This window comes from Rhodoflexus caldus (assembly GCF_021206925.1).
Lineage (GTDB): Bacteria > Bacteroidota > Bacteroidia > Cytophagales > Thermoflexibacteraceae > Rhodoflexus > Rhodoflexus caldus.
This window is the reverse complement of the sequence record NZ_JAJPRF010000008.1, coordinates 56,602-114,272: the sequence shown is the minus strand read 5'-3', so window position 1 is coordinate 114,272 and position 57,671 is coordinate 56,602. Positions and strand designations below refer to the sequence as shown.

General features: G+C 46.9%; 51 protein-coding genes (1 of these 51 running past the window's edge). 34 read left to right on the top strand and 17 right to left on the bottom strand.

All coding sequences use genetic code 11. The features are described 5' to 3' along the window. From NDK19_RS10680 to NDK19_RS10600, 17 genes are all read left to right on the top strand, one after another. Nucleotides 1–42: the end of an SGNH/GDSL hydrolase family protein gene (locus tag NDK19_RS10680; RefSeq protein ID WP_250631869.1), read on the top strand. The gene continues 1,503 nt to the left of window position 1, outside the view; the window shows 42 of its 1,545 coding nt (coding positions 1,504–1,545); its start codon lies off the left edge, out of view; the stop codon is at nt 40–42. Beyond that, nucleotides 5–1,279, top strand: a complete 1,275-nt coding sequence (locus NDK19_RS10675) for a GDSL-type esterase/lipase family protein (protein ID WP_250631868.1) — start codon at nt 5–7, stop codon at nt 1,277–1,279. Before NDK19_RS10680 ends, NDK19_RS10675 begins: the two co-directional genes overlap by 38 nt. A 311-nt stretch (nt 1,280–1,590) precedes the next feature. Continuing rightward, entirely contained in the window at nt 1,591–2,148 is a 558-nt protein-coding gene (locus tag NDK19_RS10670) for an RNA polymerase sigma factor (RefSeq protein ID WP_250631867.1), read from the top strand. Next, a complete protein-coding gene (locus NDK19_RS10665; RefSeq protein WP_250631866.1) occupies nt 2,145–2,414 on the top strand; it encodes a hypothetical protein in 270 nt (89 codons plus the stop codon). Before NDK19_RS10670 ends, NDK19_RS10665 begins: the two co-directional genes overlap by 4 nt. Nucleotides 2,415–2,438: 24 nt before the next feature. Further along, nucleotides 2,439–3,095 carry an RNA polymerase sigma factor gene (locus NDK19_RS10660; protein ID WP_250631865.1) on the top strand — a complete coding sequence of 219 codons (657 nt, stop codon included), beginning with the start codon at nt 2,439–2,441 and terminating at the stop codon, nt 3,093–3,095. Nucleotides 3,096–3,116: 21 nt separating this feature from the next. Beyond that, a complete protein-coding gene (locus NDK19_RS10655; protein ID WP_250631864.1) occupies nt 3,117–3,698 on the top strand; it encodes a hypothetical protein in 582 nt (193 codons plus the stop codon). After that, complete coding sequence (locus NDK19_RS10650) at nt 3,682–4,749, top strand: DUF4097 family beta strand repeat-containing protein (protein WP_250631863.1); 1,068 nt, start codon at nt 3,682–3,684, stop codon at nt 4,747–4,749. Before NDK19_RS10655 ends, NDK19_RS10650 begins: the two co-directional genes overlap by 17 nt. A gap of 204 nt (nt 4,750–4,953) precedes the next feature. Beyond that, nucleotides 4,954–8,778: a methionine synthase gene (metH, locus tag NDK19_RS10645; RefSeq protein ID WP_250631862.1), complete on the top strand. Its 3,825-nt coding sequence runs from the start codon at nt 4,954–4,956 to the stop codon at nt 8,776–8,778. Nucleotides 8,779–9,041: 263 nt separating this feature from the next. After that, nucleotides 9,042–9,542, top strand: a complete 501-nt coding sequence (locus NDK19_RS10640) for a DUF3598 family protein (protein WP_250631861.1) — start codon at nt 9,042–9,044, stop codon at nt 9,540–9,542. Nucleotides 9,543–9,782: 240 nt separating this feature from the next. Next, nucleotides 9,783–11,048 carry an aconitase/3-isopropylmalate dehydratase large subunit family protein gene (locus NDK19_RS10635; protein ID WP_250631860.1) on the top strand — a complete coding sequence of 422 codons (1,266 nt, stop codon included), beginning with the start codon at nt 9,783–9,785 and terminating at the stop codon, nt 11,046–11,048. 84 nt (nt 11,049–11,132) lie between these two features. Further along, on the top strand, nt 11,133–12,446 hold the full coding sequence (locus NDK19_RS10630; protein WP_250631859.1) for a hypothetical protein: 1,314 nt from the start codon (nt 11,133–11,135) through the stop codon (nt 12,444–12,446). A 7-nt stretch (nt 12,447–12,453) separates the two neighbouring features. Continuing rightward, entirely contained in the window at nt 12,454–12,996 is a 543-nt protein-coding gene (locus tag NDK19_RS10625) for a 3-isopropylmalate dehydratase small subunit (RefSeq protein ID WP_250631858.1), read from the top strand. Between the two features lie 111 nt (nt 12,997–13,107). After that, nucleotides 13,108–13,869 (top strand): HpcH/HpaI aldolase family protein, encoded by a 762-nt coding sequence (locus tag NDK19_RS10620; RefSeq protein WP_250631857.1) that lies wholly within the window; start codon nt 13,108–13,110, stop codon nt 13,867–13,869. 187 nt (nt 13,870–14,056) lie between these two features. Continuing rightward, a complete protein-coding gene (locus tag NDK19_RS10615; protein WP_250631856.1) occupies nt 14,057–14,368 on the top strand; it encodes a hypothetical protein in 312 nt (103 codons plus the stop codon). 57 nt (nt 14,369–14,425) lie between these two features. After that, nucleotides 14,426–14,830, top strand: a complete 405-nt coding sequence (locus tag NDK19_RS10610) for a hypothetical protein (protein ID WP_250631855.1) — start codon at nt 14,426–14,428, stop codon at nt 14,828–14,830. A gap of 34 nt (nt 14,831–14,864) precedes the next feature. Continuing rightward, nucleotides 14,865–15,704 (top strand): SDR family NAD(P)-dependent oxidoreductase, encoded by an 840-nt coding sequence (locus NDK19_RS10605; RefSeq protein ID WP_250631854.1) that lies wholly within the window; start codon nt 14,865–14,867, stop codon nt 15,702–15,704. A gap of 19 nt (nt 15,705–15,723) precedes the next feature. Next, complete coding sequence (locus tag NDK19_RS10600) at nt 15,724–17,802, top strand: hydantoinase/oxoprolinase family protein (protein ID WP_250631853.1); 2,079 nt, start codon at nt 15,724–15,726, stop codon at nt 17,800–17,802. A 142-nt stretch (nt 17,803–17,944) separates the two neighbouring features. Here the strand turns inward: NDK19_RS10600 and NDK19_RS10595 are convergent, their stop codons facing one another. Next, nucleotides 17,945–18,496, bottom strand: coding sequence for a hypothetical protein (locus NDK19_RS10595; RefSeq protein ID WP_250631852.1), 552 nt, complete (start codon nt 18,494–18,496; stop codon nt 17,945–17,947). An 82-nt stretch (nt 18,497–18,578) separates the two neighbouring features. Between NDK19_RS10595 and nth the strand changes: the two genes are divergently transcribed. The 3 genes from nth to NDK19_RS10580 all read left to right on the top strand — a co-directional run bounded on the left by nth (nt 18,579) and on the right by NDK19_RS10580 (nt 21,902). Further along, a complete protein-coding gene (gene nth / locus NDK19_RS10590; RefSeq protein WP_250631851.1) occupies nt 18,579–19,220 on the top strand; it encodes an endonuclease III in 642 nt (213 codons plus the stop codon). A 161-nt stretch (nt 19,221–19,381) separates the two neighbouring features. Continuing rightward, on the top strand, nt 19,382–20,383 hold the full coding sequence (locus NDK19_RS10585) for a zinc-binding dehydrogenase (protein WP_250631850.1): 1,002 nt from the start codon (nt 19,382–19,384) through the stop codon (nt 20,381–20,383). 4 nt (nt 20,384–20,387) lie between these two features. Continuing rightward, entirely contained in the window at nt 20,388–21,902 is a 1,515-nt protein-coding gene (locus NDK19_RS10580) for a DUF5723 family protein (RefSeq protein ID WP_250631849.1), read from the top strand. Between the two features lie 15 nt (nt 21,903–21,917). Here NDK19_RS10580 and NDK19_RS10575 read toward each other — a convergent pair whose 3' ends face one another. From NDK19_RS10575 to NDK19_RS10560, 4 genes are all read right to left on the bottom strand, one after another. Continuing rightward, complete coding sequence (locus NDK19_RS10575) at nt 21,918–23,114, bottom strand: MFS transporter (RefSeq protein WP_250631848.1); 1,197 nt, start codon at nt 23,112–23,114, stop codon at nt 21,918–21,920. 32 nt (nt 23,115–23,146) lie between these two features. Next, nucleotides 23,147–24,478, bottom strand: a complete 1,332-nt coding sequence (locus tag NDK19_RS10570) for a DUF58 domain-containing protein (RefSeq protein WP_250631847.1) — start codon at nt 24,476–24,478, stop codon at nt 23,147–23,149. 294 nt (nt 24,479–24,772) lie between these two features. Next, entirely contained in the window at nt 24,773–26,092 is a 1,320-nt protein-coding gene (gene tyrS / locus NDK19_RS10565; protein ID WP_250631846.1) for a tyrosine--tRNA ligase, read from the bottom strand. 273 nt (nt 26,093–26,365) lie between these two features. Next, a complete protein-coding gene (locus tag NDK19_RS10560; protein ID WP_250631845.1) occupies nt 26,366–27,301 on the bottom strand; it encodes a DUF4178 domain-containing protein in 936 nt (311 codons plus the stop codon). A 116-nt stretch (nt 27,302–27,417) separates the two neighbouring features. Here NDK19_RS10560 and amaB point away from each other — a divergent pair, with 116 nt between their 5' ends. The 3 genes from amaB to eat all read left to right on the top strand — a co-directional run bounded on the left by amaB (nt 27,418) and on the right by eat (nt 32,548). Next, the gene (amaB, locus tag NDK19_RS10555) at nt 27,418–28,974 is read left to right on the top strand and encodes an L-piperidine-6-carboxylate dehydrogenase (protein ID WP_250631844.1); all 1,557 of its coding nucleotides are present in this window, start codon (nt 27,418–27,420) and stop codon (nt 28,972–28,974) included. A 284-nt stretch (nt 28,975–29,258) separates the two neighbouring features. Beyond that, nucleotides 29,259–31,103 carry a caspase family protein gene (locus NDK19_RS10550; RefSeq protein ID WP_250631843.1) on the top strand — a complete coding sequence of 615 codons (1,845 nt, stop codon included), beginning with the start codon at nt 29,259–29,261 and terminating at the stop codon, nt 31,101–31,103. A 104-nt stretch (nt 31,104–31,207) separates the two neighbouring features. Further along, nucleotides 31,208–32,548 (top strand): ethanolamine permease, encoded by a 1,341-nt coding sequence (eat, locus tag NDK19_RS10545; protein WP_250631842.1) that lies wholly within the window; start codon nt 31,208–31,210, stop codon nt 32,546–32,548. A gap of 37 nt (nt 32,549–32,585) precedes the next feature. Here the strand turns inward: eat and NDK19_RS10540 are convergent, their stop codons facing one another. The 3 genes from NDK19_RS10540 to NDK19_RS10530 all read right to left on the bottom strand — a co-directional run bounded on the left by NDK19_RS10540 (nt 32,586) and on the right by NDK19_RS10530 (nt 38,611). Next, nucleotides 32,586–35,870, bottom strand: coding sequence for a caspase family protein (locus NDK19_RS10540; RefSeq protein ID WP_250631841.1), 3,285 nt, complete (start codon nt 35,868–35,870; stop codon nt 32,586–32,588). 31 nt (nt 35,871–35,901) lie between these two features. Beyond that, nucleotides 35,902–37,122 carry an exodeoxyribonuclease VII large subunit gene (xseA, locus tag NDK19_RS10535; protein ID WP_250631840.1) on the bottom strand — a complete coding sequence of 407 codons (1,221 nt, stop codon included), beginning with the start codon at nt 37,120–37,122 and terminating at the stop codon, nt 35,902–35,904. A gap of 283 nt (nt 37,123–37,405) precedes the next feature. Next, nucleotides 37,406–38,611, bottom strand: a complete 1,206-nt coding sequence (locus NDK19_RS10530) for a DNA recombination protein RmuC (protein ID WP_250631839.1) — start codon at nt 38,609–38,611, stop codon at nt 37,406–37,408. 34 nt (nt 38,612–38,645) lie between these two features. On the opposite strand from NDK19_RS10530, the gene NDK19_RS10525 reads away from it, so the two are divergent. Both NDK19_RS10525 and NDK19_RS10520 read left to right on the top strand, forming a co-directional pair. After that, nucleotides 38,646–38,975, top strand: a complete 330-nt coding sequence (locus NDK19_RS10525) for a DUF6787 family protein (RefSeq protein WP_250631838.1) — start codon at nt 38,646–38,648, stop codon at nt 38,973–38,975. A 239-nt stretch (nt 38,976–39,214) separates the two neighbouring features. Then, nucleotides 39,215–39,400, top strand: a complete 186-nt coding sequence (locus NDK19_RS10520; RefSeq protein WP_250631837.1) for a DUF5522 domain-containing protein — start codon at nt 39,215–39,217, stop codon at nt 39,398–39,400. 4 nt (nt 39,401–39,404) lie between these two features. Here the strand turns inward: NDK19_RS10520 and NDK19_RS10515 are convergent, their stop codons facing one another. Genes NDK19_RS10515 through NDK19_RS10495 form a run of 5 tightly spaced genes read right to left on the bottom strand, consistent with a single transcriptional unit; the run spans nt 39,405 to nt 42,155 of the window. After that, nucleotides 39,405–40,001, bottom strand: a complete 597-nt coding sequence (locus NDK19_RS10515; protein WP_250631836.1) for an aminotransferase class IV — start codon at nt 39,999–40,001, stop codon at nt 39,405–39,407. Next, entirely contained in the window at nt 39,985–40,977 is a 993-nt protein-coding gene (locus tag NDK19_RS10510) for an aminodeoxychorismate synthase component I (RefSeq protein WP_250631835.1), read from the bottom strand. Before NDK19_RS10510 ends, NDK19_RS10515 begins: the two co-directional genes overlap by 17 nt. Nucleotides 40,978–40,993: 16 nt before the next feature. Next, the gene (locus tag NDK19_RS10505; RefSeq protein WP_250631834.1) at nt 40,994–41,491 is read right to left on the bottom strand and encodes an NADH-quinone oxidoreductase subunit C; all 498 of its coding nucleotides are present in this window, start codon (nt 41,489–41,491) and stop codon (nt 40,994–40,996) included. Then, on the bottom strand, nt 41,488–41,832 hold the full coding sequence (locus NDK19_RS10500; protein ID WP_250631833.1) for a hypothetical protein: 345 nt from the start codon (nt 41,830–41,832) through the stop codon (nt 41,488–41,490). Before NDK19_RS10500 ends, NDK19_RS10505 begins: the two co-directional genes overlap by 4 nt. A 2-nt stretch (nt 41,833–41,834) precedes the next feature. Further along, on the bottom strand, nt 41,835–42,155 hold the full coding sequence (locus NDK19_RS10495) for an SCP2 sterol-binding domain-containing protein (protein WP_250631832.1): 321 nt from the start codon (nt 42,153–42,155) through the stop codon (nt 41,835–41,837). 125 nt (nt 42,156–42,280) lie between these two features. On the opposite strand from NDK19_RS10495, the gene NDK19_RS10490 reads away from it, so the two are divergent. Continuing rightward, nucleotides 42,281–43,261, top strand: a complete 981-nt coding sequence (locus NDK19_RS10490) for a PorP/SprF family type IX secretion system membrane protein (protein WP_250631831.1) — start codon at nt 42,281–42,283, stop codon at nt 43,259–43,261. Here NDK19_RS10490 and NDK19_RS10485 read toward each other — a convergent pair whose 3' ends face one another. Continuing rightward, nucleotides 43,262–43,594, bottom strand: coding sequence for a hypothetical protein (locus tag NDK19_RS10485; protein ID WP_250631830.1), 333 nt, complete (start codon nt 43,592–43,594; stop codon nt 43,262–43,264). It lies immediately after the preceding gene. A 213-nt stretch (nt 43,595–43,807) separates the two neighbouring features. On the opposite strand from NDK19_RS10485, the gene NDK19_RS10480 reads away from it, so the two are divergent. Genes NDK19_RS10480 through NDK19_RS10460 form a run of 5 tightly spaced genes read left to right on the top strand, consistent with a single transcriptional unit; the run spans nt 43,808 to nt 47,300 of the window. Then, on the top strand, nt 43,808–44,932 hold the full coding sequence (locus NDK19_RS10480) for a serine hydrolase domain-containing protein (protein WP_250631829.1): 1,125 nt from the start codon (nt 43,808–43,810) through the stop codon (nt 44,930–44,932). 30 nt (nt 44,933–44,962) lie between these two features. Beyond that, complete coding sequence (locus NDK19_RS10475) at nt 44,963–45,364, top strand: hypothetical protein (protein ID WP_250631828.1); 402 nt, start codon at nt 44,963–44,965, stop codon at nt 45,362–45,364. A gap of 6 nt (nt 45,365–45,370) precedes the next feature. Then, nucleotides 45,371–46,282, top strand: a complete 912-nt coding sequence (locus tag NDK19_RS10470; RefSeq protein WP_250631827.1) for a DUF72 domain-containing protein — start codon at nt 45,371–45,373, stop codon at nt 46,280–46,282. Nucleotides 46,283–46,332: 50 nt separating this feature from the next. After that, the gene (gene hisH / locus NDK19_RS10465) at nt 46,333–46,935 is read left to right on the top strand and encodes an imidazole glycerol phosphate synthase subunit HisH (protein ID WP_250631826.1); all 603 of its coding nucleotides are present in this window, start codon (nt 46,333–46,335) and stop codon (nt 46,933–46,935) included. Nucleotides 46,936–46,967: 32 nt separating this feature from the next. Beyond that, the gene (locus NDK19_RS10460) at nt 46,968–47,300 is read left to right on the top strand and encodes a hypothetical protein (RefSeq protein WP_250631825.1); all 333 of its coding nucleotides are present in this window, start codon (nt 46,968–46,970) and stop codon (nt 47,298–47,300) included. Between the two features lie 6 nt (nt 47,301–47,306). On the opposite strand, the gene NDK19_RS10455 is transcribed toward NDK19_RS10460, so the two are convergent. Further along, nucleotides 47,307–48,371: an o-succinylbenzoate synthase gene (locus NDK19_RS10455; protein ID WP_250631824.1), complete on the bottom strand. Its 1,065-nt coding sequence runs from the start codon at nt 48,369–48,371 to the stop codon at nt 47,307–47,309. Nucleotides 48,372–48,374: 3 nt separating this feature from the next. Then, a complete protein-coding gene (locus NDK19_RS10450) occupies nt 48,375–49,181 on the bottom strand; it encodes a 3'-5' exonuclease (protein ID WP_250631823.1) in 807 nt (268 codons plus the stop codon). A gap of 170 nt (nt 49,182–49,351) precedes the next feature. Between NDK19_RS10450 and NDK19_RS10445 the strand changes: the two genes are divergently transcribed. Further along, nucleotides 49,352–51,100, top strand: coding sequence for a tetratricopeptide repeat protein (locus NDK19_RS10445; RefSeq protein ID WP_250631822.1), 1,749 nt, complete (start codon nt 49,352–49,354; stop codon nt 51,098–51,100). A gap of 139 nt (nt 51,101–51,239) precedes the next feature. Here NDK19_RS10445 and NDK19_RS10440 read toward each other — a convergent pair whose 3' ends face one another. Then, a complete protein-coding gene (locus NDK19_RS10440; protein ID WP_250631821.1) occupies nt 51,240–53,504 on the bottom strand; it encodes an aconitate hydratase in 2,265 nt (754 codons plus the stop codon). Nucleotides 53,505–53,814: 310 nt separating this feature from the next. On the opposite strand from NDK19_RS10440, the gene NDK19_RS10435 reads away from it, so the two are divergent. Both NDK19_RS10435 and NDK19_RS10430 read left to right on the top strand, forming a co-directional pair. After that, the gene (locus NDK19_RS10435; protein ID WP_250631820.1) at nt 53,815–56,283 is read left to right on the top strand and encodes a bifunctional UDP-N-acetylmuramoyl-tripeptide:D-alanyl-D-alanine ligase/alanine racemase; all 2,469 of its coding nucleotides are present in this window, start codon (nt 53,815–53,817) and stop codon (nt 56,281–56,283) included. A 46-nt stretch (nt 56,284–56,329) separates the two neighbouring features. Next, nucleotides 56,330–57,565 carry a M16 family metallopeptidase gene (locus NDK19_RS10430; RefSeq protein WP_250631819.1) on the top strand — a complete coding sequence of 412 codons (1,236 nt, stop codon included), beginning with the start codon at nt 56,330–56,332 and terminating at the stop codon, nt 57,563–57,565. The last annotated feature ends 106 nt before the right edge of the window (nt 57,566–57,671 follow it).

Sequence of the window (57,671 nt, the reverse complement as noted above, 5' to 3'; positions counted from 1 at the left end):
GAGTATGAAAACTACAAAATCAGGAACAGAATTGCGCAATAACACACCGATATACAAACGCCTTGCAATCGTACTGACAAGTCTTTGCTTGTCGGCTTTGTCGCTGTCGGCGCAACCTTACCGATTCATTAACTATTCCGAAAACGTCATCCATCAGCCCAACCCCAACGGCGAAGGAATGCGCAACTTCTTTCTGGCAGTCAAGCAGTTAGAGTCCGGCATCAAACGCAAGGTAAACATTGTTCATATTGGCGACTCGCACATTCAGGCAGATTTTTTTTCAGGTCGTGTGCGCGACTTGATGCAAATGACCAATAATTTCGGCAATGGCGGACGGGGCTTTGTTTTTCCCTATGCCGCTGCCGGAACCAACAATCCGCAAAATTACTCGGTCAGCTATCAAGGCAAGTGGGAAGGTGTCCGCAGCATCAAGCGCGATGCCTATGCCAAGTGGGGACTTGCAGGAGTGGTCGCCATTGCCAAAGACCCCAACGCAACCCTCACCATCAACCCCAACAGGGAAAATAATGCCACCGTTTACGATATTACCCGCGTCAAAATATTTTACCCTGTTTTTGATAAATCGTCGTTCAATGTAACGGTAGTAGCCAATCCGTCCGAATTGGTTTCCAGCTACATGAGCCGCGAGGGATTCGTTGAGTTTGAGTTCAGCAAACCACAGGAAGAAATTACCATTAAACTGACTCGCTCCGACCCCGCACAAACCCAGTTTGTTTTGCAGGGTTTTTCATTGGAAAACGACCGCGCAGGCATTGTGTACAGCAGTGTAGGCGTAAACGGTGCGGAAGTAACTACCTATTTTCGCTGTGAAGACTTTGACCGCCAACTGCGCGTACTCAAACCCGACTTGGTAATTCTTTCACTGGGCACTAACGATGCGCACGTAATCAAGTTTGACGAAGAAGTTTTCCTGACCAACCTGCGGTTTTTAGTAAACATGGTCAAACGCGCCTATCCTCGCACCTCTGTGCTGCTGACAACACCCGGCGACGCATACCGTGCCCGCCGCTACCTGAACCCGCACAATAACAAAGTGCGCGAACTGATTTTTCAAGTAGCCACAGAATCAGGCGTTTCCGTGTGGGATTTTTACACGGTCATGGGCGGGCTTCGCTCCGTTGACCAGTGGCAACGCAGCCAGTTAGCCACTGCCGACCGCCTCCATCTGACACCCAAAGGCTATGCGTTCCAAGGCGAACTGCTTTATGATGCACTGATGGACGCCTACCGTCGCTACTGGGCAAAGGCACAGCCTTAGTGCACGAAAAAATTTTATCGTGAGTTTGCTATCAACCTGAGGTAGGCAAAGACCTCTCAGATTTAAATATCTGTTTTTCAGTAATTTACGTAAAATGCTTGCGCTTGGGGTGTAAGTACGTGAGCAAATTTTTGCATCCTTTTTAAATGCGGATTTTGCTCGAGAAATACTCGCAATCGGAATCAATACAGTAGCGGCAGATACTTCACAGGTGAAAAGTTCTCATTTGAAGAGGCATTTAAACCCGCAATTTTTTGTAACCTTTGCTCGGCCAATAGCATTATGAGCCTAAACTTACCCGGCAAAGCCTGATGCACCAATCCGACGAACAGATTCAGCAGGAAGCACTTATACTCGAGCAGGCCAAAAACAATCCTGAACTTTTCGGCTATTTCTACGAAAAGTATTACAGGCAGGTATTCCTATTCATCAATCGCCGGGTAGGCGACAGCCAGATAACGGCCGACCTCTGCTCGCAAGTTTTCCTCAAAGCAATGATTCGGTTGGAAAAGTACACACACAAAGGTCTGCCTTTTTCGGCATGGCTGTATCGGATTGCCACCAATCAGGTCAATGAATTTTACCGCCATACGCAACGCAAAAGAGTGGTAAGCATAGAAACCGAAGACATCAAGCGCTTTTTTGCAGAGGCAGGCGAAGATAAAAAACAGGAACAAACCCAAGTCATCCAACTGTTATTCAATGAGTTAGACGAAGAAGAAGTAGCATTGCTCGAGTTGCGTTTTTTTGAAGACCGCCCTTTTAAAGAAATAGCCTTTATATTAGAGCAAACGGAAAACAACGTTAAAGTACGCACCCATCGCATTTTGGAAAAATTAAGAAAAATCGCTAAAAATATTGCCAAGTGAACAGTAAGTACGACATACGGATAGACCCGCCTCAACCGTCGGAGGCTGAAATACAGGCACAGAAAGATTTTAACCGCGTGCTGGTGCAGTTCCGACGAAGCCGCAAGCGCCACAGTTTCCCGCAGATGCTGGAGCGGTTTAATAAAATTTTACCTGCCCTGATTCTGGCGCTGTTAATTGCCGCCATACTCATTTTGTACGCACGCCTCACCCGTAAAACATCGCCGGTACAAGAAAAAAACGTCCCTGCCCTCCAAAAGAGGTAATCTCTTCAAAAACTTTTTGTCGCCATGCAACTTCCCGTTTTTACCGATTGTCTTTGGTTTAAAAACAGTTGGCAGGAAACCCTGATGAGAGCGTTGATGAAAATCACTCAAACACCCGGCGAGAGCAATAAAGATGTTTATCACAATGAGCATCAGGCAGTTATAGATGCCTGCCGCAAGGGAGACAGCAAGGCGCAATTTCAGTTGTACCGCCTGTATGCCAAAGCAATGTACAACACTTGCTTGCGCATCACCGGCAACACGGCGCTTGCAGAAGACGCTCTGCAAGAAACCTTTTTAACTGCTTTTCAAAGGTTGGGAAGTTACAGAGGTGAGTCTGCATTTGGGGCATGGTTGAAGCGCATTGCCGTCAATACGGCCATTAACCAGTCCAGAAAGTGGCAAAAAGAACTGCTGACCGGCGAAGAAACAACAGACATTCCCGAAGAAACAGAAGAACCTGATGAAGATTTGCCGTTAAAAATAGCGCTTGTACAGCAAGCCATCAGCCAATTGCCCGATGGTTTTCGGGTTGTATTTTCGCTGTATGCGCTGGAAAGCTATGAGCACAGCGAAATTGCCGAAATTCTTGGCATTTCGGTTTCTACTTCAAAAACGCAGTACAACCGCGCCAAAGCGAAATTAAGAGACATGTTGCGGCAACAACGCAACGACTGGTAAACCAAAAATACCACTAAGGTCATGGAAAAGGATAAAATAGAAAAATTTATTTCCCAAAACAGGGAAGCCTTTGACAGCGAAGAACCCGATGCGAAAGTATGGGCAAGTATTCAAAAGGGAATGCAACAAGGCAAATCGGTGCGCATGGTGCCTCTGTATCGCCTCTGGCAAGTAGCAGCCTCCATCATCTTGCTGCTTGGCACGGGGATAGGCTGGCTGGTGTACGAAAACAGACAACTGCAAAAAAATGCTGCATCCACCTTCCCGACAAATGACGCAGTTACGGTTACACTTGACCAAATAGCACCCGAACTTGCAGAGGCAGAAGATTTTTACACGCGCCAAATACAACTGAAATCGGACGAACTCAGCCGTTATGACCTCAAAAAACTTGGCGTAGGCAAAGATTACGAAACCGAACTGAAAAAACTCAACGAAGCCTATGGCGAACTGAAAAACGACTTTTACAAAACAGGCAGTCAGCGAGTCGTAGAAGCGATGATTCAAAACCTGCAATACCGCATGGAACTGCTCAACAAACAATTGGAAATTCTGGAAAAAGTACAAAAACAAACCCAGCAAAAAAATGAGAAACTCAGCTAAACATATACAAGTTGCCCTTCTTAGCCTGCTTCTGACCATGTTCTATTGGACGGCACAGGCCTCCGACCGAATTGAAGTAACCAAAAAAATCTCCGAAAAATATAGCATGGACGCGGGCGATGTGGCAGAACTGACCAACCGACACGGTAAAATACACATCAACACTTGGGACAAACCCGAAATTACGGTAGAAGTTACCGTGCGGGCATGGGGCAACAACGAGCGGCGGGCTAAGGAAACACTTGACCGCATTGAAATCAAATACGGCAAAACGGGCAATACCGTGCGCTTTGAAACCATTATCAACTCTTCCGGAAGTATCAACATCAATAATATCAATGGTTTTGAGATTAACTATTTGGTCAATATGCCCGCCAAAAACGGATTAAAACTCAACAACCGCTATGGTGCCGTTTTTTTAGACAATTTCAGCGGTTCATTAGACGCAGCCGTTAAGTATGGCAGTTTTAAAGCCAATAAAATTACAGGCACCAACAAAAAGCTCGATATTGCATACAGCAGCGCAGATATAGAGTTGCTGGAAAATGGCATCATTGACCTAAGCTATGGCAACGGTATTATTCGCGAAGGCGGTAAATTGACCGTAAACAATCGCTATGGTAAAATAACCTACGAAAATGTAAAAGAACTCCGTACCGATACCAAATATGGCGGCATTCTGATTGAAAATGAAGCCGAAACCATCACGGGAAACATTGCCTATTCCGATTTTAAGGTGCATCGGCTGAAAAAGGAAATCCATATGGAAGCGCGCTATGCAGGCAGTTTCAGCATAGACGAAGTGAGCAAGGGCTTTTCTGCCATAGATTTAGAAGGTGCATACAGTTCGTTTACCGTTTATTTTGGCAGCGGGCAAAACTTTGAGTTTTCGGCTACTTCCTCTTATGGCAGCATCAGGATGGACGTAGCAGGAGCAGACATTCGCCGCGATATTTCACAATCGCAAACACAGACGCTGGAAGGTCAGGTAGGCAAAGGAGGCGGTAAAGTTCGCATTGCCACCAAATACGGCAGCATCCGCATGAGATAGGCCTGATTCACGGCAAGCAGTTTAAGCCGCCCCAAATCAAGGAGCGGCTCTTTTTATTTGCGCACAGCACCAAAATCGCCTGCCGAAAATGCAAATTCTACCCGTTTCGCATATAATTTTGTTGAAATTTATCGTTCTGTTTTGAGTATTTCATAACGAATTGCCCCAAGGGCGCTATATACATTTTCGAAATCAATTCCATCTATGAAAACAGACATACGTCAGCTGCTGAAAGAGCGCATTCTGGTGCTGGATGGCGCCATGGGAACCATGATTCAGCGTTACAAACTCAGCGAGGAAGATTTTAGAGGCGAACGTTTCAAAGACCATCCGCACGATTTAAAAGGAAATAACGACCTGCTTTCCATCACACGCCCCGACATCATCAAAGAAATCCACAGGCAATATTTGCTCGCAGGTGCAGATATTATCGAGACCAATACTTTCAGCGGCACCAGAATTGCACAGGCCGATTATCAGTTGGAAGAACTGGCGTATGAACTAAACTATCAATCAGCCAAAATAGCGCGTGAAGTAGCCGATGAAATTTCATCGCAACAGCCCGATAAACCCCGCTACGTAGCCGGTGCACTGGGGCCGACCAACCGCACCGCCTCCATTTCGCCTGATGTAAACGACCCCGGATATCGTGCCGTTACTTTTGACCAGTTGGTAGAGGCCTACTACGAACAGGTATGCGGTTTGGTGGATGGCGGCGCAGATGTGCTGTTGGTAGAAACCATTTTTGATACACTGAACGCAAAAGCTGCCCTTTTTGCCATTGAAAAATATTTTGACGAGATTCATCATACATCTATGCCGCCGCGCCGCGAGTGTGCGAAAGGCGATAAAACCCAATTCCCTTTCTTGGGCATACCCGGCAAAAAATTGCCCGTGATGGTTTCAGGAACGATTACCGACCAAAGCGGCAGAACCCTTTCAGGACAGGTAACAGAGGCATTTTGGCATTCTATTTCCCATGCACACATCATGAGCGTAGGTCTGAACTGTGCTTTGGGGGCGCGCCTGATGTTGCCCTATGCCAAAGAATTGAGCCGAGTAGCCAACGTAGCGGTCAGCATTTACCCCAATGCAGGCTTACCCAACGAGTTCGGGCAGTACGATGAAACACCCGAACAAATGGTAGCGCAATTAATTGAGTTTGCAGAGGCAGGTTTGCTGAACATTGTCGGCGGCTGTTGCGGCACTACGCCCGAACATATTCGCGCTATTGCCCAAACGGTTGCCCGCTACAAACCTCGTCAAATTCCCGAAAAAGACAACTACCTGCACCTCAGTGGATTAGAGCCGCTCAACATCACCCCTGAAACGCGATTTGTCAATATCGGCGAGCGTACCAACGTTACAGGCAGCCGCAAATTTGCCCGCCTCATCAAAGAGGGAAATTACGAAGAAGCATTAGACATTGCCCGCCAGCAGGTAGAAGGCGGCGCACAGATTATTGATATCAACATGGATGAGGGCATGTTGGATTCCGAAGCCGCAATGGTAAAATTTTTAAACCTCATTGCCGCAGAACCCGACATCGCGCGCGTACCCGTGATGATAGACTCCTCCAAATGGAGCGTAATTGAAGCAGGTTTGAAATGTGTGCAGGGCAAAGGCATCGTCAATTCCATTTCTTTGAAAGAAGGTGAGGCAAAATTCAAAGAACACGCACACCTGATTCGCCGCTACGGTGCAGCCGTGGTAGTAATGGCGTTTGATGAACAAGGACAGGCCGACAGCTACGAACGCCGCATAGAAATCTGTAAACGCAGCTACGATATTCTGGTGAACGAAGTCGGTTTCCCGCCGCAAGACATCATCTTTGACCCCAACATCCTGACCGTAGCCACAGGCATTGAGGAGCATAACAACTACGCCGTTGATTTCATTCGCGCCACCCAATGGATTAAAGAAAACCTGCCGGGTGCAAAAGTTTCGGGCGGCGTAAGCAATATTTCCTTCTCGTTCCGCGGCAACGACGTAGTGCGCGAAGCCATGCACTCTGCTTTTCTATACCACGCCATTCAGGCAGGCATGGACATGGGTATTGTTAATGCCGGCATGATTGAGGTGTACGAAGAAATCCCAAAAGACTTGCTGGAACGCATCGAGGACGTGCTGCTCAACCGCCGCCCCGATGCTACCGAACGGTTGGTTGAATTTGCCGAGCACGTTAAAAACAAAGGCAAGGAAATCGTAAAAGACGAAGCGTGGCGCAACGAACCCGTGCAAGAGCGCCTAAAACACGCTCTCATTAAAGGAATTGTAGAATACATCGAACAAGACACCGAAGAAGCGCGACAACTCTACGAGCGGCCGCTGCAAGTAATTGAAGGCCCCCTGATGGATGGCATGAACATCGTCGGAGACCTTTTCGGCGAGGGGAAAATGTTTTTGCCGCAAGTGGTAAAGAGTGCCCGCGTAATGAAAAAAGCCGTTGCCTATCTGATTCCGTTTATTGAAGAAGAAAAGCGCAACAACCCCGATGCCTTGCAAAGCAGCGGTGCAGGCAAAATTCTGCTGGCAACCGTTAAAGGAGACGTACACGACATCGGTAAAAATATCGTAGGCGTAGTACTTGCGTGTAACAACTTCGAAATCATTGATTTGGGGGTAATGGTGCCGCTGGAAAAAATCCTTGACACCGCCCAAAAAGAAAATGTAGATATTATCGGCCTTTCGGGGCTGATTACTCCTTCGCTGGACGAAATGGTATATGTGGCTCAGGAAATGGAAAAGCGCAAAATGACGACTCCGCTCCTCATTGGCGGAGCAACTACTTCGCGCATCCATACCGCAGTAAAAATTGCGCCCCAATACAGCCACCCTGTTATTCACGTATTGGATGCCTCGCGCAGTGTGCCGGTAGCTGCTGCCCTCGTCAGCAAAGAGGAAGGCACCAAAGACGCATTGGTCAATCAAATTCGCGAAGAATACGAAAAACTTCGCACCGAACATGCCGCACGTCAGGGTGCAAAAAATTACATCACCCTTGAAGAAGCACGTCGGAACAAGGTTGCGATAGACTGGGAAACAGCGCCCATCGTTAAGCCTTCTTTTTTGGGAGTGAAAGTATTTCAGGATTATTCGCTGGCCGAATTGGCACGATATATTGACTGGACGCCATTCTTTCAGTCTTGGGAACTGGCCGGCCGCTTCCCTGCCATTCTGAATGACCCTGTGGTAGGCAGCGAAGCCCGCAAACTCTATGACGACGCACAGGTAATGCTCAAACATATTATTGACAACCGCCTGTTGCAGGCAAAAGCAGTAATCGGATTTTTCCCTGCCAACAGCGTAGAAGATGATATAGAACTTTATGATTTTGAGGAACTTGTGCTCGAAACTACTTGCGATGTACACGGCTCGCACAAGCACGTACATTACAAGGAAAATCGCCAATTGGTAGCCACACTGCTCCACAATCTGCGCCAACAAAACAAAAAGGCGAAAAATCTCCCCAACTTCTGCCTGAGCGACTTCATAGCACCCAAATCGAGCGGCAGAGAGGACTATATAGGTGCATTTGCCGTTACGGCAGGCATCGGTGCGGAAGAACTTGCCCGCCAATATGAAGCACAGCACGACGATTACAGCAGCATCATGGTAAAAGCTCTTGCCGACCGACTCGCAGAAGCCTTTGCAGAACGTATGCACGAACGTGTCCGCAAGGAATTTTGGGGGTACGCACCGGATGAAAATTTGGACAACGATGCCCTGATTCACGAAAAGTACGTAGGCATTCGTCCTGCACCGGGCTACCCTGCCTGCCCTGACCATTTGGAAAAACGCACACTGTTCCAACTGTTGCATGTAACCGAAAACATCGGCTTACAACTAACCGAAAGTTGCGCTATGTATCCGGCGGCGGCAGTCAGTGGGTGGTATTATGCCAGCCCCGAAGCCAAATACTTCGGCTTGGGCAAAATCGGGAAAGACCAAGTAGAGGAGTACGCCGCCCGCAAAGGGATGTCAGTAGAAGAAATTGAGCGATGGCTTAGCCCTGTACTGGGGTATTAATCCTACACCACTTGTAAAAAATTTAAACCTGATGGGTCTTAGAGACCTATCAGGTGCAAGAGCTTGTATTTCAGAATACTTATACAAAAATTTTCGCAAAATCACCTGCGCTTTTATATAAAGGGTTCATAGGCTCAAAGAACAAGGCTGCTCCATTGCCTCAAACTTTTTTACGGAGGAATAGTTAATGTAATTAACTATTTTTACTACATTTGAAGTAAACCCCGATTCGGGAACTTTTCACCACTAACGCATTTGATTGTATGAATCTGAAACTATTTCCGCTGCACACCGGCGTATGGGAAGGCACCTACACACGGCTTTCACCTGACGGAAAGGTACTTGACCATCACAAAAGCCGTTTGACACTACGCCTAAACGGTAACTGTTGGGAACAACTCAACGAATACTTTTGGGACAACGGTCGCTATGAGCGACACAACTTCGGCAAAAACTACTTCAACGAAGCCGGTATTATGACCTTTGACAACGACCGTATTTACGGTACTTCATGGGAAAGCGGCGACTCCATTATTTTGGAGTGGACTTACAAGGCCGACCCGGGCAGCAAACTCTACGAAATCATCAACACCATCGGCCCCGGCCATCGGATGCGCGTTTGGCAATGGAGCCACAGCGGGCGCTTTGAAGGACTGACAATGATTGAAGAACGGCAAGTTTCCACACAGGAACAAACCGACTACGATGCCATCGGGCAGTACAATATTCCAAGCGAAGTGCGGGAAGCAACCGTAAATGCCTGACAAAGATTAGGTACGGAGCAGTAAATGGGCAAAACAGGCCGAAATTTTCGGAATTCGGATGCAAAAAATCAGCAAAAGTCGTAGTGTAACAGCGTGTGCTATGTGCTGATGTAAATTCCATTTGCTCAACTGCTTGTCAAGCGCACGCATGAAAGTTGCGTAAACTCTCACAGCGCATTTGGCGGCGACGTTGCTCGGCAAAAAGTAAATATGAAAAAAAACTAAACCCCACTGCATACTATGGCAGGAATGACCATCACTGAAAAAATTATGGCCTACAACAGTGGCCGCGACAAGGTGAAACCGGGAGAATTGGTCTGGACGGATGTTTTTTCCGTTATGACGATGGACTACCTTGGTAAATCTACTTTTAAAAGCCTGCACGAATTAGGCAAAACAGAAGTATTTGACCGTGAGCGAGTTATCTGCGTTTCAGACCATTTGGTTCCACCCCCTACGCCTGCTTTTGCCACCATGCTGAACGAATGGCGGCAGGTTGTTAAGGAACACAACATCAAATATTTCTACGATTTGGGCAGACAAGGCATAGCCCATCAGGTTATGGTAGAAAACGGGCACGTACTGCCCGGCAAAATCAGCGTTGGAACGGACAGCCACGCCAATACCTACGGTGCAGTCGGCGCAGTTGGTAATGCCGTTTCCGTAACCGATGCCGCTGTGGCAATGGCTATCGGCAAGTGCTGGTTTCGCGTGCCGGAATCGGTGAAGTTTCATATCACAGGCAAATGGCAGCCCTATGTGATGGCAAAAGACCTCAGCCTGCACATCATGGGCATGATGCACTGGAACGGCCACCTGATTTACAAAGCATTGGAATATGCAGGCCCTGCCATTGAGGCCTTGGATATTGCAGGCCGCATGACGCTCTGCAATATGACCGTAGATTTGGGCGCGAAAAACGGCATTATTGCACCCGACCAAAAAACCATTGACTACCTACGCCCCGTACAAAAAGGCGATTGGGAAATGATTGCCAGCGACCCCGACGCACATTACGATGCGGTTTATGAGGTGGATGTTACCAACATTGGCCCGACGGTAGCCTTGCCCGATAAGTTGGATGACGTTGTGCCGGTGGAAAAAGTAGTCGGCCGCAAGTTCAACAAGGCTTTTGTGGGCACTTGTACAAACGGCAGATTAGAAGACATCGCCGTACTGTCGCAAATTCTGAAAGGCAAGCAAGTCCACCCCGACGTAAACTTTATTTTGGTGCCGGCCAGTCAGCAGGTCTATTTAGACGCACTGCGTGCGGGCTATATCACCGACTTGGTAGAAGCGGGCGTAGCAGTAGATACTCCGAGTTGTGCTTCCTGCGCGGGCATTCATACAGGGGTAGCAGGCGACGGCGATATTGTACTCAGCGCAGGCAATCGCAATATGAAAGGCCGCATGGGCAGCAAAAACGCACAAATCTATTTGACTTCCCCTGCGGTAGTGGCTGCCTCTGCCTTATCGGGTGTTATCTCCGACCCCCGATTGCTGTAAGCGACTCCGTTCGGCATGATAAAATTGCAATCCTTTTCCTTATCTTCAACTATTGTATTCGGTTGATGATAAACACTGACTGCCATGGCTAAACCTGTGCGAAAAATTTCAGACAAGGATTTCAATACCCTGATTGAAAAGGCTTACTACCTTACCAATCAGGAGCACATTCATGCCGACACGAAAGAGCATGACTTTGAGGCACTTAAACAAGTAGCCGCCGAAATGGGCATTCCTTCCGATAAGTTGGAAGAAGCCTATCAACAAATGCTTCAGGAAAAAGAAGCCGAAGCAGCGCGTGCCGAACAGCGAAAAAGAATGTGGATGTGGATAGCTGCCGGAGTTGCCGTTATCGCACTGATTGTCTGGATTTTCCGCCCTAAAACTTTCAGTGGTACAGTACAGCTCAGCATTGCCAAAAAGCTCGACGCAACCACTTATTTGCCTTTGGAAGTAACCGATACCATTACCACAACAAGTGCATCTTTCTTCGTTCACGCGCTCATCAACGGCGACTACGGGGAGGCCGTACAATGGGAACTGCATCCGCCCAACGACGGCGTACCGTTTCAGGCAGAAAAAGTCAGTTATGTAAAGTCGCCAAAGGGTATGGTAGCCTACCGGCTTTTTAGCCTTGCCCCGCAAATGCCCTTGGGGCAGTGGAAAGCTGTGCTGAAAATTTTTGACAAAAAGGTGGCAGAAAAGCCTTTTACATTGGTCAAAGGTACTTTCAAGACACAGATAACCTTCACTCGGGGGGTAGATAATAATTTCAGAGCCTTGCAAAATCTGAACGGTTATGAGGCGCTGACCGACACAATGGTATTGTGCCATGTAACATTCAAAGAACTAACGGCCAATAACATTTTTAAAGTGGTTTGGGAGTATTACGACCCCGAGGGCAACATGGTTCATACCAACAACCTCGACTTAAAACCTGACTCTGAAACCTACTACGCCTACAGCCCGATGATGATTGACTACCGAAGCATTCAAACGGGCAAATGGAAGGTTAAAGTACTGATTAATGGCGAGCTTGCCAATGAACGTTCCTTTGATATCAGCACCGGCAATGCCGATGTAGCACTTACTACGGGGATGCAGAACGATAAACCGGTCAATCGCACCTCTGTTTTTAAATCTGCCTCCGAGGTATACGGCTATGTGTACTGGCCAAAAATCAATCAGCGCAAAATCCTGCTGACTTGGAAGGTAAAAGACAGCAAAGGCAACATCATCCGCAACATTGACCAGCAATTGAGCAACAAAGGCGGCACCGATTGGTGGGCTTATCGCAAAGTATTGGAAGCCAATGAGGCCGTGGCAGGCAACTACACCATGGAACTGTGGGGCGGCAACCTGCTTATGGCGGAAAGAAATTTTGAAATTGTAAAATGAAAAAACTATGTCAGACAAAATTATTCGCGGCAAATGCTGGGTAGCTTCGGGCTACGTGATGGCATACGATATTGTCGTACAAAAATTCTGGACAGACCCAATTGACAAGGTACTCAACAGCAAGTTCATCATGAGCGGTGTTTCGCCCGAATTTGACAAAGAAAATGCCTTCAAAGATGCGGGTTATACCTTCATCGTAGCGGGGCACAATTTCGCAGGCGGCGGCAAAAGCATTGAACACGTTGTAACAGGGCTAATGGGCGCAGGTATCAAAGCCGTTTTTGCCGATTCCTTTTCGCGCCTGCAATTCCGCAATGCGACCAACTACGGGCTGCCTTTCATCACCGTGAAAAACTTGGTTTCTATTTGCCAAACAGGTGACGAGTTGGAGTTTAACATGGAAACCAACACGGTTAAAAACCTGCGCACGGGCGAAACGCGCGAAACCGCACCGCTGGCACCTTTCGTGTTAGAAGTAGCCGAAGCGGGCGGCTTGGTAGAATTTGTCAAACAAAAAATCGCCAACGGCACCGCGCACCTGTTGCGTTGATGAATTTTTAGACAAAAAATCTAATAGACAAAAACCTGACAGGTTTCCAAAACCCGTCAGGTTTGATTCCCAACCGCAAATCTACAATCGCAAACCGCTAAGAATCGCAGCATGAAGACAAACGCAGTAAAAGCCAAAATACAACAAGGAAAGGCCGCCTTGGGCGTTATTTCCAACTTTGCCGACCCGATGACAGCCGAAATCTGCGCCCATGCGGGACTTGATTATTATATCATTGACTGCGAACACGGAGCTATTACCGTAGCGCAGGCGTTGGAAATCATCCGCGCTTGCGAGGCAACTGGCATCACCCCGCTGGCACGCATCCGCAGCACCGATGCCAAACTCATCCTGCAATTCATGGATGCAGGAGTTATGGGCGTAATGATGCCCGGTGTGAGCACCGTTGCAGAAGTTGAGGCATTGGTCAAAGCCGTCAAATATCCGCCTGTGGGCGAGCGCGGCTTAGGCCCCGTCCGTGCTTGGAACTTCGGACTGGGTGCAATGCCGCAGGCCGACTATGTGCGCTTTGCCAACGAGCAAACACTGGTACTGCCACAGGTGGAAGACATGCAAGCCGTTGAAAATCTGGAACAACTGTGTAAAGTGCCCGGCGTGGATGGGTTCATCATCGGCCCTCGCGACTTGGCAATGAGCATGGGCTTCTACGACGGCCCCTCACATCCCGAAGTGCAGCAAACCATTGACCGCATTTTTGAGATTGTGCTTGCCCATAACCTCATCATCGGTACAACGGCAGGCAATGCCGAACAGGCAAAAACACTGATTACCAAAGGTGCAAAAATAATTATGAACTATACGGGCGGAATGCTGGGCGGAGCAGCCAAAACCTTCGCAAATGCAGGAAATTAGCAGGAACAGGCCATGCACGCTGCCTGTCGTCACAAATAGAAGTGAGCAATTTACATCCACATTCAAATCCGCTGACGGGGGGCTTCAACCGCCGGCAGGTACTCAAAAAAGTTTGTTAGCCGTTGCACGTCGCAAACGCCAACAACGCTTTAAACACAAATAACAGTTCAAAAAAACCATATAAGATATGAAAACACTAATCGTACTTTTCAACCTGAAATCCGGTGTATCGGAGGCTGAATATGAGGCTTTTGCCAAAGAATTAGATATCCCGACCGTTAAGAGTTTAAAGTCCGTCAGCGATTTTAAGGTTTACAAAGCATCGGGCTTATTCGGTTCGGATGCTGCACCACCGTACAAATACTTTGAAGTGATTCACTTTAAATCCGTGGACAGTTTGGTAGCAGATATGGGTGCTGAGCCTAAAATGGCGGAAATTCCCGCAAAATTTCAGCAACTTGCGGACAATCCGATTTTCATCCTTACTGATGAAATTTAGGCAGGCATACAACCTAACTGTTACCACCTATTTTCTTATCATCGCTGTTAATTTTTCATGCAAACTATTTTCAAAGGTGCAACTGTTGAAGTATTGTTCAATGACGACAATCAGATGATTGAAATTTCTTATTTCGGTAACATTACCAAATCGGAAGAATTCAGAACGGGCGTATTGAAGTCGGGCGAATTTGCAATTACCCATAAAGTTATTTTATGGTTGCTCGACCAGCGCAACATGAACGTGCACCCTAACGACCACACATGGTTTTTTACCGAATGGCAACCTGCCTTTGACAAAGCCATGCCCGGCGGTAGGAAAATAGCCATTATTCCTGCCAAAAATCTTTTCAGCGAATTTTCCATCAAAATGGAAAATCAAAGAATTGAGAAAACAGGCAATATGTCGGTCAAGTATTTCTTTGATAAGGAAGAAGCAAAGAAGTGGTTACTGACCAGTTAAAAACCTTTTCACGGCAGTTAAAATGTACAAGCATATGAAAATGAATGACTTAACAGGTAAAACAGTTGTTATTACAGGTTCCGGCAGGCGCAAGGGCATTGGTGAGGCTATTGCCTATGCTTTCGCGGAAATGGGTTGCAACATTGTCATTTCCGACCTTGGACAGCCCAAAGGCAGCGAATTCAGTGCAGAACATATCGGCGCCACCGATGAAATGAACGGCATTGCGGAAGAATGTATTGCCCGCGGCGGAAAAGCCATTGCCGTACCCTGCGATGTAAGAATAGCTGCCGACTGTAAAAATCTGATAGACAAGGCTGTAGAAACCTTTGGCAGCATTGACGTACTGATTAACAATGCAGGTGTAGGCTACTTAATGGAGCCTTTTACCGAATTTAAGGAGTCAAGTTGGGATGCCGTGTTGGACGTAAACCTGAAAGGTGCGTTCCTGTGCAGCCAACAGGCAGCCATCCGCATGATAGAACAAGGCAGAGGCGGCAACATTATCAACATTGCCAGTCAGGCGGCCAAATCGGGCTTCCCATATGCGGCAGCTTATACGGCTTCCAAACACGGCTTAGTCGGCCTGACGCGCTCCAATGCCGTTGAATTGGGCAAGTTCGGTATTCGCGTCAATGCGGTTTGCCCCAACCACATCACCACAGGGCTGGGGCATTGGCAAAACAAGTTTTTCAGCGAAAAATTCGGCTTGGACTACGAAACCTACCTGCAAGGCATCCGCGACCGCAACCCGCTGGGGCGCACCGGATTTGTGGAAGACATCGCCAAAGCCTGTCTTTTCCTTGCCTCAGACATGGCGGCTTACATCACCGGCGAGGCAATGAACGTCAGCGGCGGCGAAGAATATCATTAATATTTTATCGGAAAAATCCATGAAACTTGGCATAGACATCGGCGGCACTTTTACCGACCTTGTATTACTCAACGAAGCAACGGGCGAATTGCACTTTGGCAAGACGCTCACCACCTACGACGACCCCTCCAACGGTATTATCAAAGGAACAACCGAACTGTTGGCACGTGTGGGTGTGCAAGCAAGCCAACTCAGCACGATTGTACACGGCACAACGCTGGTAACAAACGCCGTGATTGAGCGGCGCGGCTCACCGACAGGCCTGATTACTACCAAAGGTTTTGAAGATGTACTGGAAATCGGTCGCGAGTTGCGCTATGATATTTACGATATTAATCTGTCTGTGCCTGAGCCGCTTGTGCCGCGCAATTTGCGCAAAGGCATTACCGAGCGCATTAACTACAAAGGCGAAATTGTAACGCCCATTGCTGCCGATGAAATCGCAACCGTGGTTGATGACTTGTTACAGGCAGGAGTCAAGTCCATTGCCGTTTGTTTCCTGCACTCTTTTGCCAACCCTGCGCATGAAAAGGCCGTCGGCGAATACATCAGAAAGCACCATCCCGATATTTACGTGAGTCTTTCCTGCGAAGTAATGCCCGAAATTCGCGAGTATGAGCGCAGTTCGGCAACGGCGATGAATGCCTACGTACAGCCCATTACCGACCAATATCTTGGTCATTTGGAAAAGCGGCTGCGCGATTTGGGCTTCAACGGCATTATTAATATCATGATTTCCAGTGGCCGCTTGACTACCATTGAAGGTGCTCGCCACACACCGATTCAGTTGCTCGAGTCAGGCCCCGCAGGCGGCACCATGGCAGGGGTTTTCTACGGCAAACTGATAGGCAAGCCCGACTTGCTGGCATTTGACATGGGCGGAACGACTGCCAAAGCCTCACTCATCAACCACAACGAACCCGAAATTACTAACCAATTTGAGGCTGCTCGTGTGCGTCGCTTCAAAAAAGGCAGCGGTTTGCCCGTTCGCATTCCCGTGATTGACATGATTGAGATTGGCGCAGGAGGCGGCAGCATTGCACACATAGACAACCTCGGGCTGCTGAAAGTCGGCCCGGAAAGTGCAGCATCAGAACCCGGCCCTGCCTGCTACGGGCGCGGCGGCGAAAAGCCCACCGTTACCGACTGCGACCTTGTGCTGGGCTACCTTAATCCCGATTATTTTCTGGGCGGAACCATGCGATTAGACATCGCCGCTGCCCGTAAAGCCATTGAAACGCACATTGCCAAACCACTGGGAATCAGTATAGAAGAGGCAGCCATGGGCGTGCATCGCATTGTGAATGAAAATATGGCAAATGCCACTCGTGTGCATATTTTGGAAAAAGGGCGCGACCCTCGCGGCTACTCTATGCTTGCTTTTGGCGGTGCAGGTCCTGTTCATGCTTTTCAGGTGGCGCGCTTGCTCAACTCCCCACAACTGATTATTCCCGTAGGTGCGGGCGTGGTGTCGGCGCTGGGCTTTCTGGTATCGCCTGTGGCAAGTGAGCAAATCCGCAGCTTGGTTTGCCCGATTGATGAAATGGACTGGCACAAACTCAATACCATGCTGGCGGAAATGGAAGAAGAAGGCTTCAAATTCCTTGAAAAGTCGGGTATCAACCGCTCAGAAGCCCAAATTACCCGCATTGCCGATATGCGCTACACAGGTCAGGGACATGAAATTTCGGTGCGCATACCCAACGGCACATTGAGCGCGGCCAGCATTCCCGAAATCCATAAGCGATTTATTGCCGAATATGAACTGCGCTATGGCAGAAGCATTGACGACATCGGAATGGAAACCGTAACATGGCGTGTAGTAGTGAGTGCACCCGTGCCTCAGATTCAGCCGCGGCAGGTGGTCAGCACAACGGGTAGCCAAGCGCTCAAAGGCGAACGGACGCTGTATTTCATGGAAGGTGGCAAGCCCGTGCCACAGCAGTGCCGCGTGTATGCCCGTTACCTACTCAATCCGGGCGACAGTTTTGCCGGCCCTGCCGTAATTGAGGAAATGGAATCAACCACCATTATTGGCAGCAACAGCACCGTCCGCATGGACAACTACCGCAATATTGTGATTGATTTGCATTATTAAGGCAGCGATATAATCTAAACCTGTAAAAAAACTTGCGGTCGGCCTGTGTAAGGCTGACCGCAAGTGCTATATATACACAAACCTGATGTTCTTTAAAAAAAGCATCAGGTATTTTCATAAAAAATCAACAAAACAAACCCATTTACCCGATTTTGATGGTTTTCATCATTGCCTGCGCAATGGGTTGCCACTCCCTGCGATTGGCGGCAGGGCAGGTAAAGTTGATGATATGCACCTTCTCCCCGACCACCGTATAAAGCAAATAGGTGTAATTTATCTTGGGAGCAGTTTTTACAATCGCATTAGGCTCGCTGCGTACTTCGGAGATAAACTCAAAAGCGGCATACTTGCGCCCGTTGATTTCTTCAATCTCTTCCTTAATCATGTTTACGTTGGTAAACATCTGCATAATGCTCGCCTTATAAAAACTTTTCAAAATGGGCAAGTCTTCATACTTCCACGTAGTAGTTGAAATATTCAGCCCGAAATCTACCACAGCGCGGCGGTCGGTAAACAGGGCAACAGGCTTGCGGTAGGTAAAATAACGCTGGGCAATTTCGTCATCGGTCATCGGCCGAAAGTCTTCGGGCATTTGTGCCGTAATACCATCGGTGAGTTTGACCTTCTTCATTTTAGGTAAATCAGTAGCAGGGGCAAATAACAGCCAACCGAACAAAATCCATACAAAATTCATAGGTGAATGATTGGTAGGTGATTGAACAAAAGTGAAATACCTTTGCAAAGGTAGCTTTGCAAATCTGATACCGATTCTGAAAATGACCAAAAAACAAAAGGCACAGGCAATTGCTGCTATTTTGGAGGAGTTATTTCCCGAAACACCCGTGCCGTTGCACCATTCGGACGCTTATACGCTGCTGGTTGCCGTGCTGCTTTCCGCACAATGTACCGATGAGCGCGTAAACCAGATTACGCCCATATTATTTGGCAGGGCGGCCAATCCTTTTGACATGGTCAAATTGTCTGTTGATGAAATCCGAGAGATTATTAAACCCTGCGGGCTTTCGCCGCGCAAATCGGCAGCTATTTATGAGTTGTCAAAAATATTGATTGACAAATACCAAGGCGAGGTTCCGCAAAGTTTTGAAGCATTAGAAGAATTGCCGGGCGTGGGGCATAAAACCGCTTCCGTGGTGATGTCGCAATGGTTTGGCGTACCTGCGTTTCCCGTAGATACGCACATCCACCGCTTGGCAGCGCGCTGGGGGCTGAGCAGTGGCAAAAGTGTCGAGCAAACCGAAGCAGACTTAAAAAAATTATTTCCAAAAAAACTTTGGAACAAACTACACCTGCAAATTATCTTTTTCGGAAGAAAATACTGCCCTGCACGCGGCCACGACCCCGTGCAATGCCCGATTTGCAGCCGTTATGGAGTGGAAGAATGCAAAACAAGCAAATAACAGAATTTCAGATTTTATAAAATCAGCGAAGAACCGTATCATCGGCCGAAGATGCTGTCATCGGATTGCTAATAAAAGCGTTTCAAATTGCTTACTTATTTCGCGTAAATTACTTACTACCGGCACATAAATTATCATTGCAAAAAACCTGACAGACGAAAATGAAAGCCTTACAATTAACCGACCATCCGGAACAACGCATTCAGTTGCTCGATGTTGCAAAACCCGAACCTGCCAACGGACAAGTATTAGTACGACTGCAAGCGGCTGCACTCAACCACCGCGACCAGTGGATTCGCGAAGGCAAATATCCGAACATCCGCCCGTTTTGCACCTTGGGTTCGGACGGTTGCGGCATTGTGGAAGCTGTTGGCAGCCAAAGCGATGCACATTGGATAGGCAAAACCGTCGTTATCAATCCCAACCAAAACTGGGGGGACAATCCGGCGGTACAGGGAAAAGATTATCGCATCCTCGGCAACCCTGTGGACGGCACTTTTGCCGAATATATTGTCGTGCCGACCGACCGACTGCACGAAAAACCCGCCTACCTGACAACCGAACAGGCAGCCGCACTGCCATTGGGCGGCCTGACTGCCTATCGCGCCACTTGCAAACACGGCGCTGTTAAAAAAGGCGACAATGTATTGGTTACAGGCATCGGCGGCGGGGTAGCACAGCTCGCCATGCAGTTTGCATTGGCAGCAGGTGCCAACGTATGGGTAAGCAGCGGCGATGAGGAAAAATTGCGCAAAGCCATTGCATTGGGCGCCAAAGGAGGCATCAACTACCGCAGCGACGACTGGGACAAACAACTCATGGCACAAACGGGCGGCCTCAATTTAGTGATTGACAGCGGCGGCGGCACCGGTTTTAGCCGATTCGTTCGCTTGATGCAACCGGCCGGCAAAATTGTGTTCTATGGCGCTACTGCCGGTTTGCCCACTACGCTCGATTTGCACCGCATTTTTTTCTACCAACTCACCCTGCAAGGCAGCACCATGGGCAACGACGCGGAATTTGCCGAAATGCTGCAATTCTGCGAACAGCATCGCATATCCCCTATTATTGATTCGGTAAGACCACTGGATGAAATCATTTCTGCCTTTGATGAGATGAAAATGGGCAAACAATTTGGTAAATTGGTCATCTCAATGGCTTAACCGCATGAAATCATTTTTACTGAGTGCGTGCCTGCTGATGATTCCCGCATGGTTACAGGCACAGGCAGAGCGCAGCGTTTTCACGGCTGTCGGTCGTGGGGTAGCCACCACCTTCACTACCGACTACCAGACCATCGGCATCAACCCTGCCAATCTGGGTTTTCGCAAAAGTTTTCGCGACCCCAAGTTCACTTTGGGGGTTATGGAAGCCAACGTTTCCATGTTTTCCGGCACGCTGAACCGCCGCGAATTAGTAAAAACAGTATTTGCACCGCAAAATATCAACCTTTCGCAGGAAGAAAAAGCAGAAGCCGCACGCCGCTTTACCGATACGCCTTTCGGTTTCAACTTTGATGCAATGCTGATTGGTGCGAGCATATACGTAAAAAAAATAGGCGGTTTTGCATTCAGTATTAACGATAGGGTACAATTTTTTTCGCGACTCAATCGCACCGCATCCGAAATTGTATTTTTGGGAAACAATGCATCCTACTTCCCCTTTCTGTTGCTTTCTAACGGACGTATCATCCCCAATGCACCCAATCTCAGCCCCGATGTGCGCGAGCGGGTAGTGGCCGGTTTCATCAATGAACAAAACGCACAAACCTACGGGCAGGTGCTCGATGGTTCGCGTTTCTCCTCTAACTGGTATCGCGAATTTAATTTTGCTTATGGCAAAAAGTTGATAGATGAATACAACTTTGCGCTACATATAGGCGGCGGCGTTCGCTTACTGCGCGGTTTGGCACTCATCAATTTAGTGGCGCAAGATGGCCAATTGATTCGCAACAACATCTCCATGTCGCCTACCTTTAATCTCAATTTCGGGGCGAGTGTCCAAAACAGCAACCCGAGTTTTGTGGGTTTGCAAGACAATGTATCCGATTTCCGTCGGGTATTTGCTGCCACGCCCGTAGGCACAGGTACCGCCTTTGATATTGGTATCAACATGACCATCAAGCGCAACTTTTACCTCGGCATTGCTGCTACTAACATTGGCAGCATCAACTGGACGGGCAACGCCTACAACCTTGCCGACGGTAAACTGCGTGAAATTCAGGGCAGTGGCATCAACACCTATAATCTGTTGGTTACTTCGCAAAACAACCTGCAACTGGCCGGTGAGCGGGCTGCGTTAGAATGGCGCGGCACGAACAATATCCGCCAGCAATTGCCGGGCGTGCTGCGCATCGGTGCCAGCTACGAATATTTCCGCACTTTTCATGTAGGGATAGATGTCATTATGCCGCTGACAGAGGCCGCCACCAATATCGAGCGCCCCATTATTGCCCTCGGCGGCGACTATCGGCTCAACCGATGGTTAAAAATTTCAACAGGACTTAATTTGGACGGCTACCAAGAGGGTAAAGTTAATTTTCCTGCCGGAATAGCATATACCGCCAGCCGTCGCTTTTTTGAAATGGGGGTTTCCACGCGCGACTTGGTTACTTTCTTTGCCAAGCCGCCCGGAGGAAGCAATGTTTCCTTTTCTGTGGGCTTTGCCAGATTTAAGTGGTAACTTAACTCCTGCGGTTCATCGTTCGGCAAGGGTGCGGAAACCGAGCATGGAAATAAACGAAGCAGCACCAAGCACTTCCCAAAGTACCTGAAAACCAAAGTTTTCGGCCAGATAAGTCCCCACCAAGGGAGCAAAAATATGCGCTGCCGAATATGCCATCACATACATGGATAAATACGCCCCTCTGCTGCCTTCATCGGCGCGGCTGACCGTGTAAACCTGAGAAAAAGGCATCGTCAGAATTTCCCCCATGCTTAACACAAGCATACTGATAATCAAAAGGATAACACCGCCATTAGGCAGCGCAAGCAACAAAAACGCGCCGCCGATAAATAAACTTCCGATAGAAACCAGCGAGAGGGTCTGCTTAAAGTTGCGCAGGTAATACACAAATGCCATCTCAAAAGCTACTATAAACAACCCGTTCAGGCTTATCAATAAGCCGATGCGTGTTTCGCTGAGCGCGTATACTTTTTTGTAAAATAACGGCAGGGATGAGAATATCTGGAAGAAAATAATTACATTGAGCAGCGTAAACAGGATAAAAAACATAAAACGAATATCCCGAAACGGCGATTTTTGACTGATTTGTGGTGAATTTTTTTTGGCGGCAGCAGCTTTCTTTTGCATATCCCATAACAAAATGCGCAGCAACAGCGCAGCGGCAATGCTGGTAAATCCGTCAAATACAAACAGCCATCTAAAATCGAGTGCCGCCATAATCCCGCCCAAAGCAGGGCCGATTGAGTAGCCGAGATTAGTTGCCAAGCGGTTGAGTGCATATGCACGCGTCAGGTTGTCGGCGTTGTCGCTGCAATAGGCAACCGCTGCCGCATTGGCAGGCCGAAAAGCCTCTCCTATAATGCTCTGAATAAATACCGTTGCGGCTATACTCCAATAGCTCTCCATGAACATCAGCACCCAGAACAACAGCCCACCTGCAATCAGACTCCAAAATTGCACCACAAAGGGATTGGCACGGTCGGTAAGTTGCCCGCCGACATACGCCCCAATAATGGAACCGGCCCCGAAAAAACTTAGGATGCTGCCTGCTTCTGCCATGGAAAAGCCCTTATCCTGTGTCAAATAAACAGCCATGAAGGCAACTACGATTGTGCCGATTCTATTGACCAGAATAATGCTTGCTAAAAACCACGCTTTTTTGCCAAGCCCTTTGTATGCGTTGCGATATAAGTCAATGATTGCCTGCATGAAAAAAATCAATCATTCGCACAAACTTACGACTATATCAGATGACGTGCTTTGAGTTCCAGATACTTATTAATCGTATTGACGGTCAGGTGTGCGGGTTCTGTCAGTACCGCATGAATGCCATTTTGTGCTAATTGCTTGACTATCAAATCTTTTTCATACATAAACTTCTCGGCTGTGGTTTTCAGATAAACATCTTCCAAACTGCGCGGATTCATCTGTAACAGGCTGTAAAGTTCCGTATTCTTGAAAATAACTACCACCACCAAGTGCCTTTTAGCCAGATTCTTTAGCCCGGGAAGTTGCCGCTCCAACGATGATTGTGTTTCAAAATTGGTATAAATAATCAACAAACTGCGCTGCTTAATTTTTTGCAGCAATGTGGCAAACAATAAATCGTAGTCCGGTTCTTTATAGGAAGTTTTCTGACTGTAAAGCGCTTCTACAATTTTTTGCATCTGCGCCTGTTTTCGCTCGGCAGGCAACACCGTCCCCATCCGCTGGTTGAAAGTTACCAAACCCGCTTTATCACCTTTCAACAGGCTGATGTTAGCCATCACCAAGGCGGCATTGATGGCGTAATCCAGCAGTGTCAGCCCTTCAAAAGGCATTTTCATAGCCCGCCCTTTATCTATTACATTGTAAACATGTTGTGAGCGCTCATCCTGAAACTGATTGACCATCAACTGATTACGGCGTGCGGTTGCTTTCCAGTTCAGCGAACGGTAGTCATCGCCTGTTACATACTCGCGAATTTGCTCAAACTCCATATTTTGCCCGATGCGTCGCAATCGTTTCAGCCCTGCCTCTTTCAGGCGGTCGGAAATCACCATCAGTTCATATTTGCGCATTTGCAGAAATGACGGATAAACGGGCACGCTTCTGCCTTCTTCAAAGCGATAGCGGCGTGCCAAGAGGCCTACGGGTGAAACGACAAATACATTCAATGCGCCAAAAGTGTAAACGCCCCGTTTGGTGGGGCGCAACTTATAAAAAGGAGCAATGCTTTTTTCAGGCGCAATTTTGCCAAACAGTCGGAGGTGTCGCGCCTGAAATTGCTCGGGTGCTTCGTCTAATATTTCAACATTTGCGTAAAAAGGATAAGCATTATACAACTCCACAGTTACCTGATTCTCATCACCGTTGGAGAGTTTATCTCCCATGAGCCTGCGGGCACGAATGCCTTCTCGCCGCATAAACAACAGCACAAAATCAATCACCACAAAACTAAAAAGTACGCCGGCCAATATTTTAGCAGGAACAAACAACCACTCCACACTAAACGACAAGGCAAACAACCCGATAAGGATGCCGCAGGCAACTAATAAGCGGTTTTGCAAATAGGTAGCGGCAAGTTTACGCATTACGGCAAGAAAATATGTTGTGGATAAAGGTAGTAAAAATTTGTACACCGTATGTGAGCAACATGCAGCGTTTTTACATTTTCACAGCAAAGCATGAAAACGTTCAAGCACGGAGTGCTTAGGGATTTTTTAGTAAAAATTCAGCAGGAAGGCAAAGATATTGTATAGCCTGTTTTGATTTTCAAATTATTCATGCATAAAACCAACCTACCTCACTAAAAAACATACAAAATATGCATAAAAATCCTCCCCTGATGGCTACTAACCGACAGCCTGTCAGGGGAAAACTTATCATTAGGCATTCACTCGCACTAAATAGTAATTTTTCTTGCCTTTTTGTACAAGCAAATAGCGGTTTTGCAGGAGAATAAACTCATTCAGGTTGGTATTTTCGTTGATTTTTATCTTGTTGATGCTTACTCCTCCGCCTTGTATCATTTTGCGGGCTTCGCCTTTGGAAGGGAAAATTTCGCCGTTGGTGGCAGTGGAAAGAAAATCCACAATGCCGCCTTGCAAGGCCTCGGCACTGACTTGCACCTGTGCCACGCCCTCAAAAACCGACAGCAGGGTTTCCTCGTCAATGCGGTTCAACTCTTCGGTAGCGGCGTTGCCAAACAGGATGGCAGAGGCTTGTACGGCTTTCTCATAAGCCTCTCTGCCGTGTACGCGAACGGTAACATCTTCGGCAATGGCCTTTTGTAAGATGCGCAAATGAGGCGCTGCGGCATGTTCTGCCTCTAAGGCTTCTATTTTTTCGCGGTCAAAAAGTGTGAAGACGCGAATCAGGCGGTGGGTATCTTCATCGGCAGTATTGAGCCAAAACTGATAGAATTTGTAGGGTGAAGTTAGTTTGGGGTCTAACCAGATGTTGCCGCCTTCGGATTTGCCGAACTTGCTGCCGTCCGACTTGGTAAGTAGCGGAGTGGTGAGGGCGAAGGCTTCGTAGGGCTGGTCTTCGCTGATTTCGGCTTGTCCGCGCTCGTGGGCTAACTTCCTGCGAATCAGTTCCGTACCTGTGGTGATGTTGCCCCATTGGTCGGCGCCGCCCATTTGCAACTTAATGCCTTGGGTTTTGTAGAGGTGGTAGAAATCGTAGCCTTGCAGCAGTTGGTAAGAAAATTCGGTGAAGCTGATGCCTGTTTCCAATCGCTTTTTGACAGATTCTTTTGCCATCATGTAGTTAACGGTGATGTATTTGCCCGCTTCGCGCAGGAACTGCAAAAAGCCGATGTTTTTGAACCAGTCGTAATTATTGACCATTTCGGCTTTATTATCGCCGTTTTCAAAATCCAAAAAACGGCGCAATTGGGCGGCAATACTTGCCTGATTGCGTTGCAAAGTTTCTTCGTCTAAAAATTGGCGCTCGGCAGATTTGCCCGAAGGGTCGCCGACCATGCCGGTAGCACCTCCTACCAGCACATAGGGCTTGTGTCCACAGCGCTGGAAGTGCACCAGCAGCATGATGGTTGCTAAGTTGCCCACGTGCAGAGAAGTGGCTGTAGGGTCAAACCCGATGTAGCCGGCTACGGGTTTGTTGTTGTTTAAAAATTCTTCCACACCCGGCGTATGGTCTTGCAACATGCCGCGCCAGCGAAGTTCTTCTATGAAATTCATCGTGTATTTAGTTGAAACGGGTTAGTATTTTAAGTAATTGAACAGTTTAAATTTTCTGCCACAAAGTTCGCTAAGTTTTACGCAAAGAGCGCTAAATGTTTTTATGATGAGTCTTTTCTTTGTGTACACTGCGGTTAAACCCTTGCGTACTCCGCGGTAAAAAAGAACGCATGAATCTGCTCAACTGCTTATTTCATCAGCCTTTCTATGTCGTCGTGTCCGTTGAGTAACTTGATTGGTTATTACAGCATGCGATTAAAACTGCTCAACTGCCTACCTCTCCCCTGCCGGCAGAATATCGGAAAACTCAATATCGCTGACTTGTTTGGAGAAAACAACAAAGAACTTTTGATGTTCATCGCGCTCAATGCGCAGGTGGTAGGTGCGGGTTTGGTCGAGGTAATCCCATGCGATGAGCTTCACAGGTTTGTTGCCGTATGCCTGATTAAACATCAGCCCCGTTAATTTATTTTCTCTGTACAGCGTAAAATCGGCATAGTTGAGCACATTGGGCGGGTTGCCATCACGTTGAATCATCATATCTAACTGACTGTCAATAGCATACAAATTAATAGCCGTACCTACGCGGCACTCGAGCATAGCGGCCTCTCTTCTGACATTGAGATACAGCAGTTCGTTTCCTGACAGCATTTTATACTCTCTCTCCGACATCCCGTCGTTCCAGTCAAACTGAATTTGATTGACTACCTGCCACGTTTTCAGTCCGTAATCCAGCAAATAGCCGGTGCGGAGGTTTTCAAGGGTAATGCGGGTGGGGTCAAAGTATGCTTCCAAATTGCGAGGCTGTAAGGGGTTTGCAATCCCTGCCGGACGGCTTGCTGCAGATTGCTGCGCCTGCTGTTTGCCATGCACCATCAGCACATGCCGCAGTACCTCGTCGGCTATTTCGGCATTGCGCCTTTTTACCAACCCCGGAATGCGGAAAATATCAATCAGCCACCAAATGCCCAAGCCGCCAAACGTAAACCAGAAGAGAATTTGCATAAGCACCTTGTCTAAGTACAAGTAGTGCGCAGGAAAGAAAAAATGCAATACATAAGGAATAATGACGTTCTTTGAACGGCGGTTATATTCCTTCAAAAACTCTTTCTGTAAATCCTCGGGCAATGTTGCCACTTGTGCATTGACTGCAAAGGGCAAATCCTGCTGGATGTAATAAGGTACAAGTGAGTTGGCAAGGGCTTCCATAAAGGACAGAAAAAAGTATGTAAGACAAAGTTATCGTTTTTATACAATCGGTAGCAAAACTGCCGTAAAGCAGTGTTACCTTTGCTTAATTTTTACGGACATTCCAATAAAAAGTTATGGAGACGCTCACATCAATCCACGACCAACAAACAGCCGAGTTGCTTGAAATTTTGGGTGTTAAGCCTTTGAACCCTGCTTACAGCACCGGCTTACACTGGGGCGGCAGACCCGGCGCACCAACCCGCGATATTTTTTCACCTATAGACGGACGGTTGATTGCATCTGTCAAAATGGCAGACAAGGGCGACTATGAACTGATTGTAGAAAAAGCACACGAAGCCTTCAAAATATGGCAGCGAGTTCCTGCACCTAAACGCGGTGAGATTGTGCGCCAAATAGGCATGGCACTGCGTGAGTACAAAGAACCGCTGGGCAGGTTAGTAACGCTCGAGATGGGTAAAATTTTGCAGGAAGGTTTGGGCGAAGTACAGGAAATGATTGACATCTGCGACTTTGCAGTAGGTCTTTCCCGTCAGTTGCACGGCCTCACCATGCACTCGGAACGCCCCGAGCATCGCATGTATGAGCAATGGCATCCGCTGGGCATTGTCGGTATCATCTCTGCCTTCAACTTCCCTGTGGCGGTTTGGTCATGGAATGCTATGATTGCAGCAGTTTGCGGCAATGTCTGCATCTGGAAGCCTTCCGAAAAAACCCCGCTGACAGCCATTGCCTGCCAGCACATTATATCCAACGTTTTGAGAGACAACAACTTGCCCGAAGGTATTTTCAATTTGATTATCGGCGGTGCAGAAGTTGGCGAGCTGCTCTCGCACGACACCCGCATTCCGCTCATTTCTGCCACAGGCTCTACCCGAATGGGTAAAAAAGTGGCACAGGCAGTTGCGGCACGCCTTGGCAAGTCTATTTTGGAACTGGGCGGCAACAACGCCATCATCATCACGGAACATGCGCACTTGGATTTGGCCATCCGCGCCGTAGCTTTTGGCGCAGTGGGCACTTGCGGCCAGCGTTGCACTACTACCCGCCGCCTGATTGTGCATGAGGATGTATATGACGATGTGCGCGACCATCTGGTGCGTGTGTATCAAAACCTGACCATAGGCAATCCGTTGGAGGCAGGCACGCTCGTAGGGCCGCTGATTGATGCCGATGCAGTGCGCAACTTCCTACATGCGCTTGAAAAAGTACAGGCAGAAGGCGGAAAACTGTTAGTTGGCGGCAAAGTGTTGCCTGAAATTGGCGCTAACTATGTAGCACCTGCCATTGTAGAAGCCCAAAATCATTACGAAATGGTACAGGAAGAAACCTTTGCGCCTATCTTGTACCTGATTAAATACTCCGGCGATGTGCAAAATGCCATTGATATTCAGAATGGTGTGAAGCAGGGGCTTTCTTCTGCCATTTTCACCGACCATTTGCGTCAGGCAGAAACATTCCTGAGCGCATGGGGTTCAGATTGCGGCATTGCCAACGTCAATATCGGCACTTCGGGGGCTGAAATCGGCGGTGCTTTTGGCGGAGAGAAAGAAACCGGCGGCGGCCGCGAATCGGGCTCGGATGCATGGAAAGCATACATGCGCCGTCAAACAAACACCATCAACTACTCCTCTTCGCTGCCACTGGCGCAAGGCATCAAATTTGATATCTAAAAAAACGGTATCCGAATATCACCAATGAGCTATCCCGACTGTGCGCGGGGTAGCTCATCTTATTTTACAACGGCTTTATCATGTAATATTTGCGGCGATTGAACAATATTTTTAAATTAGCCGGCTACACTATCCGCTCTTATACAAAATTGCAAGTGATTTGCGAAAAACGATTTTTGTAAATTACTGAAAAACAGCTATTTAAACCTGAAAGGTTTTAGAAACCTGTCAGGTTTAACAATACAACCTGCATAAACTTTGTATTGACCATTTTTCAAAGACAAATGAACAAATACCGCTTGCATTATTTTTTATTGCTTTTGCTTGCCTTTGCAGCCTTCGCTGCAAAAGCCCAAAACTGCGTATTTGGCGACTGCCAGAATGGTTTTGGCAAATACGCCTACAAAGAAGGGCATGTTTATCTGGGAGAATTTAAAGGCGGTGAACTCAACGGCTACGGCATCTTTGTTTTTAACAACAAAGAAACCTATCTCGGGCAGTTCCGCAATGGTCGCTACAACGGATATGGTATCTATTTATACCAAAACGGTGATATTGAGCGGGGTATCTGGAATGATATTACCTTGGTTACTCCTACGCCAAACGATGCTGTTGGTTGTGTTTACGGCAATTGCACCGATGGCTTTGGTGTTTATATATATAACGATGGCGCACTCTACATCGGCAATTTCAGGTATGAAAAACTGGACGGTAAGGGGCTGTACATGTTTGCAGACGGGGAAATGTACATCGGTATGTTCAGCGGCAACAAGTATCAGGGGCGTGGTACATTTCTCTACAAAGACGGCAAGATAGACGACGGCTATTGGAGCAACAATCAATTTACCAAAGACATGAGCGGCAGCACGGCAAGCGGCTGCGTTTACGGAGATTGTGCCAACGGCTATGGCACCTATGTATTTGATGATGGCAGCCGTTATACAGGCTATTTCAGAAAAAGCCTGTTACACGGCGAAGGTACTTACACCACAGCCAAAGGCGAACGCTACACGGGCTCTTTTGCCAACGGAAAGTACAACGGATATGGCACGTATTACTACAACGACGGGCGCGTACAGCAAGGCAACTGGTTGGACAATGTTTTTCAAGGTGAAGTAAAAGCAAAAACAACAGGCTGTATATCAGGAGATTGTATCAACGGAACCGGTACATACGTTTACTCCGAAGGACATAAATACGTAGGGCGATTTAAAAATGGCGAGTTGCACGGACAAGGCTCTTTCTTCTTTGCCAATGGTGATAAATATGTCGGAGAATTTGCCGACAGCAAGTTCAACGGAATAGGCACTTATACTTATGCTTCGGGTAAAGTAGAAAGCGGCCGTTGGAGCAACAACCAATATTTGGGCACCAACGCATCCGCAGGGCAAACCAACACCCAACCTGCGGCCACCAACACAGGCACACAAAGCGGCAGCACGACCAAAGAACGCCGTTTGGCACTGATTATAGGCAACAGCAACTACACCAACGCAGGTGTCCTCAAAAACCCCATCAATGACGCAAGAGCCATGGAAATTGCCCTGAAAAATGCCGGATTTGATGTGATAAAGTATGAAAATCTGGGTCGGGAAGACATGAAGCGCGCCATAGACCAGTTTGGGGCACGCCTGAGCAACTACGATATCGGGTTGTTTTTCTTTGCCGGACACGGACTGCAAGTGCGCGGCAATAACTATTTGGTTCCTTGCACTGCCGCCATTGCTTCGGAAAAAGACGTTGAATACGAATGTGTGGAAGCCGGTCGGGTACTTGCCAAAATGGAGACAGCACGCAACAAAGTCAATATTGTAGTGCTGGATGCCTGCCGCAACAATCCCTTTGAGCGCTCGTGGAGCCGCTCGGTAAACGGGAACGGCTTGGCAGCCATCAGTGCACCTGTCGGCTCATTTATTGCATATGCCACCGCTCCGGGTACAACAGCCTCCGACGGCTCGGGCAACAACGGGCTTTACACCGAACAACTGCTCAAATTTATCCAAATGCCCGGGCTAAAAATTGAGGACGTATTCAAACAAGTACGCATCAACGTAATCAAACTTTCGGGGGGCGAACAAACGCCGTGGGAAGCCTCTTCTCTGATTGGCGATTTTTATTTCAAGAAATAAAAACCTGTTTTTTGAGTAACTTTGCGCCATTTCAACAACTAATCGCAGATTTTTTGCCGAGCGATTGGGCTTAGATTTTTAACTACTCGCAAAGTAAACAGCAGATGAAAGAAGAACCCGGCGGGGCGCTCCGCAAAGAGATTAATACCGTGCAATTGTGGGCTATTGCCGTCGGGCTGGTCATTTCAGGAGAATATTTCGGGTGGAATTACGGCTGGGCAGCTTCTGGAACCATCGGGTTTCTGCTGGCAACGCTGCTGGTTACGCTGATGTATGTCAGCTTCATTTTCAGTTATACCGAGCTTACTTCGGCCATTCCGCAGGCAGGAGGCCCTTTTTCGTATGCCAAACGCGCATTCGGGCCACTTGGCGGCTTCTTGGCAGGTTTTGCCACATTGGTTGATTTTTTACTTGCACCACCCGCAATTGCCTACGCTTTGGGCAGCTATGCCCATTTTCTGCACCCCGAAATTCCCGTAGTACCAACGGCTATCGTCTCCTATGCCATTTTTATTGGCGTAAATTTATTGGGGATTAAAGAAGGAGCGCAGTTTTCATTGGTAGTTACGCTGCTTTCCGTTGGCGAAATTTTGCTTTTTATGGGGCTGATTGTGCCGCACTTTGAGTGGCATTCGTTTGCCGCACACAATCCGCAGCCGCTCAATGCGGGGCACATATTTGCAGGCGTGCCCTATGCCATTTGGTTTTTTGTTGCCATAGAAGGCGTAGCAATGGTTGCCGAAGAAGTGAAAAACCCGCAAAAAACCATTGCTCGGGGCTATCTGCTCAGCATTGGTACTTTGGTGCTGCTTGCCATAGGAATTATGGTACTCAGCGGCGGCGTAGGCGACTGGCGGCAACTGATTAATATAGATCACCCACTCCCCGAAACGCTTGCCATGGCTCTGGGGCACAACAATGTTTGGTCAAAAATTTTCACAGGATTGGGACTTTTCGGCCTCATTGCATCTTTTCACTGCAATACCATCAGCTATTCGCGACAAATCTATGCCATGGCACGCGAAGGGTTTTTACCGCAGTTTCTTACCCGCCTGAACAAGCATCAAACCCCTCATTGGGCACTGATTGCCGGAGGCGGCGTAGGATTTATCGCTATTTTTTCAGGAAAAACAGACCAAATTATTACACTTTCGGTGCTGGGTGCAGTAGTTATGTATGTGTTCAGCATGGCGAGCCTGCTTGTGCTCCGCATAAAAGAACCGAATCTACATCGGCCGTTCCGCGTGCCGATGTACCCTTACCTGCCTTGGACAGCCCTCATCCTCACGGTATTGTGCGCCGTGGCAATCGTTTATTATAACCCGCTCATCAGCCTGATTTTTATCGGGTTAATGCTGCTGTCTTTAATTTGGTTTGCGTTGGTCAAAAACCGCCTGACCGTGCTTGAAGTTGATGAGCACGCCAAGCAAACCACTCAGGCATAAGCAGCGTGCATGATGCAATGCGGTTGTTATACATATCTTACAGCACTTTCATCAATGCCGCCACACCTGCTTCGTGCTCAAAATAGTTGAGGTGATGACAAGGCACTTTTTCAAAAACAGGCGGAGGCTGACGATGAATATTGATGCGCAAAATATCGTCTGTTTTAACGGCAATATCATTGGCTTCTTTGCCGCTCATTACATTGCCCAATTTGAGCAACATTTTTTCCATGATGCGCGCAACGACCTTATCCGATTGTTGCTCGTAATGCGTAATATCGCCCGCAATGGCACAGTAAGATACGTGCGGGTCATCTGAAGCAGCCAACTCACGCATAAAGTCACTGTCGGGCTTCATTTGCGCAAGGGTAACGGTCAGGTCTTTGCTTCGTTCAAGCGCCACTATCAATCCGCCAGCCCATGCCAAATAAGGTGCAAAAAATGCTGAACCCAAGCCAATGGTCAAAATAGTTTTCACCAATTGCAAGTAGCCCGGCACTTTGCCGAAAGGAGAACCTCCGTTGGGCGTTCCCGCCATGATGAGTTTATCAATCCACTTACCGGCATTTTCCCGCTCAATCAGGTAGCGCGATACAAGCCCACCCATTGAATGTGCCAAAATAGTCAGTTCCTTGCCGTCATTTTCCGCAAAACCCAAATCCATCAGTTGCTTTTTCAAATGTTGAGCTATCTCCCCAATAGGCGTATTCAGGTTTTCATAATCAAAAGAAAGCACAAGGTCGTAACCGCTCGATTGATGCGGCTGAACCAATGGGCGCAAAAAAGTGATGATATTTTCTGTATCACCAATAATACCGTGAATAGCAAGGATAATTTTTTTAGCATTGGCTACTTTTTCGGCTAAGCCGTCGGTGTGTCTTTCGGGTTTGCCCTTGCTGTAATCTACCCAACGCAATAAAAACAAGTCGTCGGGAGCCTTATTGAGTACCAATTTGAAGAAGCACAACTTAATAGCCCGCCCGACATTGCGGCTTTTGGCATTTTGCTGTTCTTCGGGCAGTTCATGAATGGCAACCTGTGTTTGCCCGTTGGCATCGGTGTGGCTGCTGCCCACTACGAGTAAATCCTCGCCGTCAAACGTGATAGGCAGCAATATCTCGTTTGTGCCAAGCCCCGCACTGATTTCCATTTGCAGCGGCTGCTCCATACTTACATCGCCCTGAATATCACTTAGTTCCAGCAACTCGGCAGGTTGTGTGCCACGGCTTTTGCCCAACAGGTTAAACAGCGGCAAACCTTTATCCCACGCCGTTTGTGCAAAAATGGTATCGCGGTTCGCAGCATCGCGACTGCCTGAGTATACCTGCCCGAAATTGATACTTGCTTGCAAGTTTTTATGGGGTTTAATCTTAATCAAGCCGTTGGAAAGAACAACTTCTTTTTGACTACTGATTTGACTTTCCTCGCGAACCAATCGCAAAGTAAGGTCTTGCGTGAACCAGTCATCTTCCTGATTATCTGCATTTTCGCGTTTCAGAGCACGCCCAAAACGGTCTTGCAGTTCCTCATCGGCACTTTTGCTGGCCACCGCCTCGTGTTTTCTGCTTTTATTTTCGCTGAAATCATTCTGAATCAGAGGCGTAGTATCAATTTCCTGTGTGCTTGCAATAAATTTAAGCAGGGTAATGCTTTCTTTGTCGTCTTTTTCTTCCGGTGTGAAGGCCAAAAAATCACTTCGGTCTTCAAAACTCATAATGGCTCGCTCACCTGCCGGAATTTTTTTGTAATTGACATGATAAATGCCATACAATGGCGAAATAGCAAGCAAGGCTACGTATAAATCGCGTGGGGTTTTGTTCTCTGCAAATAACTTGTACCAATACAATTCATCTTTATCATCCGCCCCTTTGCGAATGTTAAAGGAAAGTTCATTACCTGTCAGGCGAGTGCCTGCATCGCTAAATTCACCCGCAAGCAGGTCAAATTGAATCTCCAAGTCGGTCGGATTCAATTTGGTTGTAGGATTGTGAAGGCGGCGCAGCGTTTCCCAGCGGGCAATTTTAATCAGGCACTCGTGCACATAGGCAGGATTACTGCTTTCGGTGATAATTTTATTGGACAAACGGTGTACAATACGGCATTGGTCTTTGTTGCCACTGCTGACAATTTCAAGAAAATAAGCACCTTGCTCTTGTTCGCTTACGAGTTTAAACAATGCAAGAGGAACAACACGGTTAAAATTATCAGGTAAAACAGGCGAATAAATCGGTATTTTTAGTTCAGGGATACTTGTAAAAGTAGCCTCATAGATAACTACCTTATCTAAGTTTGCCTCGCCTTCTGTTAGGATAATTTTTGAATCGTTCTGGTTAATGGCCGATACCTCCGCCTTGGCAACTACTTGACGTTTCTCATTGTAAATCTGCAAATTAATGGACTGTACATGGTCTACGGGCATCCCTTGCAGCGCCCCATTGTTGATTTTCCAACAATCGCCTTTGCGGGTGTCGTAAAATACTTTCAGTTTTACCATGCCCTCCATTGGTGAGCCAAGCATAAACATATCATAGGCATTAGCTCCGCCATAAACCTCAAACTGAGGATGTTGATTGGTGTCTTTCTGAATTTTTAGACTAACCTTGGTAAATAATTCGGCATAACTGATTTGTGTGCCCGCAACTTCCAGCGTTTCGAGCAAAGTAGAAGTAAAAACTCCTTGATTACCAACGCGTTCCCACGCAAGTTCGGTATTGCGGCAAGCCGAAAGTAAAATGTGCCGCGAGGACGGTATGCTGATTTTATTTTCACGATGCAGCATATCGCTGAAATAGCCATCCAGATAACTATCCAAAGAACGCAGATTGCCATCGCGCTCAGCTTGTCGGGCTGCTACCTGCCTAATGGATTTACGCGTTCCCGAGCCTGAATGGCAACAATCTAAACTAACAACAATATGCGGCGATTTTTTGTCTAACTCATGGAGCAAGACGGCTAACTCCTTGTCTGCCAAGTCAAAACCACCCGCATAGCGACTGTCGTAACACACCAGCGTTTCATTTTTTCCCTCCGGAAAAAATATCCTAAACTCCTCGGGGGCTTGCTCGCGCGAACCATGCCCGCTGAAATGAAAAAATGCCGTATCGCCTGCTCCGGCTTTAGCCAAGTGGTTGCGAAAGGCATTGATAATGTTTGCGCGCGTAGCCTGCTCATCAGTCAGCAGCATGATATCGGGCGACAGGTCGCGGTATTTTTCCATCACAAACCGATACATGGCTTGAGCATCGGCAACAGCCCCGCTGAGTTGATTAATCGTGGGGTATTTATTGATACCAACAATTAATCCGTAAATTTTTTGCGCCATACTGACGGTTAATTATTATTACAGTTTGTTGTTAATTTATTTTATTACCGATTTTTGCCTCAACAATCAATCTATCACCTTCTATCTCTACCTGCATATCAGGCTGCAAATCACTTGCTTTCAGATAGTGGTGATGCTGTCTGATGAGGAAATATCCTTTTTCAAGTAAGTATTTTGGATTGGAAAAACGAAAAAATTGTTCAAAAACTTCTAACCGGTGTCGCGCAGAGCGCATTTTTTCCTTTGTGAAAGATTTGACGCCCATTTGCAGACGCTGCTGCTGCATATGTTCACGACTGATTTTTTCATGGGTTTTTCTGATAAGACCAAGTCGCCATTCATTAAGCAACGCGTGTTGTTCATTGATTTTTCCTGAGCCGTATAAGGCAATTTTTCGCATTAAATCAAAAATCTTGCTTTCAAATTGTAAATTATTTTGCAAAATAAACTCAGCAACTGCCGTAGGTGTTTTAAGCGATAAATACGCCGTTCGGTCGGCAATAGTACTGTCGCGCTGATGGCCTATACCTGTCAAAACGGGAATCGGACAACGGGCAATGGCTGCTGCAACAGCTTCCGAGTTAAAAACTTCTAAGTCTAACCTTGCACCGCCCCCCCGAATAATCACCAATACATCAAAGTGCTTGCCTACTCTGCCGATTTGCTCAACTAATCCCGGAACGGCATTTTCGCCCTGTACACTCGCCGGAAACAGGGTAACGACAAAGCGATAGCCCCACGGATTAGCATCCAATTGATTCATAAAATCGCCAAAACCTGCGGCTGTTTCAGACGACACCACAGCAATTTTTTGCAATACAGGGGGTAATGATAAGTTTTGCTGTAAATATAACAGACCACTCTGTTCTAATTTGGCTAATGTTCGGAGGCGTTGTTGTTCCATTTCGCCCAAGGTGTAGAAAGCATCAACCGCATTGATATGCAGGGCAAGCCCGTGCACTTCGTGAAAATTAACCACAACTCGGCAGCGTATATTGGCTCCCGCTTTGAGTATCATCGGTAATGTTTCGGGCTGTTCGGCTAACAGTTGCTGCAACACATTTCCCCAAATGATGCCTCGCGCTTTGGCTACAATCCGCTCGTTCTCTTTCTGCACCAGTTCAAGGTAGGCGTGTTCCTGTACTTGTATGTGCGCGATTTCTGCCACAATCCAAAATTCGCGGCCGATGCCTGCCACCAAATTGCGGATACTTTTGTTCAGTTGCAGCAGTGTAAAAAACTTTTCTTGCATGAGTTGATTTCAATAGTATTTTTTCACGAATATTAATTACTTAATAATCAACACATTAATAGCACACGCATAAATTAAAAAAGGCAATATTGGCTAAAAAATTACACACCCGATTATTAGCACTCCGAAAAATTAGTTTTTTTAAATGATGAAGCCCAATTTTGAAGTGCATACTTTGACAATTTAAATGTAGTGCATGCAAATTGTTAAAGCTGTATATAATGGTATTTTTAGTTTAGTGAAACTTACAAGCACGCCAATCACTTTGTGGTTGGCGTGCTTTTTACATTGTATCCTCCTCATTATCAAACAGTTCTCCGGGTAATACTTTTGATGTTTTAGCACCCAGTTTGCGCATTTTCTCAGCTCTTGCAAGCAGATTGCCCTTGCCTGTGCGCAATTTGGCAAAGGCTTGCTCATAGGCATTCTTTGCCTGTTCTATCTCATGGCCAATTTTTTGTAAATCGGTTACAAAGCCCGTTAATTTCTCATAGAGGGCTCCGCCTTCGCGTGCAATTTCCTCGGCATTTTTATTCTGTTTGTCCAATCGCCAAAGGGTTGCCGTGGTTCGCAAAGTTGCCATCAGTGTGGAAGCGCTTACCGGAATAATTCGCCGCTCAAATGCCCAAAAAAACAGTTCCGCATCATGTTGTACGGCCAAGTAAAAGGCCGGCTCAACAGGCATAAACATCAACACAAAATCGGGGCTGCCCGCGCCGATTGCTTGGTGATAATTTTTTTGGCTCAAATCCTGCACATGCCGACGGACAGATTGCAAATGTTCACGCAGATGGTGCTGGCGCTGCTCCTCCGACTCGGCGGCAGTATACTGCTCATAGGCATTGAGTGAAACTTTGGCATCAATGATAAAATATTTGCCATCGGGCAATGCTATTACCACATCAGGTTGCAGGCGTTTGCCCTCGGCATTGCTCACGGCAAGTTGTGTGCGATATTCTCTGTCACGCTCCAGCCCGCTTTTCTCTAAAATACTTTCCAGAATCATTTCGCCCCAGTTGCCGCGTATTTTAGCCTGCCCGCGCAGTGCTTGCGTCAGGTTGTGTGCTTCTTTGGTAATTTGCTGATTTAATTCATACAAATGCCTAATTTCTTTTTCCAATGCAAAGCGCTGTTTTGACTCTTTATCATAAACTTCTTCCACTTTGCGCTGAAAATCCTGCAAGCGTTGTTGCACGGGCGCCAATAGCATTGCTACTTGTTCTTGGTTTGCATTGGCGATTTTCTTTCCTTTTTCTTCCAATACCTCACCGGCAATTTGACGAAACTGTCCCTGCAATTGCTCGCGCAGCTGTTGCCATTCTTTTTCTTTGTCTTGCAACCGCGTTTCTGCTAATTGTTTATCTGCTTTTAATTGAATGATTTGTCTCTCATAATCAGCTTGTTGCATTGTTGCAAGGTTGCGCATCCACAACCCGACCAATGCCCCGCCTGCCAGTATGCCTACAAGTATGTAGAGGAACTCTTCCATAAAGTTGTAATTTTGAGGGAAAGATACATCAACAATGGCAGAAAAGAACCCGATTGAGCGCTTGAAGGAGCGATGGGGGGTAACAAGCGGATGGCATGTTGCAGTGATTTTGGCAGTGTTTGCCTGCACAGGGTTCAGCATTTTATATCTGAAAAAACTGCTGTTGCCGCTGTTGGGTATTGGCGATGATTCATCCACTACCGCACGCATTCTTGCTTCTGTATTTGTTATACTGCCATTGTATCAGGTAGTACTCCTGATTTATGGTTTTATTTTCGGACAATTTCGTTTTTTCTGGGAATTTGAGAAGAAGATGTTCCGCCGGATAGCAGCTCCTTTTCGCAGAAAAACCGTTGAAAAATAATTTGCCGAAATTTGCAGCCTTATTTCAAAACATTTTTTACTAACAACAAGTTATTACAGCCAAATTTAAGCACATGTTGCCGGAGTTTTCATTTAGAAAAAAATCATCTAAACCTCTAAAAATATCTTGCCCGTTACTTTGTTGGGATTCCGCGCGTCAGCAATGGGGAGATACGCAACTGAATGAAAGTACGCGGCAGATTAAACAGCGAGCCGTATCGCAAATAAAGAATCAACTTGATGAAAAAGAACCGACCCAATAGCGACAATACACCTTCGGGCGAAAATATTTACTACTATATAGAAAACGGGTTAATTGTATTTACAGAAACTTATCTTCTCAAACGTGGTTATTGTTGTAAACGCATCTGCCGCCACTGCCCTTACGGCAATTCTCCCAAAGACAGAGCCGCCAAAGAAAAATAACGGGTTATTGAATATTACTAACACTTACTGTGGGAGACTCTTCAAAATTTATCATGGCATTCAACAGTTTAAGATACTGAAAATCAAGCAATTCGCAAGGTCTTATATCTGCTGTTTTCAAAATGCCTTCTGCCAACAATTGAGCGCGTTTAGTGCCTTCCAATAGTGGCAAGCGCGGGGTAAACCATTCGTATCCATCCCAAAGAGCAATATTGGCATAGCTTGTATCGGTCAGTAAGTCATTTTTTACCATCAAAATATCATCGGCAGCGGTGCCCTGTTTCAACTGCTCAATCCATGAGCGATTTGCCCATTTGGAGGAATAATCTGCATCGGAGGGTATAGAAACCAATGCCAGCGACTGTACGGAACGAACAGTATAAGGCAAAAATTCTATCGTCCTGATTTTTTCATCATATAAAACCCTGCATTTGTAAACGCCGTTATCCAAACTATCGGGTATAGCAAGTTTTTCTGCCAATAAAATAGGCTCTACTTGGGGAAAATGCTGCTGTATGCTTCTTTCCAGTCGCTGCTGGTGATAGGATAAGTTTTGGAACGCTCTGTCAGCTACCCGTATGGTTTCAAGCAATAGGGACATATATTTTCTCAATAAGCTCGTTGTACTCCGCGCGGGCAGTACTGTGTGAGGTGATACCTCCGCCGCTTTTGAATACCAAGCCGTCGGCTGATTGCTCAATAAAGCGAATCGCTACTGCACTGTCTAAATTTTTACCATCAAATATACCAAAAATGCCTGTGTAGTAGCCGCGATCATAACCTTCCGTTGCTGCTATAATTTCGGTTGTCTTGGCTTTGGGCGCACCGCTGATAGACCCCGCCGGCAAAAGACGGAACAACAAATCGCCAATATGGGCCTCGTAGTCCTTGGGTAAATCGCCAACGATACGCGAACTGACTTGCAGCAGCGTTTTATCGTGTGCATGAATAGTGTCTACATAGCGAAACTTCTCTACGCGAACTTTTTTGGCTACCATGCTCAGGTCGTTGCGAATCAAATCAACAATCGTATGATGTTCGGCGGTTTCTTTTAAGTCGCTGATAATCAGTGCTTCCGCATTGGGCGTTGCGGCATTAATCGTGCCCTTCATTGGGCAAGAAATAATTTGATTATCAATAATTTGCACGAAAGTTTCAGGAGAAAAGCAAACAAACTCCTCACTAACCCACAACTTGTATTTGGCGCGACTGACCGCAAAAATCTCTTTCAACGAAAGGTTGGAGCATATGGGAGTAGCACAGGTAAGATTCAGCAAATAGGTATTCCCAATAGCAATTTGTTGCATGACTGCCTGAAATTTGCGCAAATATTCATCAAAACTGAGCGGATATTTATCAAAATGCAGATTCGGTAGTGCTGATATTAGCTGATGGACATTCGTCAGATGCCCGATTTGGTATAAAATTTCATCGGTTGCCACCTCCTCTATCGGAATTACACGGCATTTCTGCATGTGATAATCAATAATGAACAGAAAAGGCCTCTGCTCTGTGCCGTAGCGGTTCATGGCAGAGGCGGCATCGTGCCTGCTCAGCAGCGGATAAGAAACACTCACAATAAGTACTTGACTATCAGTATTTTACTTTAACTCCATGATAATATTCCTGCTCTACGTAATCTTTTCGCAGGGGGAACCCTTGCCAGTCGGCAGGCAGCAAAATTCTTCGCAGGTCGGGATGCCCCGCAAACTGCACCCCAAACAGGTCGTATGCTTCGCGCTCGTGCCAGTCGGCAGTTCGCCAAAGAGGGGTCAGGCTTGGTGCTTGCGGCATTTCCTGCGGTGGATTGCCGCGCGCTGTGCTGATTTTGAGAACAATGGTTAAGCCTTTTGTAAGCGCTGTCAGATGATAGATAAGGTCTATCGTGCCTACTTTTTCCCCGTTATCCACTGCCGTGATGCAGTTCAGATGGTCAAAATAATATGCCTTTCGCAACCATTCGCACAGCGGCAAAAGACTTTCAGGTACTATCGTAAAACAGGGATGTGCAGCATCAGTATCCTGCTGCAACAGGTTTGCCTCTCCTATGACTGACCGAATAGCTTCTGTAAGCTCCTGAATATCAATCATCTGCGTATTTTATACCAGATGTAACCGAACACTAACACGAAAAACAGCAAAAGCGCTATACTGCCGTAAGTAAAATAGGCATAGGCAATGCAGGCAAAGCCAATAATGAAAATAAGTTGCGAAAAATCGGCTCCCTTGCGTTTTAGCCGCGAGTGCCTCCTGATGGCACCGCGCAGAGCATGTTGGCTGGAATAATTTTCATCTTCTCTGTCTGCTTTTACACGCGCTTTGGCTTCGGCAATTCGCTGCCTGATTTCCTCCATTTCGGGGTCGTAATGGCGTGGCTCGTAGTTGAATCGCTTGTGTTGCGGTAATCTGGTAAGGGTGGGAATTTTGAACATGACTATTTTTTAGCTTTGGCTACATCACTGAGAATCTGCCCGATAACAGCAGCTTTGCCCATGCTTCCGTAAACTTTGAGTTTACCCAATGTAAATGCCGTAAAATTGTTAAGCTCGCCGGACATCAACTTATAGGCTGTATCCAAAGAGAGTTTAATGCTGCAATCGGCTTCGGCATCGTCGTTGTCCACATAAGCCGGCTCTTGGTCTGCATGAATATAAACGTTTCCTTCGGGCAGTATAAACTTTGCTGTTCCTTTAAAATGCGGATTGTTAGCTACAAGTTCCCGAACGTCTTCGGTAAATTGTTCTAAGGTATGCATGGTTTTTTAGGGTTGTTAATGTTAGTCAAAGATAATGCGTTTGCCTGAAATGTCAGACAGACATCGGCAGATTTTTTGCAACGCAACAAGCTGTGTTTTTTAGTAAGTTACTCTACATTTACCGCATGAAAAATATTATCGGGCTGTGTTTGTTTGTGCTGCTTGGGGCACAGGCTGTTTGGGGGCAGGATGCCAATTTTACACAATTCTATGCTTCGCCGTTGTACCTCAACCCTGCACTGACGGGTGCTACGCCGCATTTCAGGCTGAATACGATTTACCGCAACCAATGGCCGCAAATTCCGGGGGCGTATCAAATCAATCAGATTTCTACCGACTACAACTGGGACTACTACGACAGCGGACTTGGCATCATGCTTTCCCAAGACCGCATCGGTGCGTTTGCCATGAGTGCTACTCAACTCAATCTTTCGTATGCTTACAGGGTACGGCTGAGGGGCGGAATGGCACTGCGAATGGGCATTCAGGGTGGTTTGGGCGTACGCACGGCAGACTTTGGCAACTTTGTGTTTGAAGACCAATTGCGAAGCGGAGGAGCAACAGCCGAAACGCTTGCCCAACCAACCATTATCTATCCCGATTTTTCGGCGGGGGCTTTGCTGCATCGCTCCAATTTCTGGCTGGGGCTGGCAGCTTATCATCTGACACGTCCTGCCGTGGGGCTGCTCAGCGGAACAGAGCGACTTAACATGCGCTTTTCTGCACAAGCAGGTTACAGGATAGACTTAGACCCGAGCAGCGACGACAAAATAGCCTTGTCGCCGGCATTGCTTTTCCAGCAACAAGGCTCATTCAGGCAGTTAGACTTGGGCGCTAATCTGTACTACGACCCGTTGATTGTCGGTATCTGGTATCGCGGTTTGCCTATCAGCCAAAATGCACGGGGCAGCATTAATCAGGATGCCTTTGCAGGGCTGATAGGCGTACGGTTAAAAAACTCCCTTACTATCAGTTACAGCTACGATATAACTGTTTCAACGCTGAACCGCTCAGGGGGAGCACACGAAATTTCACTGATTTATGAACCGTTTGACAAGCGCCGCAAGCGTGGAAGCAAGCATATTGACTGCCCGATTGTGTTTTAATCAGTGCACCATGCCGCACTCTTTGCAGAATTTGCGCTTGTGAAGAGGGCGTTTTTTGGGCGGGCGCTTATGGCCAAAATACATCTTGTCGGCATACTGAGGTTTTTTCATTTCCTCAGCCATTTTCCGGCGTTCTTTCATGCGGGCTTCGGCAAATGCATTGCGCGTAGGTGCAGCCTTGAATCGCCTACCGAATTTGCGTGCGCTTTGCCGCTCACGCATAAAAACTTCTGCGCTTCCGGTTTCCGCCGAACTGTTGCCGGCGCGAGTATTTTGTGCAATTGCTGCTGTGTGCAATGCCACACAGACAAAAACAGCCAAAAGGTATTTCATGGATACATTTAAGAGGTATGCCCTGCCATAATCTATTTTAATGCCAATTTTTAGGCATAGGCATTGTATTTTTCCTCACATTCGCTACATTTGGAAAGTACGGTGAAAATTATTCGCCAAACTCCCAAACAACACATTTTCATTGAAACAAGGCACTGCTCAAAGGCAATGTTTCTTTTTTATTAACGTTTTTTACAGAAACCGGGCGAGGAAATGAAGCTGTTTATCTACTATTTGCTGATTGCGTTCACCAATATTGCGGCACAGCCGCTGTTCCCTTTGTTAAAAAAAACAGAAGATACACCTGCTGAAAGGCTTACACTGATTTCGCAATGCAAAAAAGATTATCAGGTAAGTATGCTCCACTTGTTGATGGATAGCCTTGCTCGTTTGGGAAGATACAATGGCGTTATATTGGTAGCAGATGAAGGCCGAATCGTTTTTAAAAAGGCTTACGGCTATTCCAAAGTAGATAACGGCAAACCGTTTACCGTTGATACGGAAATGCAACTGGCTTCTGTTTCAAAGCCTTTCACGGCAGTTGCTACGCTGATGCTTATTGAACAAGGTGCTTTAAAATTTGATGATGACATCCGCACCTATCTGCCCGAACTCCCCTACCGAGGCATTACCGTGCGGCACTTGCTCAATCATACCTCCGGTTTGCCCGATTACCTGAACCGCCCGAAAGTATTTGAAAAATATTTTCGCAAAAAAGACTACCTAACCAATGAGGACTTGCTTAAAATTCTTAGCAAGCATCATATTCCCCTCGAATTTCAACCCGGTAAGAAGCATCATTATTGTAACACAGGTTACGCACTGCTGCCTTTGATTATTGAGCGCGTTACTGCTCGCTCATTCACCGATTTTATGCAGGAAAATATTTTCAATAAAATCGGGATGACTGCTACTTATTTGTACAGCCCGGAACGACATGCAAAAATGCTGCGCGAAAATGAAAACCGCGACGGTATCTTAGGCGACAAGGGGGTGTTTTCTACCGTAGAAGACATGTTCAAATGGGACAGAGCCCTTTATACAGATATACTCATCAGCCAAAAAACCCTGCAAGCAGCCTTTGAGCGCGGCATTACGCTTGGCGAAGAAAAGTTCAACTACGGCTACGGCTGGCGCATCTCAGAAACTAATTTTGGCGAAAAAATTATCTACCACAAAGGATTTTGGCAAGGTGCAACCCCTATGCTGATTCGCATTGTGGATTGCAACCGCACCATTATCTCTCTGCATCATGCCAATAAGGTGAACTCATGGTACATGGTTCACTCCATCAATCGGATTTTGAACAACAGTGAAGTACGCTGCGCAAATTATTGATACCTGACACCTTTAAACTCTCTTACGCCTATGCAAGTCTATCAAAGTCCTTATGTTACATTGGAAGTTGTACCTGAAAATCAACTTATTAAGGTAATATGGTCTCCGGAAACTGTCACAATGACCGATGATATTTTTAAAGCAGAACTGACCAAATATGCTGAAATAGCCGAGCAGTACCACCCGCATTTTTCATTCATTGATACAAGTGCATTTGCCATGACGGTCATTCCGGAGACGCAAGAATGGGTGCAGGAAAATATCCACCCTCGTTCGTTAAAAGCCGGTATTCAGAAATTTGCTTATATGGTGAGTAAAGATTTTTTCTCGCAAGTTTCCATTGAGCAAACCATGGAAGATGCAGATGCAATGTTCATCACTAAATATTTTGACAATCAGCAAGATGCCATCAATTGGCTGTTGCATAAGTAAGGCGAGATGGACTTCGGCAAATTAGACGATATTTCGGGGGTAGATTTCACCCTGCCCCTTGACTCTACCGACTGGGCTGCCTTGCCCGACTGCCGCCAAAATACGCCACAGTTTTATATCGGTTGTCCGGTATGGGCTTGCAAAGAGTGGGTAGGAGCACTTTATCCGACCAATGCCCGTGAAAAAGACTACTTGCGGCATTATAGCCGACAATTTAACACCATAGAACTCAATACTACGCATTATCGCATCCCTGACGATGCCACCATCCGCCGATGGAGTGCCGAATCGCCCGCTGGGTTTCGCTTTTGTCCCAAAATCCCGCAGGAAATCAGCCATCAGTTGATGCTGCAAAATGCCGAATCGCTTACGGCTATGTTCTGCGAACAAGTGGTTGGGCTTGGCGAGCGTCTGGGTATTTGTTTTCTGCAACTTCCCCCCTACTTCGCACCTGAGCATTTGCCTGTTCTGACGCTGTATCTGCAAAAATTTCCGTCGGATGTTCCGCTTTCAGTGGAGTTTCGCCACCCTGCATGGTTTAAGGGAAATTCGGGCAAACGGCACTTTGACGAAGCCGCAAAAGTATTGGAGGAACTTGGCGTAAGTACCGTCATCTGTGATGTAGCAGGTAGGCGCGATGTATTGCACCAACGGCTGACAACGCGCACGGCAGTTATTCGCTTCGTAGGCAACAGCCTGCACCCTACCGACTACACACGCATTGACGAATGGATAAGCCGCCTGCAAAACTGGTTGGAGAAAGGCATGGAGGCTGTCTATTTTTTTGTACACGAACCCGACAACGTGCTATCACCACAATTGGCTGATTATCTGATTGATAACCTCAATAAACGCCTTGGTTTGACATTAAAACGCCCGCAATTTGCCGCAAAAGCCGAACAGATGAATTTGTTTTAAAGCCCCAGCCCTTAAATTCGCAGCCTGTTTTACTTAAAAAAACAATAGCTATGAACATTGCCATTGTCAAGTACAATGCCGGAAACACACAGTCTGTCATTTATGCGCTCAACCGCTTGGGCATAGAACCGATTGTCAGCGATGAAGCGGAAGTGCTGCAACGGGCAGATAAAGTTATTTTCCCGGGTGTGGGCGAGGCAAGTACTGCAATGAACTACCTCAGGGCACGCGGCTTGGATACCATCATTAAGAATCTGCAACAACCTGTGTTGGGTATTTGCGTAGGGCTGCAACTGCTCTGCCGCTATTCAGAGGAAAATAACACGGAATGCATGGGCATTTTTGATGTGGCAGTACGCCGTTTTCAGCCTTCCGAAGAACAAAAAGCAACTGTGAAAGTGCCGCAAATCGGGTGGAACAATTTGTTTGACATGCATTCGCCGTTGTTTGCGGGCATCTCGGAACAAGACGCTTATGTCTATTTCGTGCACAGCTACTATGCCGAACTTTCGCCTTATACCATTGCCAAAAGCAATTATTGCTTGGACTTTTCGGCAGCGCTGCACAAGGATAACTTCTATGCCGTACAGTTCCACACCGAAAAAAGCGGTGCAGTAGGCGCTAAAATTTTGGACAATTTTTTGCGATTATAGCACGAAAACAAGACGTTGTGCGTTATTACGGTATGAGGAATTGGCAAACCGTTTTTTTCAGAGTTTTACTGTTGCTTGTTTTGTTGGCAGCGGCACCTTCTTGCAGCATGTTCGGTGGCGGGAAAAAAGCACAGGCACAAGCAAGCGAAGGCAAAAAGAAAGGCAAAATTCGCAAGTGCCGTTTAGAATCTTGTCATGTTCGCATGATTCATATGCACGAAGGCGCGGAATATTTTGGCAAAAATCACTGGTTTTTGAAGTCGTGGTTCTACACCGGCAAAAACCCGAAAATCGGAGAAGGTTTCAGGAAAATGAAACGCGACCCGCATCAGGACAAAGTAAGAGGCTCTAAAAAACGCGGCTGATAAAGCCTACATGCCCCATTTTCCTTCGCCAGTGTAGCTGATGTGCCCGTTGGCTACCACCAGCGGCGAATCTATATTATTGTGGTATAATTGCCCTGTACCCAAACCTTGCGGTATGGCAGGCTGGTAGGAAGCCGTAAACTGACAGATGGCATTCAGCCCGATATTGGATTCCAGCGCAGAGGTAATCCACCAGCCGATACCCATTTGCTCGGCAAGTTCAATCCACTCGGCAGAGGCCGCCAAACCGCCCAACAGGCCGGGTTTCAGGATGATATACGGTGGGCGGAGTGTTTCCAGCAACCGCTTTTTCTCATCCCTTGAATGAATACCGATGAGTTCTTCATCTAATGCCACAGGCACAGGTGAAACGCGGCACAGTTGTGCCATGGCATCCCATTGCCCCTGCCTGATGGGTTGCTCGATGGAGTGGATATGAAAATCGGCAAGTGCAGCCAATTTCAACGGTGCTTCCGCAGGCGTAAAAGCACCGTTGGCATCTACCCTGAGGGTGATTTCATCGGGTGAAAATCTTTTGCGGATACCTGCCAAAATATTCAACTCAGCAGCAAAATCTATCGCGCCTATTTTCATTTTCAGACAGGAAAAACCCGCTGCCAACTTATCTTCCACCTGTTGCAACATAAATGCCTCATTGCCCATCCAAATAAGCCCGTTAATCGGGATGGACATGGCACCATGATAAAATGGATTGTCGGCAATCATCCGCTTACCGCCGTTTTGCAAATCCAGCACGGCTGTTTCGAGAGCAAACCGAAGTGCAGGCAGATTTTCTGTCTGTTGGTCAATCCATTCTTGGGTAATATCGCGGGCATCCCGAAATTGCACTTGGTGCAAACTTTTTTCCAGCAATGCAATTTTTTGTTCGTAATCGGGGAAAAAATCAACGCTCAGGCCTGCCAGCGGAGCTACTTCACCGATACCGCACAAGTTTGTTCGGGTATCTGTTAAAAAAACAAACCAAACAGGCCGTTCGGTCAGCACACCGCGCGATGTGCCGGCCTCAAACTTGAATTTCAGCAGATGATATTGGTGGCGCAGCGTCAGCACAAGTTATTTTTGATTAAACTGGCTCAATCGGATTTGCGTCAGTTTTTGCTTGGTATTGAGCGGAAAATCTCCGTTCATCATCCAGTCGTAGTAAGTAGGTTCTTTTTTGAGCACCTCTAAAACCGGCACGCCTTTGTGTTTGCCAAAGTTAAATATCGGCACACCTTTATTGTCCAGCACAATCCGCCCTGCAAAATCCACCATGTTGGAAGCAGTCAGATTATGCAGCGCCTGTATGTCGTTTTGCACGGGATAGAACGGGACACCGTCTTTGCCATTAACGGCCACTTCCTTGTAGTACTCTACCTGTGCATCGAGCACCTCAAAAGTAGCAATAGTATCGGCAAGGGCACTGTGCGCATTTACCAACTCCTTCTGGCAGTAAAATTTATAGGCAGCCGAAAGCGTGCGCGGCTCCATCAGATGGAAAATGCGCTGTACATCTACCACTTTTCGGGTACTTGGATCAAATTCTACACCGGCTCTGAGAAATTCTTCGGCCAACATAGGCAAATCAAATTTCAGCACGTTAAACCCCGCCAAATCGGCACCTTCCAAAAAATTGGCAAGTTCTTTAGCTATTTGCTTAAAAGTAGGCTTATCCTGCACATCTTCATCGTAAATGCCATGAATCAGACTTACCTCGTAAGGAATGGGGATGGTCGGGTTGATGCGGGTTTCTTTGGTCAATTGCTCGCCATTGGGCATTACTTTCACAACCGCAATTTCTACGATGCGGTCGGTTGTGATATTCGTGCCTGTGGTTTCTAAGTCAAAAAAAGCAAGCGGGTTACGCAGTTTCAGATTCATGCCAATTCGTAGCTAAAGTAGATACAAAGCAAATACAGATTCGCCGGAAATGCAATTTTTAGCCATATCTTGCAATAACATACATTAGGATGCGTTCTAATGATTGATGTTGTAACGTGGGTAAATTTTGCAAAAATTGTATTTATTTTTGGCAGTATATTACTCAAATCATGGACAATGCGCTTGTACGGAATTTCTGTCTTATCATTTGCTTTATCTCGCTGGCTATAACTGCAAGTGCGCAGACAGACCTGACTATTTGGCAAAAACAAGCAGCAGAAGCCCGCAAGTTGCTGTATTCTCAACCGCGAGAAGCGCTCAAAACAGCACAACAATATTTACAAATTGCAACTGCCGAGCGCAACGAGTGGGCTTATACCGATGCGCACTATCTGATGGGGCAATGTTACCTCTCTTTGGGAGAATATTCACAGGCTTTTCAATTGCTGCAAAAAGGCCTTAACTATCTGGATGCTAAAAATACACTACCGGACAGCCTTTTAACATTGAAGGCAGATATGCTGCAAGCCGTAGGTTCTATTTATCGCATGTGGGGTATGTGGCCGGAGGCAATGGAAGCCTATGCCGCCTCTATCGCCATAGACAGAGCCTTGCAAAACAAATACGGCATTGCCCGCACGCTGAACAATATGGGTGTTTTGTTCGAGAAAATGGGCGACACCCTGCAATCCATTACACATTACAGGCAGGCGCTCGCACAAGCCGAGCAAATTGATAACAAACAATTGCAGGCAGCAGCCCTTGGCAATATTGCTATTTATTACAAAAACCAAAAAAATTACACATTAGCCATTAAGAATCAGTTAAAATCATTGGCTTTGAAAAAACAAATAAATGACTTGCGCGGAGTTGCCAACAGTTTGGGCAATATCGGAATTATCTACGCCGACCAAAAAGCATTTAAAGAAGCGATTCATTACTTGCATCAAACACGGGCAATTGCCGAACGAGTAGGTGATGTATCCATTTTAGCTACTTCTTGGGGCAATTTAGGCGCTTATCATATGGAAATCGGCAATATTGACAGCTCCGATTATTATCTGCAAAAAGCATTTGCCATGGCTACCGAAAATAATCTGACAAGTCTGACTAAATCTATTACAGACGACCTATGCAATCTATATGTCAAAAAACAAGATTTTAAACAGGCATTGCGATATAAGATGATGAGCGATTCACTCAATCAACTACTGTTTAACAGCGAAAAACAGCGGCTTACCGAACAGGCAAAATCGCGATACGACTTGCAGCAACAACAGGCTGAAATAGAACGATTGCAATGGAATGCTCGGTTACAGGCCATGGACAACGAGCGGCAGGCAAAAATCATCCGTTTGCTCGGGCAAGAAGCCCAATTAAAGGAAATGGTTGCCGAAAAAAAGCAGTTGGAACTGTCGTTGCTTAGTTCACAAAAGAAACTATTGGAAAAAGAGCAGGAAAGCACAACACAGCAACTCAAAAAACAGGCTGCCGAGTTGGAACTTCAAAAAATAAAAAATGCTGAAAATCAACTAAAAATCAGCTTACAAACACAGCAAATTGCCTACAATAGGCTTTTAATTATTGCCGGAATATTTATATTTTTGTTTGCTGGAACGGCAGTTTATCTGGTCATCAGGCGTATCAGGCAGCGCTTGCACAACAACCAGCGCAGGCACATGCAAACCATTGATGAAATTGCTCATATCAACTCCCATCAAATGCGCGCCCCGATTGCAACCTTGCTGGGGCTGATGAATCTCATCAAAATGGATATGAATCAGGGCATTTACAACCCCTACCTAATTGACTTATTGGATAAAACAGTTCAAAAAATGGATGAAACTGTACGACAGGTATCGGACAGAACCAACCAAATAAGTGAAGAAGAAAAAAAACAAAACCACCTAAAACTGTGAGCAAGCAAATTGTATTGGGGGAATCAAGGTATATACAAAACTTTTTGCGTGCTTTTTGGAAGTCTCTGTACCCTTTAAAAAACAAAAGCCACTCCTAAAAAGACAGGAGTGGCTTTTGTTTTTCCAAAACTTGTATTCCTTACTTACCTTTGGCTGCAATCAGGTTGAGCGCAGAACCCGCTTTAAACCAGCCGATTTGCTGCTCGTTGTAAGTATGCTTCACGGGGAACTCCTCCACAGAACCGTCTGCATGAGTCAGGCGGATAGTTAGGTTTTTACCCGGGGTAAACTCCGTCAAACCGATTACATCAATGGTATCATCTTCCTGAATTTTGTCGTAATCTTCTTTATTGACAAAAGTCAGCGCGAGCATACCTTGTTTTTTCAGGTTGGTTTCGTGGATACGGGCAAAAGATTTTACCAGAATCACGCGAACGCCCAAATGACGCGGCTCCATGGCGGCGTGCTCACGGCTCGAGCCTTCGCCGTAGTTTTCGTCGCCTACAACGATTGAACCTATGCCTGCTGCTTTGTAGGCGCGTTGTACGGCAGGAACTTCGCCATATTGGCCTGTGAGTTGGTTTTTCACGCTGTTAGTAGCACCATTGAAGGCATTCGTAGCGCCAATCAGCAGGTTGTTAGAAATATTGTCTAAGTGGCCGCGATACTTCAACCAAGGGCCAGCCATGGAAATATGGTCGGTAGTACACTTACCTTTTGCCTTGATGAGGAGTTTCAAACCTTTCAAGTCTGTTCCTTCCCATGGTTTGAAAGGTTCCAGAATCTGCAAGCGGTCAGAAGTCGGGCTTACAATTACCTGTACCTTGCTGCCGTCTTCCGCCGGAGCTTGGTAGCCGGCATCTTCCACTGCATAGCCTTTCGGAGGCGCAGTGAGGCCTTGCGGTTCATCCAGCATTACTTCCTGTCCGTCTTCGTTGATGAGTTTGTCTTTCATTGGGTTGAAAGTCAAATCTCCGGCAATGGCAAATGCCGTAACAATTTCAGGTGAAGCTACGAAAGCGTGAGTAGAAGAAAGGCCATCGTTGCGCTTGGCAAAGTTGCGGTTGAACGAAGTAATGATGGAGTTCGGCTTGTTGGGGTCATTTACGTGGCGCGACCACTGACCAATGCAAGGGCCGCAGGCATTTGCCAGCACTACCCCACCGATTTGGTCAAAAACACCCAAAATACCGTCGCGTTCTGCGGTGTAGCGCACCTGCTCAGAACCCGGGGTAATTGTAAACTCTGCTTTGGCTTTCAGCTTTTTATCTACTGCTTGCTTGGCCAAGGAAGCGGCACGGGTCAAATCTTCGTAGGAAGAGTTGGTACAAGAACCAATCAAACCTACCTCTAACTTGGCAGGATAACCTTTTTCGCGAACTGCATCCGCAAATTTGGAGAGCGGCCATGCCAAATCGGGTGTGTAAGGGCCGTTGATGTGCGGCTCCAGCTCGTCCAGATTGATTTCAATCAGTTGGTCAAAATATTTTTCAGGGTTAGCATAAACATCGTCATCGGAGCGCAGGTGAGCCTTGTGTTGCTCGGCAAGCTCTGCCACATCCTGACGGCCTGTTGCTACCAGATAATCGTACATATGGCGGTCATAACCGAAAATAGAGGTTGTGGCACCGATTTCTGCACCCATATTGCAGATGGTTCCTTTGCCTGTGGCAGAAATATTATCCGCACCTTCGCCGAAATATTCTACAATAGCATCCGTACCGCCCGATACGGTGAGAATACCTGCCACTTTCAAGATAACATCTTTGGCAGAAGTCCAACCGCTCATTTTGCCGGTGAGTTTCACGCCAATCAGTTTTGGCATTTTTAACTCCCAAGCCATGCCGGCCATCACGTCCACCGCATCGGCACCACCAACACCAATGGCAACCATGCCCAAACCGCCTGCATTAGGCGTGTGGCTGTCGGTGCCAATCATCATGCCACCGGGGAAGGCATAGTTTTCCAGCACTACTTGGTGGATGATACCTGCACCGGGCTTCCAAAAGCCGATGCCGTATTTATTCGATACAGAACTTAAAAACTCATAAACCTCTTTGTTGGTTTCGTTGGCTACTTTGAGGTCTTCCTTAGCACCTGTTTTTGCCAGAATGAGGTGGTCGCAGTGTACGGTAGAAGGCACGGCCACCTTCGGAATACCCGCAGACATGAATTGCAACAAGGCCATTTGTGCCGTTGCGTCCTGCATGGCTACTCGGTCTGGTGCAAAATCAACATAAGTTTTGCCACGCTCAAAGGCCGCCAACGGCTGGTCTTTGTATAAATGAGAATACAATATTTTCTCACTCAGCGTCAGAGGTCTTCCCAGCACCTTTCTTGCCGCTTCTATACGCTCGCCCATGCGTGCGTAAACGGCCTTAATCATTTCTATATCGAATGCCATTCTCTTGAAAAAGTTATGGATTTATTAAACTAATTGTTGCTTACAAAGATAGTGCAGTAGTGCTAAACAAGTAAAACGCACGGCTAACATTTATCAGAGAAATATTAGCAGGCCGCCTCTGCGGACGGCAACAAAAAAACAGTCGCGCTAAATATTAGTGCGACTGTTCCAGCGTTGTTTAAATTTACCCCTTATTAATTATCTTAATGCCACTTGGCGTTAATCCAATTAATAGATATTGCAAAGGTATATTCTCTTTCTTTGCGTGTAAATCCTGAGAATTACTCAACTTATCTAAGTAGAATTACCTATGCATCTAACTTTTGATAATGCGAAAGACTTTTACAGGGTGGCCGAAGGGCGACAACTTCAAATAGACAGCCGCTCTATTACGCCTCAAAATGCCGATGAAAGCATATTCATAGCACTTTCAGGTAAGCACACGGACGGCCATCAGTTTCTGGCTGATGTACACGCCAAGGGCGTTCGCTTTTTCATCGTTCGTTGGGTACCCGAAGGGTTAGACGGGCATTTTTTTGTGGCAGATAACCCGCTGATTGCCTTGCAGGAACTCTGTGCCTTGCACAGACAGCGCTTTCACTATCCGGTTGTAGGGATTACAGGCAGTAACGGTAAAACCATTCTAAAAGAGTGGTTGGCAGAGTTACTGGCAGAAAAATTTAACATTATTAAAAGTCCCAAAAGTTATAATTCGCAATTAGGCGTACCGCTGTCAGTTTGGCAGATGAGCGACCGACACAATCTGGCAATTTTTGAGGCCGGTATTTCCACCCGCGACAGTATGAAACCTCTGGCACAGGTAATTCGTCCTACTATCGGGATTTTTACCAATATCGGTACAGCCCATGATGAAGGATTCAGCAGCAGGAGCGAAAAAATCAGAGAAAAGCTGCAATTATTCAACCAATCGGAAGTAATAATTTTCAATAGCGCACAGCAGGAACTACGCGATGAAATTCTCAACTGGCATTTTTCTCACCCGAACTGCCAACTTATCAGTTGGGGCACCAATGAAAACGATGTCGTTAAAATCAAAATCATAGAAAAAAATACCCGAAAAACGGTACTGGATATCTATTTCAACGCATCACCTAAGCGCTTACAATTGCCGTTTGCCGACTCTGCCTCACTGGAAAATGCTCTGCACTGCATAATTGCCATGTGGCATTTGACCAAAGATGCAGATTATATAGACAAATCACTGTCAAAAATATTAAACTCGCACATGCAACCCGCCATGCGTTTGGTGCGCAAAAAGGGTATCAATCGCTGCACATTGATTGACGACAGCTACAACAACGATTTGGCAGGTCTGCGCGTAGCGCTGGAATTTCTGGCACTCCATGCAGTGCCCAATCGCCCCCGTACCCTGATTCTGTCCGATATGCTGCAAAGCGGACTTTCGCACGAAGCTATTTGCCGCGAAGTAGAGGCGCTCATCGGTCGTTTTGATGTCAGCCGACTGTTGCTCGTGGGACAGGAATGGGCAAACCTGCAAGTTCCACCTGATTTGTTTGTACAAAATTTTGCCGATACGGCTTCACTGCTGGCAGCCATTGACCGCGCCGAGCTTACTTTCATAGAAGAAAATATTCTGATTAAAGGTGCAAGAAGTTTTGGTTTTGAGCAAATTGTTGCTCGTTTGGAAGAAAAAATACACGGCACGCGTTTAGAAATTAATCTGGATGCGGTTGGACACAACTTGGGCTATTACAAAAGTTTGTTGAAACCCGGCGTAAAAATAATGGCAATGGTTAAGGCTTTTGCCTACGGCAGCGGCAGCCACGAAATTGCCCAATATCTGCAACAGAAAGGCTGTGATTATTTGGCGGTTGCCTATGCCGATGAGGGCATTACCCTGCGGCAACAAGGCGTTTCGCTGCCTGTGATGGTAATGAACCCCTCGGCAGACAGTTTCGCTCTTTTGCACAGCTACCGACTCGAGCCCGAAATTTACGGCTTCCGCATCCTGCAAGAGTGGCTGCGATTCAACGCTGCGGCCGAATCTTCCCCGCCTATTCACCTGAAAATAGATACAGGTATGCATCGTTTGGGTTTTTTACCCAATGAAATCGGCAGACTTTGTGAAATAATTAGACAACACAAGGACATCCTATCTATCAGCGGCATTTTTACACATCTGGCAGGTGCCGATGAGGAGCGATTGGCAACGTTCTCGCAACAACAACTGCACTTGTTTGAATCGGCGGCGGCACAGGTAGAACACGCCTATGGGAAAACCATGCTGAAATATGCCCTCAATTCGGCCGGTATTGTGCGCTTCCCCGATGCACAGTACGACATGGTTCGGTTGGGTATCGGCCTGTACGGCATTGAAGCCAACGGTATTCAACAATCTCACTTACAGGCAGTTGCTACGTTAAAAACTACCATTTCGCAAATCAAAAATCTGCAACCGGGCGATACGGTCGGTTATGGCAGGCATGGGCAAATCACACGCCCCTCGCGCATTGCAACGCTGGCTATTGGCTATGCGGACGGCTATCGGCGCATGTTGGGCAATGGCAAAGGCCACTTCTGGATTCACGGCAAACAAGCCCCCACAGTCGGGCGCATTTGTATGGACATGTGCATGGCAGACATTACACACATCCCCGAAGCACAGGAGGGCGACGAAGCATTGGTATTTTACGATGCGGAAACACTGCAACAACTTGCTAATCAGTTAGATACAATCCCTTATGAAGTACTGACGGGTATCGGCGAGCGCGTGAAGCGGATTTATTTTTCGGCATAGGCACATTGGCCATTTTACCCGATAATCGCGTACCTTTGCAAGTCCTATGAAAGATTACGAACTCTACGAGTTTCCTTCAGGTTTGCGTTTGGTACACAAGCGCGTAACACACACCAAAATTGCTCATTGCGGCATTATTCTGGATGTCGGCAGCCGCGATGAACGCCCCCACGAGCAGGGAATTGCCCATTTTTGGGAACACATGGCGTTTAAAGGCACGGAAAAACGCAAAACGTACCATATACTGAGCCGTCTGGAAGACGTAGGCGGCGAACTCAATGCCTATACCACCAAAGAAAAGGTATGCTTTCACGCTTCGGTGATGGAGCAACATTTTGAAAAGGCACTGGAACTACTGGCAGACATTGCTTTCCATTCCACTTTTCCCGAAAAAGAGATTGAAAAAGAGAAAACGGTGATTTTGGAGGAAATGGCGATGTACGAAGATGACCCCGCCGATGCCATCTACGATGCGTTTGATGAAATCCTTTTCCCCGGGCATCCGTTGGGCTGGAATATCGTGGGAACAACGGCAAGCGTGGGCAGCTTCACACGGCAGCATTTTTTGGAGTTCGTGCGCGGTAATATGCAAAATAACCGCATTGTAATATCTGTTACGGGAAATATTCCCTTTGAAAAAGCCAAATATTTGGCAGAGAAATATCTGAGCGACTTGCCGCAGTTCAATGCTTCGCTCAATCGGCAAAAACCGCAGCATTACATCCCCCAAAGCCTTGTACAACACCGCCCTATTCATCAGGCACATTGCCTCATTGGCGGACATGCATACAGCCTGTACGATGAAAAACGCATCCCGTTTTTTATGCTCAACAACCTGCTGGGCGGGCCGGGCATGAATTCGCGCCTCAATATGAGCCTGCGCGAAAAACACGGATTGGTTTACAGCGTGGACTCGGGCTATAATATCTACTTAGATGCCGGAACATTCAGCATTTACTTTGCCACCGACCCCAATACGCTCAACAAGTGCAAGGGTTTGGTAATGAAAGAGTTGCAGAAACTGCGCGAACAACCGCTTGGCACTTTGCAATTGCAGCGCAGCAAACAGCAACTGATGGGACAGCTTGCCATGGCAGAGGAAAGCAACCACGGAATGATGCTGATGATGGGCAAAAGCATATTAGACCTCGGGCGTGTGGAAAGCCTGAACGAAATTTTCGGGCGAATTGAGCGTATTAAAGCAACCGACTTGCAGGAAATTGCCTGTGAGGTTTTTGCAGAAGAACGCCTCAGCGAACTTGTTTTCATGCCTGAAAAATAATTGGCACGATAATTTATTATTTTACCGTTGTTTACTTGTGCTTTTCCGATAATGAAAGCTGTGCAAACACAGCAACAGCATCGGATTTGCAGCAGGCATGTGTAAG

What these genes read in the sequence shown, in the direction of transcription:
- NDK19_RS10675 (WP_250631868.1), top strand. Translation starts at nt 5, where the DNA reads ATGAAAACTACAAAATCAGGAACAGAATTGCGCAATAACACACCGATA.
- NDK19_RS10670 (WP_250631867.1), top strand. Translation starts at nt 1,591, where the DNA reads ATGCACCAATCCGACGAACAGATTCAGCAGGAAGCACTTATACTCGAG.
- NDK19_RS10660 (WP_250631865.1), top strand. Translation starts at nt 2,439, where the DNA reads ATGCAACTTCCCGTTTTTACCGATTGTCTTTGGTTTAAAAACAGTTGG.
- NDK19_RS10655 (WP_250631864.1), top strand. Translation starts at nt 3,117, where the DNA reads ATGGAAAAGGATAAAATAGAAAAATTTATTTCCCAAAACAGGGAAGCC.
- NDK19_RS10650 (WP_250631863.1), top strand. Translation starts at nt 3,682, where the DNA reads ATGAGAAACTCAGCTAAACATATACAAGTTGCCCTTCTTAGCCTGCTT.
- metH (WP_250631862.1), top strand. Translation starts at nt 4,954, where the DNA reads ATGAAAACAGACATACGTCAGCTGCTGAAAGAGCGCATTCTGGTGCTG.
- NDK19_RS10640 (WP_250631861.1), top strand. Translation starts at nt 9,042, where the DNA reads ATGAATCTGAAACTATTTCCGCTGCACACCGGCGTATGGGAAGGCACC.
- NDK19_RS10635 (WP_250631860.1), top strand. Translation starts at nt 9,783, where the DNA reads ATGGCAGGAATGACCATCACTGAAAAAATTATGGCCTACAACAGTGGC.
- NDK19_RS10630 (WP_250631859.1), top strand. Translation starts at nt 11,133, where the DNA reads ATGGCTAAACCTGTGCGAAAAATTTCAGACAAGGATTTCAATACCCTG.
- NDK19_RS10625 (WP_250631858.1), top strand. Translation starts at nt 12,454, where the DNA reads ATGTCAGACAAAATTATTCGCGGCAAATGCTGGGTAGCTTCGGGCTAC.
- NDK19_RS10620 (WP_250631857.1), top strand. Translation starts at nt 13,108, where the DNA reads ATGAAGACAAACGCAGTAAAAGCCAAAATACAACAAGGAAAGGCCGCC.
- NDK19_RS10615 (WP_250631856.1), top strand. Translation starts at nt 14,057, where the DNA reads ATGAAAACACTAATCGTACTTTTCAACCTGAAATCCGGTGTATCGGAG.
- NDK19_RS10610 (WP_250631855.1), top strand. Translation starts at nt 14,426, where the DNA reads ATGCAAACTATTTTCAAAGGTGCAACTGTTGAAGTATTGTTCAATGAC.
- NDK19_RS10605 (WP_250631854.1), top strand. Translation starts at nt 14,865, where the DNA reads ATGAAAATGAATGACTTAACAGGTAAAACAGTTGTTATTACAGGTTCC.
- NDK19_RS10600 (WP_250631853.1), top strand. Translation starts at nt 15,724, where the DNA reads ATGAAACTTGGCATAGACATCGGCGGCACTTTTACCGACCTTGTATTA.
- NDK19_RS10595 (WP_250631852.1), bottom strand. Translation starts at nt 18,496, where the DNA reads ATGAATTTTGTATGGATTTTGTTCGGTTGGCTGTTATTTGCCCCTGCT.
- nth (WP_250631851.1), top strand. Translation starts at nt 18,579, where the DNA reads ATGACCAAAAAACAAAAGGCACAGGCAATTGCTGCTATTTTGGAGGAG.
- NDK19_RS10585 (WP_250631850.1), top strand. Translation starts at nt 19,382, where the DNA reads ATGAAAGCCTTACAATTAACCGACCATCCGGAACAACGCATTCAGTTG.
- NDK19_RS10580 (WP_250631849.1), top strand. Translation starts at nt 20,388, where the DNA reads ATGAAATCATTTTTACTGAGTGCGTGCCTGCTGATGATTCCCGCATGG.
- NDK19_RS10575 (WP_250631848.1), bottom strand. Translation starts at nt 23,114, where the DNA reads ATGCAGGCAATCATTGACTTATATCGCAACGCATACAAAGGGCTTGGC.
- NDK19_RS10570 (WP_250631847.1), bottom strand. Translation starts at nt 24,478, where the DNA reads ATGCGTAAACTTGCCGCTACCTATTTGCAAAACCGCTTATTAGTTGCC.
- tyrS (WP_250631846.1), bottom strand. Translation starts at nt 26,092, where the DNA reads ATGAATTTCATAGAAGAACTTCGCTGGCGCGGCATGTTGCAAGACCAT.
- NDK19_RS10560 (WP_250631845.1), bottom strand. Translation starts at nt 27,301, where the DNA reads ATGGAAGCCCTTGCCAACTCACTTGTACCTTATTACATCCAGCAGGAT.
- amaB (WP_250631844.1), top strand. Translation starts at nt 27,418, where the DNA reads ATGGAGACGCTCACATCAATCCACGACCAACAAACAGCCGAGTTGCTT.
- NDK19_RS10550 (WP_250631843.1), top strand. Translation starts at nt 29,259, where the DNA reads ATGAACAAATACCGCTTGCATTATTTTTTATTGCTTTTGCTTGCCTTT.
- eat (WP_250631842.1), top strand. Translation starts at nt 31,208, where the DNA reads ATGAAAGAAGAACCCGGCGGGGCGCTCCGCAAAGAGATTAATACCGTG.
- NDK19_RS10540 (WP_250631841.1), bottom strand. Translation starts at nt 35,870, where the DNA reads ATGGCGCAAAAAATTTACGGATTAATTGTTGGTATCAATAAATACCCC.
- xseA (WP_250631840.1), bottom strand. Translation starts at nt 37,122, where the DNA reads ATGCAAGAAAAGTTTTTTACACTGCTGCAACTGAACAAAAGTATCCGC.
- NDK19_RS10530 (WP_250631839.1), bottom strand. Translation starts at nt 38,611, where the DNA reads ATGGAAGAGTTCCTCTACATACTTGTAGGCATACTGGCAGGCGGGGCA.
- NDK19_RS10525 (WP_250631838.1), top strand. Translation starts at nt 38,646, where the DNA reads ATGGCAGAAAAGAACCCGATTGAGCGCTTGAAGGAGCGATGGGGGGTA.
- NDK19_RS10520 (WP_250631837.1), top strand. Translation starts at nt 39,215, where the DNA reads ATGAAAAAGAACCGACCCAATAGCGACAATACACCTTCGGGCGAAAAT.
- NDK19_RS10515 (WP_250631836.1), bottom strand. Translation starts at nt 40,001, where the DNA reads ATGTCCCTATTGCTTGAAACCATACGGGTAGCTGACAGAGCGTTCCAA.
- NDK19_RS10505 (WP_250631834.1), bottom strand. Translation starts at nt 41,491, where the DNA reads ATGATTGATATTCAGGAGCTTACAGAAGCTATTCGGTCAGTCATAGGA.
- NDK19_RS10500 (WP_250631833.1), bottom strand. Translation starts at nt 41,832, where the DNA reads ATGTTCAAAATTCCCACCCTTACCAGATTACCGCAACACAAGCGATTC.
- NDK19_RS10495 (WP_250631832.1), bottom strand. Translation starts at nt 42,155, where the DNA reads ATGCATACCTTAGAACAATTTACCGAAGACGTTCGGGAACTTGTAGCT.
- NDK19_RS10490 (WP_250631831.1), top strand. Translation starts at nt 42,281, where the DNA reads ATGAAAAATATTATCGGGCTGTGTTTGTTTGTGCTGCTTGGGGCACAG.
- NDK19_RS10485 (WP_250631830.1), bottom strand. Translation starts at nt 43,594, where the DNA reads ATGAAATACCTTTTGGCTGTTTTTGTCTGTGTGGCATTGCACACAGCA.
- NDK19_RS10480 (WP_250631829.1), top strand. Translation starts at nt 43,808, where the DNA reads ATGAAGCTGTTTATCTACTATTTGCTGATTGCGTTCACCAATATTGCG.
- NDK19_RS10475 (WP_250631828.1), top strand. Translation starts at nt 44,963, where the DNA reads ATGCAAGTCTATCAAAGTCCTTATGTTACATTGGAAGTTGTACCTGAA.
- NDK19_RS10470 (WP_250631827.1), top strand. Translation starts at nt 45,371, where the DNA reads ATGGACTTCGGCAAATTAGACGATATTTCGGGGGTAGATTTCACCCTG.
- hisH (WP_250631826.1), top strand. Translation starts at nt 46,333, where the DNA reads ATGAACATTGCCATTGTCAAGTACAATGCCGGAAACACACAGTCTGTC.
- NDK19_RS10460 (WP_250631825.1), top strand. Translation starts at nt 46,968, where the DNA reads ATGAGGAATTGGCAAACCGTTTTTTTCAGAGTTTTACTGTTGCTTGTT.
- NDK19_RS10450 (WP_250631823.1), bottom strand. Translation starts at nt 49,181, where the DNA reads ATGAATCTGAAACTGCGTAACCCGCTTGCTTTTTTTGACTTAGAAACC.
- NDK19_RS10445 (WP_250631822.1), top strand. Translation starts at nt 49,352, where the DNA reads ATGGACAATGCGCTTGTACGGAATTTCTGTCTTATCATTTGCTTTATC.
- NDK19_RS10440 (WP_250631821.1), bottom strand. Translation starts at nt 53,504, where the DNA reads ATGGCATTCGATATAGAAATGATTAAGGCCGTTTACGCACGCATGGGC.
- NDK19_RS10435 (WP_250631820.1), top strand. Translation starts at nt 53,815, where the DNA reads ATGCATCTAACTTTTGATAATGCGAAAGACTTTTACAGGGTGGCCGAA.
- NDK19_RS10430 (WP_250631819.1), top strand. Translation starts at nt 56,330, where the DNA reads ATGAAAGATTACGAACTCTACGAGTTTCCTTCAGGTTTGCGTTTGGTA.